The organism is Pseudoalteromonas sp. McH1-7 (genome assembly GCF_013366255.1).
Lineage (GTDB): Bacteria > Pseudomonadota > Gammaproteobacteria > Enterobacterales > Alteromonadaceae > Pseudoalteromonas > Pseudoalteromonas peptidolytica.
Genome location: NZ_JABWPQ010000015.1, coordinates 1 through 57,671 on the forward strand (window position 1 = coordinate 1; position 57,671 = coordinate 57,671).

The window sequence follows — 57,671 nt, forward strand, 5'->3', positions numbered from 1 at the left end:
AATTTTGATTTTCTTTCGAAGTATTCAAACTCAAGTTTTATTTGACTCCCGACTCGTTGGCTCGTTGCTTTTCAGCGCCGCTCCCCGTGTCGGTGGATGCGCATTATAGGGAGATCCGATTTAAGTGCAACCCTTTTTTTAAAGAAAATTGCAAAAAACCCGCCGTTCGAACAAAAAACACACAAAACCTATTAAAATCCATACTAATGAAATGTTTCCTTCATAAAACTGTCACCCATTTCTTTAGAGGGATCATAAGTATTGATCAAATTTGCTAGGATGCAAGATACAACTGAATAATTTTTCAGCTGTATCTCAAGACTCGATTAGCTTCGCTTTTTAGTACAGGAGGCTATATAGTTTTCGACGGTACTGTGAAGCAACACTATCGCCATCTGGAAGTGAAGCGATAATATCTAAAAACCCCTTTTTTGCTTCACCAAAGTTCATGTCTTTCTTAAGTACCACCAGTAAACTTGCCAATGCCTCTTCTGTTTTACCTACATCTAGCTGAGCTTGAGCTAACTGGCAACGTAAGTCCAAAGATTCTGGTTCAGCCACCAATGCTTGCTCTAGGCGTCTTACCTCTGGTGAATCCTGTGCTGCCGTAGCTTGCGCTAGTTTGGCAACTAAATTGTGGTAATAAGGGTCTCGTTCTTCGTCATTAATGGAATCTAACAGAGCCTGCGCTTCATCAAATTTTTTAATTTGTATGCAGATATCGGAAAACACCAATTTGACTCGAGTATTTCTACTATCGATGTCATACGCTTTTTTCGCATACACAAAGGCATTGTTTAGATCATCTTCTGCTAAAAATTGCTTAGCTTGGTCTAGTAATATTAGTTCAGGCGATGGTAAGTGAGCCGACAACGCTTCTTTTATTTCTTCTTCAGTTTTTACACCTGGTAACATATCGACCGGTGCTCCACCTTTTAAAACCACGATGGTAGGTAAAGCTTGTAAGCCAATTTGTTGAGCAAGCTGAGAGGCTAGAGCTTGCTGAACATCACAATCAATAACACCAATCGTGATATGCTCACTATATGTCGCAGCAATCCCCTCTAATATTTGGTCCTGCTGAACACATTCGGGATTTTGGCCACTATAAAATGTCAACAGTAGCACTTTCTCAGGGTTTGGGTCTGTTATTACTTGCTGAATATTTTCAGGGGTAAGTTGGATTTTATTGCTCATGCTCTGTTATCTGTATAAATAGTTAATATGGTTGATATAGTGGCAATATCTGAATTTACAACTACGAGCATAAACAATTATGTAGAGCTTGGCTTTCTCTTTCGAGTAAATTTCCTCTTTTTTCCTCCGCGCTTTTTCAATGCCATTGTCGGTACTTCTTTTAGCGCAGTTATATTTATAGACTGAGCACTATTAATAAAAACACTCAGCTCGTCACGAAGTGGCTGCATAAATTGGTTATAGGAGGTTTCTTTGTTGGCAATCTTTCCAAGCAATGATTCCCAAAGCGCAGTCCTATCTGGTAATGAGAGCGACTCTGGTAAAGTTTGAATAAATGCTTTGCCAAGCGCCGTAGAGTATATCGTTTTACCGTCTCGTCGCAGAAACTGCCTTTTAAATAATAACTCAATGATCCCAGCTCGAGTTGCTTCTGTTCCAAGTCCATCCGTATCTTTCAATACCTTTTTAATTGATTGATCAGATACAAACCGTGCAATGCCTGTCATTGCACCAAGTAGACTTGCTTCAGTGTAATGTTTTGGCGGCTGAGTTTGCTTTTCTTTCACCTCTCCTTTGTCACATAGTAGCGGCTCCCCTATTTGCAACTCTGGTAAAAGACTTTCCTTCTCTGTTTCTGGTTTTCTATATAGAACTTTAAAACCTTTATCTATTACTTGCTTGGCTTGTGCTTTGAATTGGCCTCCACCGATCTCTAATTCAACCTGAGTTTCATTGTAGCGATATGGGTGAAAGAATTGCGCTAAGTATTGTATCGAGATAAGTTGATAAACTTGCAGTTCTTGATAACCAAGCTGCGCACTGCGAAGCTTTTTAGTAGTTGGAATGATCGCGTGATGCGCTTCGACTTTTTTATCATTCCAGCACGCTCCTTTTTGGCTCATGTCTGCTAACTTAACGTATTTGCTTTCCAACCCCTGATTATGTTCTGCCGCGCAAACCACTTGCTCTCTTTCAGCAAAGTGCTCTTTTGGTAGATAACGGTTATCTGATCTGGGGTATGTGATCAGTTTATGTTTCTCATAGAGTGTTTGACAAATATCTAGCACTTGCTGAGCAGATAAACCATAGCGTTTATTTGCATCAATCTGTAAAGAAGAAAGGTTGTAGGGTAATGGTGGATTTATCTTTTTGGGTTTTGTTTCAACTTGCTTTACCGTTGCTTGCTTTTTATTGATCCGAGCAGCGACATTTTCGGCCAAAGCTTTTACCAAGACACGTCCATCTTCATCCATATAAGGCTTACATGCTTCACTTGGCACCCACTTAGCTTCAAAAATTCCCCAATCCGGTTTATTGATGTGTGCAATCACTTCATAAAAGGGTTTAGATACAAAGCTCTCAATTTCGAGATCCCTTCTAACAACCAAGCCGAGTACCGGAGTTTGCACTCTGCCAACCGACAAAACAGTATTCACACCCGCTTTTTGCCCAGCCAACGTAAATGCTCTGGTTAGATTCATACCAAAGAGCCAATCGGCTCGAGCTCTTGCAAGCGCAGACACACTTAAAGGGATAAATTCTTGGTTGGAACGTGTTGAGGCCAGTGCCTTTTTCACGGCTTGTGGATTCAAGTCACTGATCAACAAGCGTTGAATCGTTGCTCTTTTTTGCTCTGGCAGCGATACGTATTGAAATACTTCGTCTACAAGCAACTGCCCTTCTCTATCGGGATCTCCTGCATGATATATTTCGTCAGCTTTTGTGAGTAATCGTTTTAATGTAGTAAGCTGCTTTTTTGTTTTAGCTTTTGCTTTAAACTGCCATTGCGCTGGCATGATTGGTAGATCATGAAACTGCCACTTTTTATACTTAGCGTCATAATCTTCAGGCTCAGCTTGCTCAAGTAAGTGGCCAATACACCAAGAAACCACGTCACCGTTGGCAAGCTCTATGTATCCATCTTGTTTTTTGTGAGGTTTTGGCAAAACATCTGCAATTGCTCTGCCTAAGGAAGGTTTTTCAGCGATATATAGTTTCATGATTATATTAACTGTATATAGATACAGTTAATATAATCAATTTTTTCGAGAAAGGCCATAACTATCAAGTGACTGCTACAACCTTCCACGATTAGCTTTACTTAAGTTCTCAACAAGTTCAACTGCTTATGCTTTTGCTCAACTATTTGTGTCATAGAACTTGCAGCTAGCTCTACTTCATCCGCAAATTGAGATAGCTCTGCCGCCGCATCTGAGATCCCTGTGGTATTTGTGTTAATTTCCTCCGTAACCATACTTTGCTCCTCTGCTGCTGTCGCTATCTGAGTTACTTCGTTAGAAATGCTGGTAAGCTCTCCTACTAGTGTGCTCATTAACCGCGCTGACTCTTGGCAGTAACTCACTGCGTCTTCGCCTAATTTTACAGAGCTTTCAATTATTCGACCGGAATTTGCAACTTCGCTTTGCAAGTTATCTATAAGCTTACTTATATCATCTGTTGACGCTTGAGTTTTCGATGCCAAAGCTCTAACTTCATCAGCAACAACCGCAAAGCCACGCCCCTGCTCTCCTGCTCTCGCGGCTTCAATTGCCGCATTCAAAGCAAGCAAGTTAGTTTGTTCAGCGATTGCTCTGATCACTTCGAGTATTTTTGAAATATCATCGCTACGTTCCGATACTTTAACCACAGCTTGTTTTGCATCAATAACTTGATCCGCCATTGATTGTACGGTTTCAGTCGTTTTAATAATGCTTTGCTCGCTTTGTTGAACTTGGTCTGCCGCTTGGTTAGTACTGGCTGCCGCCTTCTCGGACGCCCTTGCGACCTCTGAGGCTGTCGCACTTAATTCGTTAATCGCGGTTACAACGCTGTCGATTTCTAAATGCTGATTCGCGACTTTATTTTTGATATTAATAGCAGCTTCTGTAGTGCGATGAGACTGTTCATAAGAAGACTCCGCAAGCCCTTTAAGATCATCAATCATATTTCTGAGCTTTTCGGTAAAGCGATTAAAGCCTTGAGCTAATGCGATAAGCTCTGCATGATGGCTCACTTCTAATTCGTGCGTTAGATCTCCCTCGCTAGATGCTAAGTTCTCTACCCGTTTTTGAATATGAGTCAAAGGACCAATAATCGTGTTAACCAATACAAATGCAATCGCGATCCCTATTGCTGCGATCACCACTCCAATTGTCAGCATCCAGCGTCCTACAGAGTTAGCTGACTCCTCTAATTGACTTTGCAAAGTAGTAGCAGACTCGAGTGCTATCGCTTTTGGTAATTCAATGACCAAAGACCAGGTTGTATTAGGTAACTTGATATTGATTGGCACGGATACAACCAAGTCATTCTCTAAATCTTCAATACCAGATCCTTTGTGTAGCGACTGTAAAACGTCAGCGCGCTCGGTAGTTGTTGACTCGGCCAGTGGACGTGCAAGCTTGTCATAATGACTGGATCCGACCACAAGACCTAAATCACTCAGCAAGGTTACTTTAGCTGCTCCCGAATAAAGCGACTCAGATAGCTCGTCAACCAGCGTCTGGAAAATAGGCAAATTAACATCCACGCCGACCAAGCCTTTAAATTGACGATTAACAACAACAGGGACTGTAAGCGAGGTCATTAGCATCTCATTGCCCGCTGATATTTCATATAAATATGGCTCCATGATACATGGCGCCACTTTATCTTTTGCACAGAGATACCACTCAGCTTCACGCAAACCAAATTCGTTGATGTTATCAAGGTACTTTGCTTCAGCTGACTCAACTTTTTGTTGCACAGGTCCTGTAGATTCTTGTGTAAAATAAAGCTCCAATGTTCCGGATTTAACGACTGAATGTGAAGCGCCTTCCGTAAAGCGAGTATCATCACCGTCATAACCGTTCGGCTCAAATTGTGCGTACATGGAAGAGACGAACCTATTTTGCTCTAGTGCACCAAATACCACTTCTTGAACTTGCTCTCGACTCAGTGGGTTTTCCTTGGAAGTATGGGACAATATCCCAGCCAAAGTATAGGGTACTCTATAGGCTTCATTAACAAACCCTGATACCCTTTGACCATATTGGTTGGCTTTTGCTACCAACCCTTGAGAAATTTCATCGTATATTGCTTGTTGAACTCCTTTGCTCTGCTTTGCATTTTCCTCCGCTAGATGAAACCACATCGTTGCCACTAATATAACAACTAAACTCGTTACTAATACTGTTACAAAAAATAAGAGTTTGTTTTTAATTGAAGCTTGTTTCATAACATTCCCAATTTTCAGCGTTTACATGCAAACAAATTGCACCATACATTCTTCTTAACTTGATAAAAATAGTTAACCTGAGCGCCGCACAATCAAAGCTTTCTAGTCGCCAGTTTTGTAAAAGCAATGAATTGAACATTTTTACCTGAACCACAAGTTACCCATATGTATTCTTATCGGCAAGTATGAAGTCTTGTTTAACTGTAGCAAAAAATTAATAACGCACCGAGAATTATGCAGCTAAAAATACTACTTATTTGAAAGTAACGTATTGACTAGTAAATAGAAGATACATTTGAAACTGCTAAAGTTTAGCGCAACGCCAAAGGAGAGAAGATAATTTATTTTAGTATGCTCGCCATGGCATTTAGACCAAGAGGCTCCTTTTCAAGCAGTCTCTTGGAGTAAATGCCATTGATAGAAGCTGGTGGATGCTAAAAGTAGTGCCTAAGCACTACTTTTTTATTTTATCCTTACCCGTTGTTTTTTCATTACTAGGTAATCTGTGATGAATGGCCGACTTTATCAACATATAGCCTGAAATAGGGGCAGTAAGTAGCAAGAATATAGAAATTAGAATTTCTTTCACACTAATACCATCCGATGTTGTACTAAAATATACCATTGCAGAGGTTAGTAAGCATGCCATCCCTAACGTTGTTGCTTTTGTCGGGCCATGAAGGCGCATAAAAAAGTCAGGCATCTTCACCAGTCCAATTGAACCGACCAGTACAAAGGAACCTCCAAGTAACAATAATATAGAAATAATCCACTCTGACATTCTGTTGCCGCTCCTATTCAATAATGTCGCCACGTAACAAGTATTTACATACAGCTACTGTGCTCACAAAACCCAACATTGCAATCAGCAAGGCCGCTTCAAAGTAAAGTGCGGTCCCCATACTCATGCCGTACAAAATAATCAATGCAATTGTATTGATATACATTGTATCAAGCGCCAAGATCCTATCGGGAATAGATGGCCCGACAACTAACCGCCAAAGGTTCAGTAATAGAGACACACCTATCATAGCGAAGACAATGAGAATTACCGTTTCTAACATTCAAAGATCTCCTTTAAAGGCTTTTCATAGCGCGATTTTATGGTGTCAATCAGTAACTGCTCATCTTTAAGATCAAGTACATGTATCAACAGGTACTTACGTTCTGAATGCTGTTTATCTCCCAGCGACTCAGGCCATGGATATACTTCTGCGCTTACGGTACCCGGCGTTAACGATACCGTGCTGGCTAAAATAGTGATGGGCATCGCTTGGTCAATGTCAAGCGGTACTAATACAAAGCCTGGCTGTAACTTTTTTGTTGGTCCTAAGATTTTTATCGCTACTTCTACATTTGCAGTGATAATGTCGTATAAAACCAGCAGCAAATGAGTAACTGCACGCCAAGGTCTTATTATTAACGGTTGTTTTGTTCTGAAGCGATAGGTGATTAGCGGGATAACTATCGCCAGTATGGTGCCCAAAATAATGTGTCCAGCTGAAACACTGTTATTCAGCAATAGCCACACCAAAAAGAGTAGCAAACTGCGAAACGGCGTAGGTAGCCATTTAAATCGAGCTTCTAATCGCATTTATTTCGCTCCTTTTAACACTGCATTTGTCATGCTAGAAAAGTCATGCAAAGAATTTGCTGCTGAGAGTGCATAGTCAGTCAACGACCCAGCAAAAATGACCATTAATGGAGCACAAGTGATAAGTACAAGCACTGCGACTATTTGCGCTGGATGCGCGTTTTCAGCAGAATGTGTATCCGCTTTACCTGTATGATGCCAAAACACTGTACTACCAGCTTTAGAGACACTGACCAAGACGGCCAAACTGACCAACAAGTACACTCCCCAGAACCAGTAAGTGTGACTCGATTCAAGCGTTGATTTTAAGATCCATACTTTGCCGATGAAGCCTGATAATGGTGGCATACCGATAACAGTAATTGCTGCGATAGCAAAGAAGATACCGAGCAACATGGGTTGAGATACAGGACGACCAGCGGTTATTCTATCTCCGACTTTCCCTCTTTGTTTGCCAATTAAATCGGCGATCAAAAAGAGTGCTGCTGACACTAAGGTTGAGTGCACCAGATAGTAAATTGCGGCGGCGCTACTATTTACTGATTGTACCGCCACTAATGCCACCAAAGTGCCGACAGACACTACTACCAAATTCGCTGACAATTTACGTAAATCTTGACTTGCAAGTACACCTATTCCACCCATGATTATCGTTGCTAATGCAAGCCACCACAGCCACTCTTGCGCCATGTGGCTTAACTCACCTGCCTGGTCTCCAAATACTAAGGTATAAACGCGCATCATCGAATATACGCCCACTTTTGTCATTATGGCGAACAGTGCTGCAACAACCGGCAATGCCGTGGCATAAGTATTAGGTAACCAGAGATGTAGCGGTAACAATGCACCTTTGAGAGCAAATACGACAAGTAGCAGAAGGCCGCCAATTTTTGCAAGATATACATCATCGCCCTGCAAGAAAGTGATTTTATATGCCATATCAGCCATGTTAAGCGTGCCCAGCACACCATACAAAATGCCTAAGGCAATCAAAAATACCGAAGAGCCAACTAAATTTAGAATAACATATTGTAACGAGGCGCGCGTATTGTGCTTGTCGCCTCCATGCATCAGCAAGGCATAGGAAGCAATCAACAAAATTTCAAAAAATACGAATAAATTGAATGCGTCACCAGTTAAAAACGCACCATTTACGCCCATCACTAAAAAATGCAGCAATGGATGGAAGAAGCTGCCCTTTTCATCATCTCCAGCACAGCTATATAGTGAGCAAACGAAACAAAGCAGCGCTGTTAAACTTACCAACAAAGCCGAGAGCTGATCTGCAACTAACACGATACCAAATGGGGCTTGCCAGTTGCCTATTGCATAAACTTGAATTCCAGTCTGATCCACATGCAGTAAAAGCGACACGCATACTGCAAATGTAACCAATGACATAATTACGGAAACTTTACGTCTAATGTCTACATTTTTTCCACAAGGAGGCATAAGCAGGATCACCCCTGCTAGCATTGGCAATAATACCGGTAAAGAGGTCAAATGTTGGATCATGCTTTACCCTTTTTCTCAGGAACAATGCCATTGACGTGGTCATTCCCCAAATCAGAACGCCCACGGATAGCTAAAATCACTACAAACGCAGTCATCGCAAAACCGATAACGATAGCCGTAAGCACTAAAGCTTGTGGTAATGGATCTGCATAATCACTACTGTAACCAAGCACAGCTGCCTTATTTAATGTTAACCGGCCTGATGCAAACAAGAATAAATTAACGGCATAGGACAACATCGTTAAGCCCAGTACCACAGGGAATGTTCTTGCTCTTAAAATTAAAAATACGCCGCAGGCAACTAACAGGCCTACGCACGATGCGTATAGCAATTCCATTATATATTCACCTCTTCTTTAGGCGCATTTGCCGTTACTTTTCCTAGGCTTGCCAAAATCATTAATGTTGCACCAACCACTGTTATGTAAACACCGAGGTCAAACGCAATCGCGCTGGCAAGTTCAGTTTTACCAACCAGAGGTATATCAAAATAATCAAACCAAGATGTTAAGAATGGGCGGTCAAAGAACCAACTCCCCACACCAGTTGCGAGTGAAATAGCGATACCCGTTGCGATAATCTTTCGATAATTCACATCAAAGCGCTCAGCTATCCAATTTGAGCCATGTGCAATGTACTGCAAAATAAAGGCTATTGCGGTAACAAGCCCTGCGATAAATCCACCACCAGGCAGGTTGTGGCCACGCAAGAAAATATAAACCGACACAAGTAACGCAAGCGGCAATAGGCTTTGTGAGATACTTGCTAGCAATAAAGGATACTTCTCTTTAGCCCAAGGCCTACCCTCACTATCGCTACCAGGCATAAATAGTGGAAGATTAATAAGCAATTTATAAATGCCAAGTGCCGCGATACCTAGTACTGTAATTTCGCCCAGCGTATCAAAACCACGGAAGTCCACTAAGATGACGTTAACAACATTCGTACCGCCACCGCCTACTTTCGCGTTTGCGATAAAGAACTCTGAAATACTATCCAGAGGCCTTGTGATCAACGCATAACTAATGCTCCCGATGATCACACCAATGGCTGAAGCTATCCCTAAATCACGTAACACCCGAATAGAGCTAGACTCTTTTGGCGTCCTTTGTGGTAAGAAGAATAACGCCAGCATTAGTAGAATTATAGTTACGACCTCTACTGTTAACTGAGTTAAGGCTAGATCAGGAGCTGAGAAACGCGTAAAGGCAACCGATACCATTAAACCAACGACAGAAATCATTAATAGTGCGACCATACGAGTACGGTGCCAAATCACGGTTCCTATCGCACCAATCATTAATAACCCTGCACCAATCGCATTGTGAACATCAATGGGCGTTGGCTCCATATTTCCAACCAGCTGCGACATTTCAAATAATGGCCAACCAGCACTTACTAGCACTACAATGAACATCAGCATTAAGTAACGCTGAAGTGAGCCATTTTCAATTGCGTTGATGCGTGCACGGCTCCATGAAACAATATTGTACATGGTACGCTCAAAGACTTTTTTGGCATTCATCGGTGGCAGTGAAGCTTGGAATTGAAATAGATATTTACGTTGTGTGTAAATGAATAAGCCACCGCAAACAGCTAAACCACTCATTAATAAAGGCAGATTAAAACCATGCCAGATTGCAATCTCAAACACAGGCGCGGCTTCGCCAAGTACAGCACTTGATGCCGTTTTCAACATTCCGTCCACAACAAAATTTGGGAACATACCAACAATCAAGCACAATGCCACAAGTATTTCGATAGGAAAACGCATATACCTTGGCGCTTCATGTGGCTCTTTTGGTAAGTCAATAGGTTCACCGTTAAAGAAAACATCGTGAATAAACCGTGCTGAATATGCTACCGAAAACGCACCCGCAACTGTCGCCAAGATAGGTATCAACCAAGACATTGAACCAAGCAATTGCTGATGTAACGTTTCAGCAAAGAACATCTCTTTGGATAGGAAGCCATTCAATAAAGGAACTCCCGCCATAGCCGATGCCGCAACCATCGCCAACGTCGCAGTATATGGCATAAATCGCCACATACCATTGAGCTTACGCATATCACGAGTACCAGTCTCGTGATCGATGATTCCGGTAGCCATAAATAGCGATGCTTTAAATGTCGCGTGATTAATGATGTGGAATACCGCTGCAACTGTTGCAAGCTCAGTGTCTAAGCCGAGCAACAAAGTGATTAAGCCCAGGTGGCTAATCGTTGAAAACGCCAGAAGGCCTTTTAGATCATGTTTAAATAACGCAATATAGGCACCAACGAGCAGCGTTGCTAAGCCAGTTAAGCCTACGAGAATAAACCACAGCTCTGTACCCGCTAGCGCAGGATAAAAACGTGCTAGTAAGAATATACCAGCTTTTACCATAGTTGCAGAATGTAAATAGGCACTGACAGGTGTTGGCGCAGCCATCGCGTGTGGCAACCAAAAGTGAAATGGGAACTGCGCTGATTTTGTGAACGCACCGAGTAACACAAGGATCAAAGCAACTTCATACAAAGCATGTGATTGAATAAGCTCTCTGCTGGACAAGATAACATCAAGGTTATAGCTTCCAACAATATCACCGATGAGCATAAGGCCCGCAAGCAGTGCTAATCCGCCGCCGCCAGTAATCGCCAGTGCCATCTTCGCACCCTTACGCGCTTCAGATTTATGCCACCAATAGCTAATAAGTAAAAATGAGCTAATACTGGTAAGCTCCCAAAAGAGCCACAACTGCAACACATTATTGGACATTACAATACCAAGCATAGCTGTCATAAAGAGCATCAGATAAGCATACAGCTTGGGCATTGAGTCGTTGGCGCTTAGGTAATATCTGGCATAAAAGATAACCAGCATACCAATACCTAAGATCATAAAGACAAACAACAGTGCCAAGCCATCGAGTCTGAAGGCAATGTTGATATCGAGAAGCGGAACCCATTCGAATGTCGATCGAATAGTTTCTCCTGCAAAAACAGCAGGCGCATGGTCAATAGCGAGTAAAAGTGCCAATGCTGGCGCTACTAAGGTTATAGCAGTTGACTGATTACGAGAGAGCTTTCCCGTGAATGCAGAGATAAAACTGCCAATTAAGGATAGCAATGGTATCCAAAATAAAGTCATAGATGAAACCTTTTATTTGCGTCGTTATGGCTCGTTTCGGTTAACATGCTGATGCGCCCTCCAAGTTGGAGCAATCGGTACACGTTCACCACACGTACATGAACCCTGTTATACTTGATTAGTGTTTGAGTTGTCTAGGGTTTCACTTTCTAGCTGATGCTATTTTAGACAACCTTAACAAACTATTCAGAATAAATTCAAAATTATTCGGCAGAATTAACCGCTAAGTTATCTATGGAACGCTGTGAATTCAGCACTAAGAGCCATTTCTTGCGGTAGGTTTCATTTAATTTGATTGATTGATATTCAAGTAAAGAATGTACTTTAGATGGCTTGTATGACGGCAATTTACCATGCTCGCACGTGCGACTGGGCACCCAATTGTTTGGTGCTTGTTCACCAACGTAAAGATTTGGTGCCTTATGGCCTGAATTGGCGCATAACCATTTTGCCTTTTCAGTGGCGACAGGGTATTCATCCTCAAAACCGCTAAAGTGCATCAGCTCATGAATAAACGTGTTATAGGTACTATCAGGCGTTAAAGTCATCGTGTGATGACGTACATTAGCTAAACCATCACGAGCCATTAATACCAGATGGTCATAATGTGCAAAAGTATCGCTATTTTGCAATTTACATGTCGCAAAGCCGCGGTATTTCTCGCAGTTTAACTTTTCAGCAACATAAATCGGTCTTGATAGGCAATATACTCCCCTCTTTGGCTCTGGCCTTAGCTCGAAAGCACGCTTTAGCACCTGCAGATGATGCAGCCCCTTAAGATCACTGGCAATAAGTGCTAACGTAAACTGGCAAGATTGTGATCCCCATTGCATTTGAGAACTTAGTTGAAATGGCGCTAAAAGTGCACTTTGTGAAAATGAGCTAACTGGCTTACCGCGCCAAACTTGCAGCAAAGTAGTAAATTCCTCGCTCAATGTGTAACGAGTCGACAGCGCTTGTAATGTGTCAAAAGCCCCCTGCTTCACGATGTCGTGCAGCAGTGCCTGTCGTTGTGTTTGACTAAAACGCCCCCAAGCATCTAACAGAAAAAGCTCCGCTTTAATCATTTGACTAGCATCAAGTATTCTTTTAAGACGCTCAAATTCCCAATTAGGCTGCTGCAATCTCGCGATTGTGTTGAGTAATTTATCCGTTGCATGTTCTGGTGCGAGCTTGAACTTTGGGGCAATCTGAAAGTAGCTGGTGGGATTCGCCACTATGAGGCCAGATTGCTGCTCAGGCGACAGGTGTGCAAAGTTAGGGCTGCTAGAAACAAGCAGCCCTAATAAAATTGTTGATAGAAGAAAGTTAACTAGCGTCTTGTTCTTCATCTAAGCGAGCAAGCAAGTCAAGCTCTAAACGAGCATATTTATGCTCAACAAACTCAAAAACATTAGTCGCAAGCGCAAGTTTGAAATAATTAATGGCTGAAGCGGTATCTCCTGTCGCCTGAGCTTGCTTTGCCAAATAAAAATAGGCCTCACATAAACGTTGTGCGTATTCTTCTTGTGTACTTACACCTTCAGCAATTTGCGCCAAAAACTGTGGCTCAGACAAGGTGCCTAGATAAAGCTCCACGAGTTGAGAAGACCATTCATTTGGATCCAGTGACTCGCTATTCGCCGACAATGTTTGTTTTGCAAGCTCGGGATCCACTTGAGACTGAGCTAAGTACAACCACATTATCCGATATGCGTCTTTGGGCGCCCGTGCTAAAAATGCCTTAAAGTCTTGTACTGCTAATGCTGGTCTTTCGCCATAATATAGTGCAATACCTCGATTCAGGTAGGCGTACTCATGCTGTTCATCAAGCTCCAACACGGCATCAAACATTTCGTAGGCACGACCATAGTTTTGCTCTAACGTCTGGTGGATGCCCAAAAAGTTATACACCTCAGCCAAGTCAGGTTTAAGTTGCACCGCACGGTTAAAATCGATACGCGCAAGTGTCTGTAACCCTATGCTATCGTATAGCATACCCCTGTTATAAAGTAGCTGAGCACGCTGTTCTACCGCCATATCAGGCTGTAACAGTAGCTCGTTGAATCGAGCAATGGCAATTTCATTTCGAAAATTTGCCTGAAGTGGTACTGCAAGCGGAACATTTACAATGTTTTTAGTGGCCTCTGTCGGTGTGCTTTTACATCCAACCAGCCCTAATAGCATCAATGGCACAACTATATTCGCTAACTTCATTTCCTTCCTCATTCAATGGCATTCGCCCGTTTAGAGTTGCTATATCGGTTTGCTTAATTAAATTTTATATTTTAAAGCGATAAAATATTGCCAATAAAACCGCTTCCCAACTCAGCCAACGCCAAACTATCTTTGACCACATAAAAAAGCAATAGCGTTGCAACCTAATTACTCACTAAAAGCTCCTTTTACTCTGCTGACGTAAGCTCTCTCAAAATGAGCGAGTATTAAGCAAAATAGCATTACTAAATCACCAATATTACCTATTATACGATTTAGCTGTAACCTCTATAGACTAGGTAAAGTCTGTTTTGTTTCATTATTTTATATTAATTTGCTTAATTAAGTGAGCTATTTTGAGGTGCAAGAGCCATGTCGATAACATCGTTACCACCACTTATACCGGCAAGGTGCACTCATTATTATACCTATGATCTTAATTAAGAGGTCTATCTTGAGGCGAGAAAATCTCGTCAATCAGTAGGCAAAGATTTTGCTATTTAGTTGTTCTAAATAAGAATTTTTTAACGCTGTTAACATCATCTGCGCATAAAAAAGGGGCCATTCAGCCCCTTTCCACTTCTAATCTACGTAAAAAGTAATGTTTAAATTACTCTGCGCCTTCTTCTTTTGGCTGCTCAGCGTTAGACTCTAGTGCTTCTTTGATACTTAAACGTACACGACCTTGACGGTCTACCTCTAATACCTTAACTTTTACTTCTTGGCCTACAGTTAAGTGATCAGACACGTTATTTACACGCTCTGTGCTGATCTGTGAGATGTGTACTAAGCCATCTTTGCCAGGAAGTACATTAACGAAGGCGCCAAAGTCAACGATACGGATAACTTTACCAGTGTAAAGCGTACCTACTTCAAGTTCAGCTGTAAGGGCTTCGATACGTGAGATAGCTGCTTTTGCGCTATTACCATTCGTTGCAGCGATCTTGATTGTACCGTCGTCTTCAATTTCAATCGTTGTGTCTGTTTCTTCAGTAAGCTGACGAATTGTCGCACCACCTTTACCGATAACTTCAGCAATCTTCTTCGCTGGGATCTTCATCGTGTAGATACGTGGAGCAAATTCAGATAACTCTTCTGAAGGCGCAGCAATCGCTTGATCCATCACACCCAGGATGTGTAGTCGAGCCGCTTTCGCTTGGCGAAGTGCGATTTGCATGATTTCTTTGGTGATACCTTCAATCTTGATATCCATTTGTAGTGCAGTTACACCATTTGCTGTACCCGCTACTTTAAAGTCCATATCACCTAAGTGATCTTCGTCACCAAGGATGTCAGAAAGTACAACGAAATCTTCGCCTTCTTTTACTAGGCCCATCGCGATACCAGCAACTGACGCTTTAACTGGAACACCCGCATTCATCAGCGCAAGTGAAGTACCACATACTGATGCCATTGAAGATGAACCGTTTGATTCAGTGATCTCAGATACTACACGTACTGAATATGGGAATTCAGCTAGAGTTGGCATCACTGCCGCAATACCACGCTTAGCTAGATTACCGTGGCCGATTTCGCGACGCTTAGGAGAGCCTACAAAACCCGTTTCACCTACACAGAATGGAGGGAAATTATAGTGCAGCATGAAGTGATGCTTGTGAGTACCTGTTAGGTCATCTAGCATCTGCGCGTCACGCTCAGTACCAAGAGTTGCTGTTACAAGTGCTTGAGTTTCACCACGAGTAAAGATTGCAGAACCGTGAGTACGTGGCAGTACACCTGTCATTACGTCTAGTGCACGAACCATGTCTGGTTCACGACCGTCGATACGTTTTTCGCCAGCGATGATGCGGCTACGTACAATTTTCTTCTCAAGTGAGCTGAATTCTTTACCTACCACTTGCTCATCTAGTGACTCGCCTTCAGCAACTTCAGCGCCTAGTTTTTCAATAACTTCTGCTTTTGCTTCAGAAAGTGCTTCTTTACGTGCAACTTTGTCAGTAATACGGTAAGCATCACCTACTTTTTGTTCAGCGATAGCCGCAACTTTTTCGGTAAGTGTTAGGTCTTTTTCTGGTGCAGCCCAATCCCATGCAGCTTTACCAGCTTCAGCACGGAACTCTTCGATTGCTTTAATGATAGCTTGTGATTGCTCGTGGCCATAAACCACAGCGCCAAGCATTTCTTCTTCAGTCAGTACTTCAGCTTCTGATTCAACCATTAATACTGCGTTTTCAGTACCAGCAACAACCAAGTCAAGCTTACTTGTCTCTAGCTCTTTAAGAGTTGGGTTTAGTACATATTGACCGTCGATGAAACCAACGCGCGCTGCACCTAGAGGACCATTAAATGGAATACCCGAGATAGCAAGTGCCGCCGACGTACCAATTAACGCAACGATATCTGGTTGAATTTCAGGGTTTACAGAAACCACTGTCGCGATAACCTGAACTTCGTTCACGAAGCCATCTGGGAATAGAGGACGAATTGGACGGTCGATAAGACGAGCAGTTAATGTCTCACCGTCTGAAGGACGACCTTCACGCTTTAAGAAACCACCAGGGATACGACCCGCAGCATACATTTTTTCTTGGTAGTTAACAGTCAGCGGGAAAAAGTCTTGACCCGGTGCTGCTTCTCTTTTACCAACTACAGTAACAAGTACTGAAGTATCGCCAATGCTTGCAAGTACTGCGCCGTCAGCTTGACGCGCGATAGCACCTGTCTCTAGAGTCACCGTGTGTTGACCTAGTTGAAATTCTTTAATAATTGCTTGCACAATATTTTCCTTACTAAATTGTTTTTCAACGTCAACAGGGACCAATCACAGTCTTAAATAAACTCATCATAATTTATTTAAGCACTACAATTGGCAGACCAATTGACGCTTGTTTAAAAGTATTTTTAAACGGCTGTAAGTATACTGATAGAACAGCCACAAAAAAAGGGGCTAATTAGCCCCTTTTTTGCTGTTGGACAAATTTCCAACAAGAAATCAAAAATATTAGCGACGTAGGCCAAGCTCTTTGATTAGTGCAGCATAACGCTCAACGTTCTTACCTTTTAGGTAATCAAGAAGGTTACGACGCTGGCTAACTTTACGTAGAAGACCACGACGTGAGTGGAAATCTTGCTTGTGGTTAGCGAAGTGACCTTGTAGCTTGTTGATGTCAGCAGTTAGAAGTGCAACTTGTACTTCTGGTGAACCTGTATCACCTTCTGCACGTGCGAACTTTGCTACGATTTCTGCTTTTTCTTGATTGCTTAGTGACATAATAACTCCAAAATAAGTTTAGTAATGCTTTAGCCGATCACTAATTCAGCCAAAGCGGAAGCTGGCGGATTATATCAGTATAAACTTCCATTGCATAGGGGAAATGTTACTATGATTCTGTTTGAGCCGAAGACAGCGCCCGTTTTGCTTTCAATAACCCTTGTGGATTGCGCTCACCAATGCCAACAAATTTACCATCGGCAACTACTTTTACAATGCCATCAGGTAAGTTAGCGACTGTAACCGTTTGTCCGTGACCAAAAGCAATACCTTGTTCAGCGGTAATATCAACAACCGGCAGATCAACCAAAGCCGTATCCATTGGCAGTAATAATTCATCCAAATAGGTTGAAGGTGCTACCTCTTGTGCTCTAGCTTTCTCAAGTAAGGCTTCCAACTCAACTAAAGTAATCATTTTATCACTAGGATAATGACCAACCTCGCTGCGATGCAGCATAATCACATGGGCACCACACCCAAGCTTTTCTCCTAAATCATCGACAATAGTACGAATATAAGTGCCTTTAGAGACATGTACTGTCATTTGGATTTGTTGAGTTTGCTCGTCGTATTCATCTAACGTAAAGCGATAGACATTAATCTTGCGGCATTTTCGCGGAACTTCAATACCTTCTCGGGCGTATTTGTATAGCGGTTGGCCCTGATATTTGAGCGCCGAATACATTGAAGGGTACTGATCAGATTCCCCCAAGAAACTGGCAATCTCTCGTTCTAGCTGTTCAAGCGTTATGTCCACTGGCCGCGTTTCAACAATCTCACCATCAGAATCTGATGTCGTTGTGCGTTCCCCCAATTGTGCTCTCACTACATACGTTTTATCGGTATCTAGTAAAAACTGAGTGAACTTAGTTGCTTCACCAAAGCAAATTGGCAACATACCGGTTGCCAAAGGATCCAAAGCGCCGGTGTGACCCGCTTTTTGTGCAAAGAAAATGCCCTTCGCTTGCTGTAACGCTTTATTGGAGGAAATGCCTTGCGGTTTATTTAATAACAGGATGCCGTCAATCGCACGGCCTTTGGTGCGACGCGCCATTATTCTTCCTCTTGGTCTTTATCTCCAGACTCCGGACCACGCTTTGCGTTGTCTTCTCTGATCACAGAGTCAACCAAGTTAGAAATACGCATACCTTCCATTAACGAGTTATCGATAACGAATTTCAGTTCCGGCATAATACGAGCACGAATACGCTTGCCTAACAGTGAACGAATATAACCAGTTGCTTCATTCAAAATCGCAACGCTTTGTTTCGTTTTGTCTTCATCATTGGTATTTAATACAGTAATAAATACTTTTGCATAGGACAGGTCACGGGATACTTCAACAGCTGATACTGTTACCATGCCCAGTCTTGGATCTTTAATTTCGCGTTGTAATATCACCGCAATTTCTTTTTGAATCTGCTGTGCGACGCGATCTGTACGAGAAAATTCTCTCATTTTCACCACTTAAAATTTCAAAATCTATGAGATCACAAATGGGGGCTAGTGCCCCCATCTCAAGTATTTTAATAACTTACAATTAAAGCGTACGCTCTACCTGTACAGTTTCAAATACTTCGATTTGGTCACCGACTTTAACGTCGTTGTAGTTCTTAACACCGATACCACATTCCATACCGCTACGAACCTCAGAAACGTCATCTTTAAAGCGACGTAGTGACTCAAGTTCACCTTCATAAATAACTACGTTATCACGAAGTACACGGATTGGTGCGCTACGTTTAACTACACCTTCAGTTACCATACAACCTGCAACAGCACCGATCTTAGGTGACTTGAACACATCACGAACTTCAGCAAGACCAATGATCTCCTGCTTAAATTCAGGTGCAAGCATACCTGTCATTGCTTGTTTCACTTCTTCGATTAGGCTGTAGATAACGCTGTAGTAACGTAGATCTAGGCTCTCAGCTTCAATGACCTTACGAGCAGACGCATCTGCACGCACGTTAAAGCCGACGATAATAGCATTTGAAGCCGCTGCAAGGGTTGCGTCAGTTTCAGTAATACCACCAACACCAGAACCTACAATCTTCACTTTCACTTCATCTGTAGACAGTTTAGTCAATGAATCAGCGATTGCTTCAATTGAACCCTGAACGTCTGCCTTAAGAACGATATTAACTTCAGATACATCGCCTTCAGTCATGTTAGAGAACATGTTCTCTAGCTTCGCTTTTTGCTGACGAGCAAGCTTCACTTCACGGAATTTACCTTGACGGTATAGCGCTACTTCACGTGCTTTACGCTCATCACGAACTACCGTTGCTTCATCACCAGCCGCAGGAACACCTGATAAGCCTAGAATCTCTACAGGGATTGAAGGACCAGCAGTCTTGATTTCTTTACCATTTTCGTCGCGCATTGCACGAACGCGGCCATACTCTAGACCACACAGTACAATATCACCTTGATTTAAGGTACCAGATTGAACCAGTACTGAAGCAACTGGACCACGACCTTTATCAAGACGAGATTCAATTACCACACCCGATGCCATACCTTCTTTAGATGCTTGTAGCTCTAGTAGCTCAGACTGCATCAAGATAGCTTCAAGTAAGTCATCAATACCAAGACCTGTTTTCGCTGAGATATGAACAAACTGAGTTTCGCCACCCCAGTCTTCTGGGATAACATCTAGCTGAGCTAGCTCATTCTTAACGCGGTCAGGGTCAATACCTTCTTTATCCATCTTGTTTACAGCAACGATTAGAGGTACTTCCGCAGCTTTTGCGTGTTGTACCGCTTCTTTCGTCTGAGGCATTACACCATCGTCCGCTGCAACAACAAGTACAACGATATCTGTCGCTTTCGCACCACGAGCACGCATTGACGTAAACGCCGCATGTCCAGGAGTATCAAGGAAAGTAACCATGCCACTGTCTGTCTCAACGTGGTATGCACCGATGTGCTGCGTGATACCGCCAGCCTCACCGTCTGCAACTTTCGCTTTACGGATATAGTCAAGTGTTGACGTTTTACCGTGGTCAACGTGACCCATCACCGTTACTACTGGCGCACGAGGTTCAAGAGAACCTTCTTCGTTACGGTCACTTAGTACTTTTTCCTCTAGCTCATTCTCTTTTACTAGAACAACTTTGTGACCCATTTCTTCAGCAACTAGCTGCGCCGTTTCTTGATCGATCACTTGGTTAATCGTAACCATGTCACCCATCTTCATCATTGTTTTAACAACTTCGGCGCCTTTAACTGCCATGCGAGATGCAAGCTCTGCTACCGTGATTGTTTCACTGATACGAACTTCCTGCTTCACTTCTGCAGCTGGCTTTTGGAAGCCGTGTTGCAATGATGTAGGCGCTTTCAAGCGGCCTTTTTTGCCTTTGAGCTTTTTAGCATTTGCTTCAGCGGCTTCATCTTTTGCTGACTTTTTCTTCTTCTTACGACGTGCGCTCTTTTCTTCGCGTGCATCAGACTCATCTTCCGCTTCACGTGCGTAAGTTGAAGTTGTCAGGTGGTGATCTGCGCTTTCTTCGCGGCGAAGACGTTCCTCTTCTTCCGCTTTCCAACGAGCTTCATTTTCCTCAGCTAAACGACGAGCTTCTTCTGCTTGACGTTTTGCTTCCTCTTCTGCCTTTTTCAGGGCTGCTGCTTCTGCTTCTTGACGTAGACGTTCAGCTTCTTGACGTTCTTTAATTTGTTGCGCGCTATCCACTTCTTTACTCTGCTTATCTTTGGCTTGACGTTCAGCATCCGCTTTTCGCTTCGCCTCTTCTTTAGCTTTGCGCTCGGCTTCCTCGTTGGCCTTGCGTTCCGCTTCTTCGCGCGCGTTGCGCTCCGCTTCTTCTTTGGCCTGTTGCTCTGCTTGTTGCTGAGCCATTAACTCTGCTTCTTTGCGCGCAGCTTCCTCTGCAGCTAAGCGTTCTTGCTCTTTTTGCTGCTCGATTGCGCTCTTTTTAACGTAAGTGCGCTTCTTACGGACTTCTACAGATACAGACTTTGCTTTACCAGACGAGTTAACACTCAATGTGCTTTTACTCTTACGCTGTAGAGTCATACGCTCAGGACCGGTTGAACCAGTGCCACCGTGTTGCTTGCTCAAGTGATCAAGCAACGTCGCCTTTTCGGATTCAGTAACTTGGTCGCCCTCGGCTTTGGTGATCCCTGCATCTTTTAACTGTTGTAGTAATTTATCAACAGTTGTACCAATACTCTCGGCTAGTTTGTTAATGCTCACTTCTGCCATACGTGATGTTACCTCCGTTAATAAATTACTCTTCGCTGAACCAGCAAATGTTACGTGCAGCCATGATCAACTCACCAGCTTGCTCTTCAGATAACTCAGAAATTTCAACTAAGTCATCAATACCCTGCTCAGCAAGGTCTTCAAGTGTAACTATGCCTTTGCTAGCAAAAACAAAAGCGGTGTGGCGCTCAAGTCCTTCCAATGCAAGTAGGTCTTCTGCAGGTTCTGCATTTTCTAAGCTTTCTTCATCGCGAAGCGCTTTTGTGGTCAGCGCATCTTTCGCACGACTACGTAGCTCTTCTACGGTATCTTCATCCAGACCATCAATTTCTAAAAACTCAGCGACTGGTACATAAGCCACTTCTTCTAGTGAAGAGAAGCCTTCATTGATCAGTAGCGCCGCAAAATCATCATCGATGTCTAGATTTTCAGTGAATAGATTAACCAGTTTATCTGACTCTTCTGCGCTCTTGCGCTCCATCTCTTCCACTGTCATTACGTTTAGTTCCCAGCCTGTAAGCTGGCTTGCTAAACGAACGTTTTGACCATTACGACCAATTGCTTGTGCTAAGTTGTCTGCTTCTACAGCAATTTCCATGGTGCGTGTATCTTCATCCATTACGATTGAAGCAACTTCAGCTGGTGCCATTGCATTGATAACAAACTGTGCAGGATTATCATCGTACAGCACGATATCAACACGCTCACCACCAAGCTCTGAAGAAACGGCTTGTACACGAGCACCACGCATACCGACACACGCTCCAACTGGGTCAATGCGTTTGTCGTTTGATTTTACAGCGATTTTAGCGCGAGAGCCAGGGTCTCGAGCTGCACCTCTGAGTTCAATCATTTCCTCGCCAATTTCTGGAACCTCAATGCGGAATAATTCCATCAACATTTCTGGCTTAGAGCGTGTCACAAATAACTGCGCACCACGCGCTTCAGGCTTCACTTCATATAATAGACCGCGTACACGGTCGCCTGGGCGGAAACTTTCGCGTGGTAACATATCCTCGCGATAAATTACCGCTTCTGCGTTGTTACCTAGGTCGATAACAATTGCATCACGTGTTGCTTTTTTCACAACACCCGTTACAAGCTCACCTTTTTGATCTTTATAAGCATCAACAACAAGTGCACGTTCAGCTTCACGTACCTTTTGTACGATAACCTGCTTTGCCATCTGAGTTGTAATACGGTCAAACTTGATTGACTCTATTTGCTCTTCAACAAAGTCACCTAGCTGAATTTCAGGCTCGTCAACCTGCGCCGCTTCAAACGTAATTTCCGCATATGGGTTCTCTAGAGACCCATCTTCTTGAGGTTCAACGACTCGCCAACGACGGAAAGTATCGTATTCACCTGTTTTTCGGTCGATTGAAACACGCACTTCGATTTCACCGTCGTGCTTCTTTTTTGTTGCTGTCGCTAGTGCGAACTCTAATGCTTCAAAAATCTTTTCTCTTGGGACTGCTTTTTCATTGGAAACAGCTTCTGCCACCAACAATATTTCTTTTGCCATAGGTAATGCCTCGCTTGCCCTTTTCCTTCGCACTCAAAGTTAGAATTTTGCGATGATATTGGCACGTTCAATATTGCTTAACATCAAGATAAAATCTTGGTTATCAACTTTCAACGTGATCATATCGCCATTAACTGCTACTAAGTCGCCTTTAAAATTACGGCGACCTTCTTGCGGAAGCTTTGTACGCAAGCGTACTTCTTCTCCCACTGCTGCCTCATAGTGAGCTTGTTTGAATAATGGTCTGTCAACACCAGGAGAAGATACTTCCAAACTGTATTCGTTCGTAATCGGGTCTTCGACATCTAAAATTGCACTAACTTGACGGCTAACCTCAGCACAATCGTCAACGTTAATGCCGTTTTCATGATCGATATACACACGAAGTGTAGAATGACGACCAGCTTGCACAAACTCAAGACCGAGTAATTCAAAGCCACATGCAGCAACTGCTGGCTCCAACATTTCAGTCAAATCTTGCTCGAGTTTTGACACAGAACTCCTCCATACAAACAAAAAAAGGGCTTAAAGCCCCAAATCATAGCTGCTTGATCATGGGCTCAGCATACACCTTGCGCCAGATACAACAACGCCCCGAACCAAGCGGGGCGTCACACGAATAACAAACTGTGTGGCCAAAGGCCGTGCTTGGTTTGCGAGCTATCTCAGCCACATTAACCACCTACTTACAAAAATGCAGATGTTTAAACGCAAAACGCGCATTACAAAGAATGCGCGAAATCAAAGAACTCAATCTTTAACTTGGTTGCGGGAGCCGGATTTGAACCGACGACCTTCGGGTTATGAGCCCGACGAGCTACCAGGCTGCTCCATCCCGCGCCAACACATAAAATTGTTTTACTTCTATTTTAAAGAAGTGGCTTAGAAACGCCTATATTAGCTTTAGGATATATAAAAATTACCATAATGCTAGCAATCATACCGAAAAGTAAAAGACTCGATGCGATCGCTTAAATATGCTGCGTATTATAGAGACTGTACACTTAGATAGCAACCTTGATTTATAACTATCTGCGTCTGCCACACCTTATTATCCGCATACGTAGCACAAATAACCTTTCAGGCCCTATCAACTCATCCGTCCAGTTCAGTTTTGACATATTTTATGTAACAAAAATGACATATTTGATCCATAATTAGGGACAATGAAATCATAAAATAAAGGAAAAACCAATGAGAATGGCCATAAAATCCAGCACATTGACAGCGCTGTCTATCTTGAGCTTAGAAGTATTTGCAGCTCAGTGTGAATCAGCAGGCCCGCAAACCCCCAGAGATATAGACAGTGTTAAAGGTGATAACAAACGCGTTTTCTCTTTAGCACCGCCAAAAGAGGAGCTAAACCTCTGCAATATCCATTTCCATAAAAATGCAGAACACAAAGCGAAAGATTTTTCGATAGCGTCTAATGACCCAAAATACGGAGGCTTTCAATGTAATGCAACAACCAGCCTTAGTGCGGCAGAGTTAGCGCCGGTTGAAGGAAAAGTATGTAACAACGTCAAACCAGGGGATACGATAGAAGTACACTGGGTGCACAGTTCATGTGATGTAAAACCAGGGCCAACCCTCGGGGCTTGTCTTAATGATAGTTGTGCAAACCCTGACTTACGTGTAGAGACACAAGTCTTTTTAGTCGTTAACGATAAGAATGCGCAGGACTTTACTAAATTAGATTACCAAGGCCAAGTTAATGGCTACCATCAAGCGGGCGCATTGCCAACCAATACTGGCACTCCAGTTGAATTTTTGGGTTCCACAACAGGCCCTAGCTACAACAACCAGCAATGTTCACCATTACAAGTGAGCTGGAGCGTACGCCCTAGTTGTGCCAAAGTTGACATCAATAGCCTTGCACGTTGGTGTGAAGACAACGCTTTTGATGAAGATCATGCCCATGGGGTACGAAAATTAGTCACCGATCCTAAGCTGCTATCACCCATCAAGCAATAGAAGCTAATATACTTAGGTTGCTCAGTGGCTTGCCTAGTAATCTGAGCAACCAATAAAGCCAACCGCTTTTAGGTAACCCTGAAGGCCACGCTTGGTTGTTTATGTGAGTTAGTACACCACTGGCTCACATGATCTATGGTTCAAATTTATCGTTCTCTCATCTCACATAGAAAAAGTAAGAAAAATCTCACAAAAAAATATCAAAAAGTCTCGCATTTTCTAAAATCGACTATACTCAATTCAAGGTTTAATACCAATTGCAGTAAATAAATAACCTGATTTGAAGTTGGAAATCGCGTTGCCAACCAAACAAGGCGTTGCTACCCGTTATTTTAAATAAGAATACGTAAGGCAACGAATAACGCATTAAAACTTTAAAATCGTTAGGAAATATACTCAATTGGTATTATGTAATTTGAGCAAAGGATCCGCTCTTCATCAATTTGAAGAGGCGTCTATGAGCATTACTCCATATCAGTATCAACTGTTAACTCAGACTCTTGCGAGTATCCGGCCTAACTTTCATGGCTTTTGTACGTCTTGGTATAATCAGCTCCAACATTATGATCTGCGGATGCAGATCCCGAACAACGCCGGTCAATTGATTATTTGGGAGCATCAAATATTTGATTTTGTTCAAAGCTGCGTAATGCGACTGCCACAACAATCAAACTTACTACATTACTTAAGGCAACAAAAAAGTACATTGCTGTTTATGGGAACATCGGAGCGAGATATTTCAGCGTTATTGTTCACCTTTATTAACACGCTGAAATGTCATCTTGGTCGGCATTTTACCAGCGCAGCAAAAAATGCTTGGAACAAGGCACTGCTGTTAGTAGAAAATATGCTTCGATCTGAGCTTTTTAAACGAAGCAATGTAGTAGAGTTACAAGAGTTCAAAAAGGCTCAACAGCAAGCAAATTAGCTCGCTTAATTCAGAGTTGCGCATGATAAAGCGCTCAAAATCAAGTGTGGAACTGCGCAAACTAAGCGTGACTTCTTGACGTTAGCTTATTAGACTTCCTTAAAATATTTTTATAGGAAAATGATATGCTAAGAGCGGCTATATTTGCATCTACTTTGGTCTTGTCACTGGCAGCATGCGATGTGTTTGAAGACTCAAAAGCCAAAGTTGAGGAGAACTATTTATCTCAACACCAAGAATTACAGGAAGTGGTTGAACAAATAAGAGACAAAGGCTTAGAATCAGTGCAAGCATCAGCCGCAGCAGGCAGTATTGCGGCTTGTGTGGCTAATAATCTCGACGCTGACCCAATGGGAGCTCTTATTTCAGTCGAAGGTGCGCTACAAGACAGTGCCAATCTGAGCGATTTACTTAATTCAATTGCGCGTTTAAGTGATCAAGAAATCTCGATTGAACAGTTTCCGGAGCTATTACAGCAAGGTGCTGACACAGTCAGATATTTAAAAACCTTGCTTGAACAATACGACTTATCTGAGCTTAAGCAGCAAGCAAGTGCTTTGTTAGAGCAAGGTCAGACTAAAACGCAGGATGTAGGTGCTCACTTACGGTATTTAATTGAGTCTTGCCAGAAATAATACCAATTTGTTTGATTAAGCTTTCTATAATGAAGTGAGAAAAAAAGTTATGCTTTAGCAACAATGAGCTAGAACATTCTTTACACAAACTTCAAGTTAAAACGAGAATTTCTAACGCTGTTAGCGTCAGATTTCCCCTTCAAATTGAGATAAGTATTAAAATTAATTGGCATAACTGACCAACTTTATCCCCTTTTCCGTATAGAGTCTTATTGTTCTACTATCGATCGAGAGTAAGTGTGAAAATAGGACTCTATGTTTTTGATAATGATTGTCGTTTAAAAGATAACCCCTCACTTGTTACCCTAGCATCGCAGGTTGAGCGTCTTATTTGTGTTTATTTACCCAACAACAACATCTGGAGCAGTAGCAAAGCACAGTGTTCAAAATCCGTTCCAGCTAGTGCTTATGAAGAAGCGACGGTGGCTGCATTAAAACAGGAATTAGACGCTCGTCATCAAGCGCTCTATATTGTGCCTGAGGCAAATAAATTGCAGGGGTTGGTAGCAATTATCCGCAACTGTGCTGTCACACATATTGGCCGCTCGGTACACTCAGGAGCAGATGAACACAAATACTGGCTACGATTGCAAACACACTGCCCTAAGGTAAAATTCATTTCAGAGTACGCTCATACTCTGTTCACGCCTGATATGTTGCCATTTTCTCTCAATGAGTTGCCACCGAGTTTTACACCTTTTAGAAAACGCGTTGAAGCGTTAGTGCCTAACGAGCCGTTACCTGCCCCGCAGTTACCCCCAAAACCACCTAATACTTCAACTTTAGTCAAGTTCACAGCAACGGGAGACTACAGCGGGGACTTTTATGCAGGAGAGAAGCAAGCGCAAGATAAGCTTAAACAGTATTTCCAAACTGACGCAGCCAAGCAATACAAAGAAACGAGAAATGCGTTGTGCGGCGACGGGTTTTCGACACAATTTAGTCCCATCCTAGCAACAGGTGCAGTGAGCCCTCGCCAGGTTAAGCACGCCCTTAACCAGTTTGAACATCAATATGGTGCGAATGAGTCAACCTATTGGATCTGGTTTGAATTGTTGTGGCGTGAATACTTCCAGTGGTATGCACTCAAACACCAACACCGGCTATTTGCATTTACAGGTGTGAAAAATAAAAAACCGACAACCAGTTTTTATCCAGAGCGTTTTCAAAAATGGTGTCAAAGTAAAACACCCAGTGCATTTATCAACGCCATCATGACCGAACTCAGAGAGACTGGCTGGATCTCAAATCGTGCTCGCCAAATCACAGCAAGTTATTTTGTCAACGAGCTGCAACTGGATTGGCGCTACGGTGCGGCCTTTTTTGAACAAAATCTTATCGACTATGACGTTGCCGCAAACTGGGGGAATTGGCAATATATTGCGGGAGTTGGCGCTGATCCCCGTGGCGGTCGCCATTTTAATCTAGCAAAGCAGCAGTCAATGTTTGACCCCAACGGTGAATATATAATGCGCTGGCGCGGTACATCTCATAAGCTATTAGATACCCGAGATTATGTAGATTGGCCGTTGGAGGAGTAATAATGTCTGGACTGAACAGTAAATACCAAGGACTAAGACTTATCCTTGGCGATCAGCTAAACGCCAAACATAGCTGGTTTTCACAAGAGAATAAGAACGAATACCTTTATGTGATTGCAGAACTGCAACAGGAAACAGACTATACTAACCACCACATTCAAAAAGTGTGTGCTTTTTTTAAAGCAATGGAAAATTTTGCCAAAGCACTCACTAAAGCAGGTTATCACGTTCTCCATTTAACCCTCGACGACACTAAACAATATGATGATTTGCCGGCGCTCGTTACTCATCTATGCAAAAAGTTTCAGGTAGAAAGCTTTGAATATCAAAGACCCGATGAATATCGACTCTTAAAGCAACTCGGCGGGCTTTCTCTCGATAATTTGCAGTTACGCACCGTAGACACTGAACACTTTTTAGTACCGTTTGAAGAGTTGGATACCTATCTAAAGCCAGCCAAACACACGACCATGGAGTTCTTCTATCGGAAACTAAGACGGCGCTTTAACGTATTGATGGATGAAGGTGAACCTGTCGGTGGCCAATGGAATTTTGATAGCCAAAACCGTAACAAATTAAAGAAAGCAGACCTTGATTCAATCCCGGAGCCACTATGCTTTGCAAACAATGTCAGTGAAATTATCGACCGCTTAGAACGACATCAAATCAACACCATAGGCAAAGCACAGCCTCTATTAATTTGGCCAACAACTCGCACACAAGCCCAGGAACTATTAAGTTTTTTTTGCGACCATTTGCTGCCTTTATTTGGTCAGTTCCAAGATGCCATGACATGTCATAGTGAGCACAAATGGACGCTTTATCACTCTCGGCTCTCATTTGCCATTAATGCTAAAATGCTTAGTCCCAAACAAGTTATTGACGCAGCAATTGCTGCCTACCAAGAAAACTCTAACATTGATATTGCACAAGTTGAGGGGTTTGTAAGGCAGATCCTGGGCTGGAGAGAATACATTCGTGCAGTATATTGGCTTAACATGCCAGACTACAGCCATAAGAACTACTTACTTGCACAGCGCAAGCTCCCTGAGTATTTTTGGCATGGTAAAACCAAAATGCGCTGCTTGAGTGAAGCTATTAACCAAAGTCTTGAATATGCGTATGCCCATCATATTCAAAGATTAATGGTAACAGGTAACTTTTGTCTATTAACTGGAATAGACCCAAATCAAGTAGACGATTGGTACCTGGGGATTTATATCGATGCCATCGAATGGGTAGAAATGCCAAATACCCGCGGTATGACCCAATTTGCCGACCATGGTATTGTTGCAACTAAGCCCTACGCCGCAAGTGGTAACTACATACACAAAATGAGCGATTATTGCCGTGACTGTCATTATGACGTCAAACAGAAGTCAACCGATAATGCCTGCCCACTCAATAGCCTTTACTGGCATTTTATGGTTAGACACGAAGATAAGTTTGGCAAAAACCATCGCGTAGGTATGATATACCGCAATTGGTATAAACAAGATGAACAAACGCAACAAGCGACTCTTCGCAGAGCTGACTGGTGCTTGAACAACATAGAGTCATTATAATGGTTTATTGCTGACAATCAGCTATGGAGTGACACACGTAAAGCTTCAGCGTGTCGGTTGACGACTACCCACAGAAACAACGAAAGAGCATCGATAAATAAAGCGTTTGGTCTCGTATAACAAGATTAGAACAGACGCCAACGACGCTTTTTCGTTTTCACTTTATGCACCCAATTTACCTCAATAGTGGTCACGGCTAGCACATCTCGACTTTTCTTTGAGATCAGCTCATAACTCAAGCTCTCATCGGAGCTAAAATCAAGTTCATACTTGAAGGTGTCAGCTTTAGCCCAACATTGCAGTATTTTTTTAGATAAGCTTTCTCTAATGCAGTAGTCACCTTCACTAGGCGCATTAACTGTCACTTTAACATCAGCATAGCACGTCCTCCCCTGGTTTAGGGCAACACATTTGCTCGGTACAGCATGCAGTATTCCCACAGTTTCTATCTCTTGCGCTTGCAATTGATAACTCAAGAGCATACTCAGAGACAGCACAATCCATGTGATCAATTTAGAAAACATATTTCACCCCAGTAAAGAAAACTCTGGCATGACGAGAACGAACTAATGGACTATTTAGCGTATCTTGCGAACCAATCAACCATGAAGCACCGGAGCTAAACACCCAGTCTTCTGCAATAGGGTAATTGAGCTGCATCTGAATAAACGCCGATGTCGATGAGCCCGGAGTGTATGGCGTAAGGTATTGGTTGATCTCAGTCTCAGAGACCCCATAGAAGTAATTGTGAAAATTGCTGGAGTAATAGTTAGCGCCAAAGTTGAGCCAAAGATCCCAATTTCTTAACTCAAAATTGCGTGTTGCCTCAACGTGAAATACCCAACCATCAGTATCTCCAAAAACATCGTAAACGACTTCAGCAACGGCTAAAAACTCACCAACATGACGATAATAGGAAAAACCAATTGAGTTATCTTGATCGCGTTTTTTTATTCCTCTAAGCTCTGGCACCACGTCATCGCTATCATGGTAGCCTCGCTCGGAAAACGGCAGCATATAACTACCGTAAATGGCATCGATCCCCCACTCACCGGTATTAATAATTTGATAGCCCACATCAGAGCCACCAAAAAAATCTCCAGAGTGAGTATTTAGATAAAAGTTTTTATACTCTATTTTGGCATCAACGAGAAAGGTACCATGCTTGAACGTCGAATCTGTTCCGATCAATTCAGGCATTGTCATATCAACGTAAAACGCGCCCACACTCAGCTGCCATGCGAACTCATCCTCAAGATCATCGCTTGGTTCCTCGCAAACGCCATAAAGTGGCAAGAGTAAACTAATTATTATTAGTAGTTTTTTCATAGTTTCTTTGTTTAGTGCACATGTGCCTAAATTCTACCCGAGATCATACCTGACCCATTTGTGACCAACAAGCATCTTAATATACTTTTTAACAGAATCTACATTTAACTTTATTTTAATATTTATTTCACATAGATTGTGTCAAATAGCCCACTTTGCTTATTCGAGCAAATGAAGAACTAATTAAAATAAATGAAAGGCGAACTATGAAACACTATCTACTATCTGCTGCACTGCTCTTTACAGCTGGCCACAGCGCAGCTTTCAGTCAAGAAACACACAAACGTATCGTGATTGATGCCGTTAACTACATGGCAAAAAACCCTACAACTACTCGGTACGCAAAGTTACAAGCGTATGCCCAAGCTAATGGGATGTCGGTCTCGCAACTTGCCAATGTTTTAGGCCAAGCGGCATTCGATGTAGATGATTTTGAAGACACATTTTTTTGCGGTGCTATCACGGGAGATTGTGTGCAAGCACCGCTATGGGGAGCTGCAGAAAGTATCGTAAAGTATACAAGTTATTGGCACTTTCAAAACCACACACAGGGAGCAGATACTCACGGCAATGACTTTGGTGGCTACAACTACCAAAAACTGACCGTATGGGGAGCCATAGATAACATGGCTGCGACTTGGTTAAAAGGTGATTATCTAGATGATGGACACGGTGGTGAAACGGGTTGGTTTAATGCCGATGACAGCGAATATAACAGTTACGGAGTTACTGAAAAAAACTACCGTATCGACAGTCACTCAACATATAGCATGTATGATGACTTTGAAGAAATGCCATTTCAACCTATCGATAATTTAGGTCAATATTGGTATCAAAGCTATGTAGAAAGCGGTAATCCGCAAGTATTAGGTTTTGTTTTTCATACCACCGACTTACTTCAACCACATCACACATGGACAACCTCAGATCTCAATCACTCTGGTTGGGAATCTTGGGTAAAAGATTATTATGATCAAGAGTCGCTAAATGACTTTAGCTTGGTAAAGCAAGCAATGACAAGCTTTAGTGCCGTTGATACGCATTCGACTGATATCCGTCCATTACTAACCCAAGGCGGTGCTTTTTCATACTCACAAGGTGGCATAGTACTCAACTCTAAGGATCATTATGATCGTGTGAATACAGCAAAACAGGTCATCCCTCATGCAATCGCTATGGTTGTTCACCTGTTAAATCACGCCATGGACGTGAGATAATGCGGTTTGTCTTACTTTTCTTGGTAAGCAATTTTTGCTTACCAAGCTTTGCATCACCTACTTTACCGCCAACACTACTGCCCTTGATCCATAAGTTGTACTTGGAGCAAGGTAGAGAATTCACCTTGCAGCAAACAGAAACTCAATTGCTAGAAAACCAATTCCTTCTCTGGCAGGCTAAGCGATTTTACCCAAGCATACTTGACCGTCAATCCAGTGTTGGCTTTAGCACTGAGTATCATATCGATAAATTTCTCGCAGCTGCGTTACTTGATTGGTTCACTGAGTTAAAGAAAATAAAAAAGCAATCCAATCCATTGCCGATTGATAGTTCACAAATTAAAGCACTGCTTGGAACCTATCCAGCAGATGGCCAGTATACAACCGAGCAATTACTCAAATGGAAACAGATTAAGCTGACAAACTCATCTGCGTTCTCCCTTGAGCAAGTCATGTTCAGCCAATCTATGCAGAATCGGTTTAAATTACATCAAGGAGATATTAAGTTGCTTCGTGCCATTGTGGAGCAACGTATCTATCAACAAGCTCTATTCAGCCAGGCCCGTGCTTATCTAAAACAACACAATCTCAACTTATCACAATTACGGCAAGTTGTGGCAGGTGAGCTGTTAAGACCAAGCATGTTAGCTTACCTTGGCGTCAAAGAAGAAATGCATGGGGCAACGAGTGAATATGTTGAGGCATTACGCGCTGAAATCCCGATGCAAGCAGTCGCTAGTTATTACGCTAAGCATAAAGATCGTTTTAGGTATATACAACAGGTCGATGCTATCGCTGCCAAGTTCAAAAGCAAACGAGATGCAGAGCAATTTAGTGCTTATACCAAGGCAAATTCGTGGCAAAAAGCAATCGACAAGTTTAGCCCTTCTTTGGTGTGGAAGTCGGCGCCCAAACCGCTAACACGACAAAGTGAACCTAAATGGGAAACGCAATTAGCATTTAGCAATAAACATGGCCACATAACTCCCGGCATACGCACCCCTACCGGACAGTGGCTAGTATTATTCAGCACCTCTCCCGTCTATGGATATTATGATATAAATAGTGAGACAGTACGCTATCAAGCCCTGCTCGCGCTTACACAAAGCTTTGCTAAAAGTAAGTTTGAACAAGATTATCAACAATGGAAGCGAACAAATAACGGGACGATATTATGAAATATTGGCAGGTAGCTGTTGCTATTTTTCTTGGTTTAATCATCGCGCTATTTACGCTGAAGTATGCCAACAACAGTTGGCAGCCCCTCCAGCCCAGCCTATCAAGAGAAATACAGGCAGATCTGCTGCCTGCTGAATTTCCCACAGAGCTACGCGCAAAGAAAGACACCTCACAGCCGACATCGAGTAAAAAAGATGATACGTTTACCATAGCCCCCATTCATCCGCCACAGTATTTACCGCCCATCAACAATGCCACCAAAAATGAGCTTCAATACCAAGGTGATTTAACTGACCCCGAAGCGTACCAAGCATACTTGGATGATAAAGAGGTACAGTTAAAACAGGCATATATTGCTGCTGTGGATAGCAAAGTAGAACAACTCGACGCATTACTCACTCGAGGTGTTCAAGCAGGATTACCTGAAGCACAACTACAAGAAGCAAGAGACAAAATCTCCGCACTTCAGCATATGCAAAATACACTACGAAAAGAGCTAAGTGATAACTGAAGCTAGACGCTAGAACCTACTGACCTTTGATAGATCACCCTTCACCGCGTTGTCAATGCACGCGTAATTTAGTGCTGCCATTCGCTACATTTGGATTGCGCAACACTGCATTTATGACCACATCCTGTTGTCCATCTTGATAATATCCGATGATTTCTTCAAGCACCTTTTTAGGTGTACTCGGGTTAGATGCCAATGCTAAATGGGTACTGAAGTCTCGTCTCAAACTTAAATAGGTTAACGTCGCGGCAGAGGTATTCGAGTTGCTTGCAACCGCGATATCAATCACATCACCATGTTCTGGTAAATAAGAGACTAGTTTTTCCAATTGTGTCGGCGTGGTGCTTATGTCTTGTGCTTGCTGCAACACAGAAGTATGCTGCTTCATGTGTAGCAACGTATAGGTAGCGATGCCAATAACACCAAGCCACAACATTAGGTGCATATATTTTATGGTGATCACCAATCCATCAACGTGCATATGGTTGCGAGCATTATGTATTTTCAAGAAAAAATAGCTAAAGATACTACTCGACAAAAAAATCAAAAAACTATAAACCAACATCATATCGATACCCGACTCTCCCGAGAAAGGTGAAAATGGGATCTGGTGATGGAACTGTGCAGACATGCCAAATAATAGCGTATAAAAAATCGTTGTTATACCAAGCGACAAGCCACCAGATTTTAGCAATAAAATAAGCTTATCTTTTAATTCCATATCGCTACTCGCTATCGTATTTACTTTGATACTAATTTGCAGACCTACTTTGAGGCAAGAAAATCTTGTCGAACACCGGTTGCGTCAGGTTTACTTCTTCAAATTAAGCAGGGAGTAGGACGTACTGAACTCACCATACTCGGTATTTAGCAAGAACACTAGGTTGGCTATTGGTAGACATGGCGCATAAAGAAAAAACCGCCTTACGGCGGCGGGTTGGAAAACTTGAAGGTTTACAAAAGTTACTTATTTCCTAGCAACTTGCCCGAAGCAATTTCTATTTTTCTTGGTTTCAACGCTTCAGGCACCACTCGCTCAAGGTCTATAACCAGCAAACCATGACTTAGGTCTGCACCTAACACGTTAACATGATCTCCCAGCTGAAACTTACGTTCAAATCCGCGCTGCGCTATTCCTTGATGAATAAACTTACGTTCTTTCGACTCGTCAGCGTCTTGCTTTTTACCTTTTACGGTCAAGGTGTTATTTTCTGATTCCAGAGTTAGCTCTTGCTCGGTAAAGCCAGCAACAGCCATGGTAATTTGATACTTATCTTTGCCTAGAGCTTCAATATTGTATGGCGGATAACTTGGTTGCTTATCTGTTCTTGCAGCGGCATCCATCATAGAAGCTAAATGGTCAAAACCGATAAATGAACGGTAAAGTGGTGATAAATCTACTGTACGCATAATTTGTATCCTCTTAAAGCTATACATAGTACTTACTCTTCAAAATGAACCAATAAGTACAAATAAAACAAATAGTTATTTACTTTTTCAGACCCTTACGGCGTCTTCATAACTGTATTTATGGTCAGCAAATTTATTTTCAAGAAAATTTTGTGTCTATGCGTGGATTACTATATCGAAAATTGAATTTTTATAGAAATACCATTTTTACGGATAAGATAATATGAGCTACAAATCTACGAAGTTCTATACTAGCATTTAAGAAGTCGCAGCAGAGAAGCTACGACTTAAAGTTTTTATTTGCACTGGTAATAATTACCCTTCACAATTTTTATACTTTGTATTTGGGTCTACGATTGGAGGGATCTCAATCTCGGAATTTTTTTTGCAGTTCTTATCACCGCCACCGATTCTTTTCGTTTCCTTAGCTTGTAATATTCCTTCATCAGATAGATTTTTCAAGTTTGACTTTTTTAACTCTGGTTTCATATTTTAAACTCCTTCTTTAGTTGAGATGCTAGTGTACGATATAAAAGTCAAAAAGAAAACAGAAAGTTACAACATGAAAAATTTATGCAATATAGAAGTATACAAAGAGCTAATGATTGAGAGATCATTCAGTGATACATGCTCATTAACTTGATGAATGGAATCATTCTTCACCCCACATTCAATCACTTGTGTTTTAGCTGTTGCAAAAAAGCGACCATCTGAGGTGCCACCCGCCGTACTCAATGCAGGGTATTGTCCTGTCATGTCTTTTATCGCTTGTTCAACCAACGTCAAAAAACATTGTGTTTGCTTAGCTCCAGTGTAAAAGGACTCACAGGGACGCTCCCATGTCAACGCCAACGATGCACCAGACTTTGCTAGTGACTCTTGTATATATCGCATAACCTCTTGGCTTTTATAGGCGTGACTGTAGCGAATATTAAATGTAATTTCACACTCTGAGGGCACTAAATTATCAACGATGTTTGGTACCGTGATCCCTGTGACCTGCAGTGTCGTTTGTGAACCTGCCTCATCTTTCCACCAAGGTAGTAATGATAGCTGACTTACGAGCTGCCCAGCTATGTGTGCAGCGTTTAAAGTTTGCTCTGGATATGCCACATGTCCCGCCTTGCCCTTAATCTGAACTCGTCCAGATATTGCACCACGACGACCATTTTTAATCGTATCACCAACGGCCATATGAGCTGTTGGTTCACCAACTAAACACGCATCTAATTCGATACCTTTTTCTACTAGACGATCGGCGATAAGTTTTGAGCCAAACTCAGCCTCCCCTTCTTCATCAGAGGTAAGTAACCAGTAAAAGGTGCCATGGAGTTTATGGCGAAAATTAAGTAATTCACGTGTGGCAGAAAGCATTGAGGCAATACCCGCTTTCATATCCGCAGCGCCACGACCATACATTACACCATCGACAATTTGCGCACTAAACGGCGGTACAATCCAACCTCGATTGTCCGCAGGCACAACATCCACATGACCAGAAAAGGCCAAAATAGGGCCGTCAGAAAAGTGATAGCTCGCGATTAAATTTTTTACTCCCTGTACTTCAAACTGCTCAGTGGTAAAACCCAGCCCTGCAAGCTGTTCTGACATAAATGCGATGGTGCCTGCATCACAAGGTGTTACCGAAGGCGCTTGGATCAAACGGGTTAAGATCTCTATGGCATAAGATGTGCGAGTATTTAGATACTGAGGTGCTAGTGACATATATAGAAGCGATTACACTGTAAAATCGTACTCGTATTAAAAGCGTTAACTTTGACCATAGTATTGCAGTTTTAATGCAGAGCCATGACATCATCAAAACTTAATCTAAATCAAACTTTCAAAAATTTCTGAACGTATCCAATTTAAAAATTGATCTAGAACAGTTTTTCATTTTTTGAAGCCTTTTATGATGACCTCATTGAAAACACACACTGTTTCACAGTTTGAAAAATGTCCTCACATAGGGTTAGGAGAAGAATATGAAAACTTTAACTGCTGCACTTTTATCTACATTGCTAGTTGCTGCTCCATTTGCACAGGCAAATTTCAGTGTTAACGTTGGTGCAATTAATGTAAACCCTGACAACACAGCTTCTGCAATCAACGAAAACAATGCGCTTGGCTTAGTTGCTGATTCAAATACACAGCTAGGTATCACACTTGATTACCATTATAACGATAACATCGTTTTTGAATTAATCGCAGCTACACCGTTCTCTCATACAGTAGATGGTGCAGGCGGCCTAGCAGGTGCAGAGATAGCTGATATAAAGCATTTACCACCAACATTAATCGCTCAGTATCACTTTTTTGATGCAACGGCTAAGTTCCGTCCATTTATCGGCGCAGGTTTAAACTACACCGTATTTTTTGACGAAGAGCCAAGTGCAGCATTAAAAGCAACTTTGGGTACAAATGATGTAGAAGTAGACCTAGACAGTTCGTTCGGTATTGCGTTACAAGTTGGCTTTAACTACGACTTGAATGAAAAGTGGGGTCTACACGGTATGATATCTAAAATGGACATTGATACTGACGCAACTGTATATGCAAATGGTGCTAAAGCACTGACTTCAGATGTAGAGATTGACCCTGTTGTTGCAATGTTTGGTGTCAAATACAAATTCTAATACCTTTGCGGTATAGACAATAAATTACTGTTACTTTCTCAATCCCCAAGGCCACTATTGTGGCCTTTATCTTTTTGTTCACCGTTACAAATTACTGCTCTTTTTCGCCTCTAGCATAGCTTTCCAGTGCATAATCTCCGGCGATAAAATTGGTGCTTCGCCTTTAAATCCTGCAATTTCTAGCATTTCTTCAATGGTAACTATTCCACCTTTGCGTTTGAATACACCACGGACATAAGCAATAGCATGTAAACCACGGGACGAGTGGAACCTTTGCTCGATATAAAAGTACTTATGATCCCAACCAACCACTTTCGTTGTGATGGTGAACTTTTGTAGCGGCTTAATATCACGAATGTAAGTGATCGCGGTAGCATTCACGATTGGAAACCAACGACGCTTCATCACCGCAGCGAATAAACCTACTCGCTCAGTCATCCAGGTCCGAGCTAAATCCATAAAGGCTAAGTATCTTGAATTCGTGAGGTGCATATTAATATCACAATCACTAGGTAGCGCGCGGTATGTAATGTCTATCGGATCAAGAATAGAGTTAGCGTGTTGTTGGTTTTTTCTTATTTTCCAAAACAGTAACAGTAAACGAAAATATAAATTCATAACAATGGTCTTACCAGTAAATAATTTTTCGATTCTAGCATAGCAATTCATATTCTAAAGAGATTATTTTGTTACCCTACGCTGCATTAATGTCCTCGATGTGAACTGTCTCCATCTTGCGATAACCATCCAAGTAAACTAGATTAACTAACCTGAGCTTTGTAAAAGTAAGGCATGCTTTCAATACGATGAGTTAGCCCATTTATTTTTCAGCCCTCAGGTAAAAAACAAAATAGGTGTGAAGCCCATGAACATATTTTCCCTCATTGTCAGCGCTGTAATCTTTACTTTTTCCAGCTTTTGCTACGCCGACTTCGACTTCAAAGGCGAAGGTACATTAACTTACCCTACCGGTGCAGATAAAGCATTTACGTTTGGTTTTGCTTGGAATAAACAAGCCGAAAAGTTTCGTATTGGTGCAAACCAATATGATATGTCGGAGCTTCCGGAGTCTTACTCAGTTGCAATCACGCTGAGTAAAGACGACGCAAAAGTGTGGATCCAAGAGTTTAATCAGGGGTTTATTTCTGAATTTACGTGGCAAATTGCTGACCATCATATTGCATTAACGAAAAAGGAATTTAGTGGTACCGTAAAAGGCAACTATATACTCACAGTAAATGGTATTGATTACTTTTTTGCCAGAGATAACGTAAGTATCACGCTCACTTTTGATGAAGATGGGATAGAAGGTATTAAAGTTGATGGCGTTAACAAAGACATGGGCACAAAATCATAAAGGCTACTCCCTGTAGCCTTTATACTCGCTGTGTGCGTGCAGCTACTAATATTACACTTTTACCGTTTTTCTATTGATCCCGTATTCACGCAGCTTATTCGCAACAGCAGTATGGCTCAGGCCTAGTCGCTTCGCCAACTGCCTTGAGCTCGGATAAGCTGGATATAGCTTGCGTAATAATGTCGCTTCAAAGCGCTTAACGGCCTGATCAAGCGTCCCTTCAAAGTCTGATTCTAAATAGCCCAAGTCATGAGTAAAGGTAGGTAAATTCAAGTGTTCTGTACGCAGCTCTTTATCATCTAATAGCGAAACCGCGCGATAAATTGCGTTTTCTAATTGCCTAACATTACCAGGCCATGGGTATTGCTCTAGAAACTCGATACACTCTCTAGCAAAAGTAGGCGCTGGATGACCATTTTGCTGCGCGTATTTTTGCACAAAGTGCTCAGCCAGCGGAGCAATATCAGCCTTGCGATCTCTAAGCGGTGCAATCTCTAGCGTTAGCACATTAATTCGGTAGTAGAGATCTTCTCTGAATGCCCCTTCTTGCACCATTGCTGGTAAATCTTTTTGGGTTGCAGCGATAATTCGCACATTCACTTTTACTTCATTTTCGTCGCCAACCTTACGGAAAGTACCGTCTTGCAAAAAACGCAAAAGCTTAGTCTGCAATTGTGTAGACATCTCACCGACTTCATCAAGAAATACGGTACCACCATCTGCTTGCTCTAGTACCCCACGCTTTGGTGCCGCATTTTCTTCATAACCGGCGTAACCAAATAGCTCTGACTCCGCTACATCATCAGGTAATGAAGCACAAGATAGTGCAATAAAAGGCTTTAATGAACGATTTGAAGCATAGTGGCATGCTCGTGCCAAGAGCTCTTTACCTGTTCCTGTTTCTCCAGTAATGAGAATTGGAGCCTCTAGTTGAGCCATTTTTCTCGCTTCACGCACCACTCTGCGCATTGCTGTACTGTGATTGTGGATAGTGGCAAAACTCTCTTGGCCATAACGACGAAATGCACTCACTTGCTGCCCAAGTCTAGACTGTGACTTAATATTGATCACCGCTCCGGCTAAAACGTCACCGTCTCCCCCTTGAGGCACAGAAATCGGCAAAATATCCGCAATAAAGTCTTCGCCGCCTACTTCTACACGGGTCGTTTGTCCTAATACTTCTTTGCCTTCTAACCAGCGGGTAAAATTAAAACCTTTCAAAAGGTTGTTAATATTTGCGCCGATAACATCAGTCTCAACCATGTTTAAGTCGCGACAAGCAGCATCATTACAATGACGAACCCAACCTTTTGCGTCTATTGATATAACACCATCAGGCAAAGCACTAAGCAGTGTATTTAATTCATTATGTTCACGCTCAGAAGGCAAAAATGCCGTGGTGCGAACATCTTCTACACCATCAATCAAACGTATCTCTGGCATGATCTTTTGAAACTGTTCGAATTCTATCGGTGGAAAACTCACGTACATCCGACAATTTACTGAATCGACTTCTATACCTTTTAAGTCAACACGGTAGCTTACCAAGATGTTGAGAATCTCTTGGGCAATACCAATTCGGTCAGCGCAATGTATCTCTAGACGCATTTGTTCCTCAAAACGGGTTTACACGGTTGACGGGATCATACTCTAAGAATAGCTAGTCGACTAGAAAAACGTAAAGAATATTGAACAGAATTTTAGAGGCTGCATTAAATTCTTGTCCTATACTAATACGGTAAGGAAAAATTTGTTTTATAAGGTGTTTTTCCACATTTGTTAAACTCCTGATTTGGTGGCTTACATTTTCATCATAAGATTGCATCCGCTAAACAGTTACAGATACAATACTAAAGAATTGGATATTGTATCGTTTTTGAAAGCAGGCCGATAAAAATGAAAAAGATAATTGCGCTGATGTTACTCCTCACCCTTTCGGCTTGTTCAGTTGAAGACCCCAATGAAACGGGTCCCTCTGACACAGATAAAAACGAAGACCAAAGTCAACAAGACAGGGACAATGAAGCGACCAATCTAAGTGTTCAGATTCAAACTCGTGACGGTAACGCTGTCTCTGGCGCTACGCTTACCATTAACAGCCTACAATTTACTTCTGCTGCAAACGGTACAATTGATCTTGCCACATTGCCTTTCGGTGCCTACGTAGCGACAATACAGCACCCAGACTATTTACCTTTGGTATTTACTTTTGCAAATCAACATAGTGACCCACAAACCATAGAGTTGCAGCTAAAGCCGTCTTCAGATTCTTTAAAAACGCTTTTATTCGCGGGTGACACAATGTTTGGCCGTCGCTACTTTAACCCTTCACTCATTACGATGGGCAATTCGTTGCCAAGCACCAGCGACGGACTTATCCAACCCCAAAGCGCCGGAGCTGATGCCCAAGCGCTAGTGAAATATATGCCTGCGCTGTTTAACAGTGTCGACTTTGCTTCGGTAAACCTTGAGTCACCCATTCTCCAAAATCCAACAACGGTTCACCCGAGTAAAGAGTTTGCATTTTTCAGTTTACCAGCCTCGTTAGTAGCTTTAAACGATCTTGGTATTGATTATGTCGCACTGGGTAATAATCACGTGTATGACTATCAAGCACAGGGACTTAGCGATACCATCCGCTATGTTGAGCAAGCAGGCTTAAGCCACAGTGGCGCAGGAAACGATACCGAATCAGCCCTAGCGCCATACAGCTTAACGCTGGGGGAAACGACCATAGATTTTATCTCGGCCACCTCTATCACGGGCGATCAACATACCATCACTTACGTAGCCTCAGTTCAAAAAGGGGGAGCCGCTGATCTAACCGACACCACAGCCATAAGAGAAAGCGTCAACCAAGCAAGCAATGACGGTCGCTTTGTTGTTGCTCAGCTGCATGGTGGAGATGAATACTCCTACGCCCCAACCGCTTATATTGCAAATCGCTTCGATGTCGTCTCGAACAGTGGTGCAAATTTAATGATAGCCCACCATCCACATGTCGCTCAGGGCTTCGGTTTATATAACGGGGTTCCAGCAATATTGGGGTTAGGCAACTTTGTATTTGAGCAAAACCGACTTGAAACCTTCTTAGGGCTAATCACTATTGTCGAACTTGAAACAGCAGGAGAACCAAAAATAGACGCAATAAAAGCCTACCCTGTGTATTTAGAAGACTATACTCCCAAGCTAGTGAGTGGCGATCTTGCAAATGCGCTACTCAAGCGTATTGCAGAGTTTTCTTCTCCTGACGTTGGTATCTCATTGCATTCAGGCTTTGCGGAAGTGAACTTTGATACCCCATCAATAGTAGAAACCACTCAGCAACATGTTATTTCTGTAGCTGCAGGTGAGCACATTATTGACTTGCGCCAATATGCGCAAAGCTCAGAGTATGTAAGTCGCATCGCACTAAATCAATCTCAGGCACAGCTAACTCTTGGTCGTGATCTACTCTTTTTCGGTGACTTTGAAGATTGGGATAACGACACTGAAGCAGGCGAAGTATCACGATGGCTTATCGAGTCTGACGATACTTATCCTTGTCTAGTTGGAAAATATCGTGGTGTTCAAGGCTTGTGTTTACAGCGAACACAATTCGATGAGACAGCAACACGAGTTCCTTTCAAACATACTATTCGTACTATGCCCATTACCCCTGCTCCAAGCACAGCTCAGGCCTATCATGAACTTACTTTATACGGCTATGCAAAGGGCAATAATGCAGGGAGATTTAATGCCGATATTCGTATTTTGACATCTGAGGACAGCCTACTATTTTCTGAGTCCACTCCTGAATTATTACCTGCTGGCACTTACGACTGGCAGGTATTTCAACAAGACATAACGCTTCCTGATGATTCAGTTACATTAGGCGATGAAAACTTGCCAGCAAGAGGCGTGCAATTTGGGTTGTCTATGACGCCACCTACAAGTGGCGAAAGTGCACTCTTTTTAGATGATGTCGCGATGATCTCTTGGCAACGCTCACTTTCTCTTACCAATAATCAATGGCAAAGCGGGGGTATTCATGGATTTGAGTTTATTAAAATAACGACCCCGTCTCCAACCGAATTGGTGCTTACTTTTAGTCAGCAGTAAAAGAGTAATTATACATGTCTATTTTCAGCCAAATAAGCTTTGTAAGACGCCAGCGCGAGTTTTGGCTATTTCTTGGTTTATTTGCATTTTTAGCATTGCTTTCATTTACTGGCGTCTACAAGCAGATCAATCTGTTTGGATTACAATGGTTTTCCAAATTTAATAAAACACAAGCCACAGAGATTGTTGTCATTGAGGCAAAAAACTTACAGCAGCAACATGAGTCACTAATCAATACTTTGTCTGCGTATGACCCGAAAGGTATTGTCGTGTACTCCGATGTAGCTTTAGCACAAGACACAGGCAGTAAGCATGATGCTGTTTACTATCCTCTTAATAACCCAAACCTATGCTTACCAGAGACTCAAAACTGGTATGGCAGCGCGGTCAGTATTATCCCTCCACCACAGCCGTGTGATGTACTATGGGACGTGCTTTTTCCTGAGCATGGAACCTACCAAAACAAAATCATAGATTACTCTTTATCTTATTATTCCCTGCCAAAGTTTACCGCTGAACGAGTATTAAATGGTGATGTATTTGCTTCTCAAGTTACTGATAAAGTTGTCTTAATTGCGCAATACTCTCCTTTTGCTTTACTTAACGCTCCTCGCACTTTTACTGATAAGGCACTTCCTCCAGTTTATCTGCAAGCTTTCATCGCCAACAACTTCGCTGCTAATAGTTTTATCAAACCGTTAGACAAAAGCATTGTTATCACTTTTGTATTCATAGCCACATTACTACTTCTAGTTTGGTATCAAAGAAATACAACGCTAATCAATGTGCTAATCGCAGTCTGTATGAGTGGGCTGCTACTGATCTTGGGGTTCGCTGCCCACTATTGGTATGCAGTCTTATTACCAATAGGCGAACTAATCACGCTAATATGGTCAACTCTATTGTGGGTTTTCATTTCATTGAAATGGTCGGAAGAAGAAAACCTGCAATCAATTATCACGTTGATCCAGCAGCGGATGTTAGGGCGCTACCTGCCGCGTCACTTTCTTGAACACCCAGAACCTTGGGATGGCATCATTCAGCTTGTAAACCAGCAACTAAATTTAGATAAAAGTATCTTTCTTACCCGCCTTGAAGGAGATCACCGTGTTTCGGAGGTACGTGCACTTAATTGTCAGCTAAGTGACATTGTCGAGATGCGACGTGATTACGAGCGAGTTCCCTATTCCGATGCAATAAAGGCGTCTGGTACGATTAAAATCACCCGGGTATTCTTTAAAGATCTGGCTGAAAATGAACAACAATATATCGCCCCTTTAATGTATGCAGGAGATATTAGAGGGTTTTGGGCGTTAACGGTAATACCTCAAAAACACTTTGACGAACAAGCCTTTATTAAAAATGTGAACCTGTTTGCTCATCAAATTGGTGAGCTGCTTTTTCACTATAAAGTATTTACGACCGAACGTAAAAATCAAAAAGGTATGCTGGCTCGCGCCTTAACGTTTTCACTTAAAGCACCATTGAGTCATAAAATCAAAGATGCAGTGAGCGAGATGGATCAAAAATTGACTTCGCTTGAGCACGTCTTTAACCAGCTACAAAGCGCCAGCATTTTATATAATTTGTTTGGTCAGATAGTGCAGGTAAACGAGTCTTTAGAGCAATTTGCTAGGCGTCATGGACTATCAGTTTTTGATATGTCTGCACTTGATTTATTGTGCTTTTGTACCTCAATGGATAACGAAGTGGCAAAAGGGAAATTACGCTATTTAACTTTGCAGCGCGGCAAGGTAGTGTTGCCCATTTATCTCGATAATCATACATACCTACTCTGTATCCGTACCCTTGTTAAAGGCTCTACAGGGCTTAATACAAGCACTCCCTTCGAAACCAGTGGGGTTTTATTTGAATTTATTGACTTAGGGGAGTTGCTTCAGCAAGTCGATGATCGTACTGAGTTTGTAACCCAACTATCCCGACAGTTTTCATCAGACGACCAAGTACAGTTTCTTAAGTGGGGTGAACAGTAGTGGACTGGTCACTCGCTCTATTTCCAAGCGCTGGTGGACTCGGTCAATCGGTTATCACCTGTGTGTGGATAGGCATAGCAGTGGTTGCCTTTTTTAATCTTAGGTTTGGCTTTCCATTAACGGGACTCGTAGTGCCGGGCTATTTGGTGCCGTTATTTATCGTCAGCCCTACTTCTGCTTGGGTAATTATTATTGAAGCCATTGTGGTATATGGGTTAATGCGGTTTTTTGCCAAAACCCTAGTTGAGCGCTTTGGGTACGCAGAAATGTTTGGCAGAGATAGGTTTTTTGCTATTGTGCTCCTTAGCATTCTCGTACGTGTCAGTATGGATGTGCTTTTTTGGCCTCAAGTCGCAAGCTACTTTTTGCAGTGGGATATTACCTTTGACTATGCAGCTCAGCTATACAGCCTAGGCCTTATCATTATCGCATTGACAGCAAACGTTATGTGGAATGGCGGGTTTAGATATGGCATCAAAGTAACCGCAATCCAGCTTGTAGTCACTTATGTAGTCATCCGCTTTGGTCTTATGACCTTCACTAACTTTAGTATCGCAAACCTAGCAGTAATGTATGAAGCTGTTGCTGCTTCTATTATCGCCGCGCCTAAAGCCTATATTATATTGGTGATAACAGCCTTTATCGCTTCGCGTGCTAACCTAAAGTATGGCTGGGAATTTAATGGCATTATGTTGCCAGCTTTATTGGCTCTACAGCTCATGCAACCAACAAAACTACTCACTTCTTTTGCCGAAACAGCGATTATACTGACGCTTGGTTATTTCATTTTAAATTTCACGCGTTTAAAGCATGCTAATATTGAGGGCGCAAGGTTGATGCTACTCTTTTTCAACCTTGGTTTTTTCTACAAACTTTTTTTAAATTATGCCGTTGTCGCTTACTTTCCTAGCATCAAAGTAACAGATACTTTTGCTTTTGGTTATATGTTATCGACCTTGCTTGCGCTGAAAATCTACCAAAAAAATGCCTTAGGTTTGGTGTTACGGGCAACATTTCAAACATCCATTGTCGGCGGTTTAATTGCGATTTGTATCGGCTTTGCCATTATGGTGATCCCAAGCTTATTTGTAAAAATTGAACGCTCCGCGGTGGTCTCACAGATAGAAGATATTTCTTTGAATCAAGTAGTCAGTGACTACAAGAGTCAGCTTTATACTCAAAGTGCCACCGACATCAATGTCAGTCAGTACGTCACCGAGCAACAGAGGAATCAATTTAAACAGGCCATTATACTACTCAAAGAAAATAGCGAGTCATCTTTTGTAAAAGCGGCGGCTTTGTTACAACAGGCGGGTTTTTCACTACAACAAACCGCAGCGTTATTGGTAATAAAAGACACCCAGGAGAATTATAAAAGAGGTTTGTTTATCATTAACCTAGCAGCTAAGAAAAATCATATAATCAGCGTTCCTTACCCCACAACTGAACGCTTAGCAAGCGAAGCTGCACATCTTTTGTTTTCTTATTGGCAAAGTAGCGGCATGGCATTTGGTAATGCCAAGTCTATACAAAATAGTGATAACCAAAGCAAACAAAGTGAATTTTTCCACGACTTCTTTATCGCCATGTCATCGTCTGAAGTCATTCAACTGAGAGAAATTAACCGTCAGGTTAGTCAGATGATGCACAGCCACAAGTTAAAAGATAGTAAACAAATGTGGATTTTCAATACCGTACCAGCCTCAGTTCAACAATCAGAATTGGCCTCGCTATTGGGGATCCAGCAAAGCTATTTTGGTACTGCTGCGACTACGGTTCTGCCACATAAACAGTTCCAAGGCGCAATGATTGAGGCCTATCTTAGCTCGGATAGCTATTCAACATTGCTTAGCGCTTATGGAATGCAAAATGCTGGTATAACGGAAGATGAGATTAAGACTATAGATACTCCCATCCATACACTCATCGATGAATTCTCAACTCATATTAGCGCCAAAGGCAGTGGAGCGTTCAGTCCTCTTAGTGATACCAGTGCTGCACTTTGGGAATACGAAGTGTTAAGGCCATTGTTTGCCATCACACAAAATCCAGATATCGTAGCCACACCTAACACTTTTAAAGTTAGGCTTAGCCAAATTAACCGCATTGCAAATTTACTCCAATACCAACTGGCGCTGATTGACAGTGCACAAGGGCAATTTGTCGCTATTTCACCACTTGAAAATAGCCAAGCTTATGAATTAGGACAAGGAATTTACTTTATTTCTGTGCTCGCAAAACCCGCTCTGACAATTGCAGTGCCAAGACCCTTATTCGAGAGCAATACGCTTGGCTTTTCTACTCAACTATTTATTTCCACGCAGGCAAAGCTACTTGCTATCGCGGGCGCTCATCCATATACCAGTGTAGAGGCAAATGTGATGGCCGCTGATAATATCCGTTCGTTATTCAACGTAGTTTACCAAAGTGCTCAACGCTACTTCTATGAAAAACCATTGTTAAATTTACAGATCCGTAGTCATAGCGCGCCATCAAGCATTAGACCCTCAGCATTGGCTTTTCAATTTACAACACCTAATCCCATTCACAATGAAACACTCAACCAGTTAAAACGCGCACTCAAAAAGCTGGGCGTGAACACGCAAACTGTCATGGGTCAACGCGCCACAAGAGGGCTAGAGCTGGGAACCACTCCTCAATCTGGCTATCAACTGTTTGCCCCCAACAGCGAACTTGCTGCACTGTGGTTAGCATCAGACTTTAAGTCAAATTTTGCCGTCTCTGACGATGCGTTAGCACAGCGCTTGTTGGCAATATCACATTCTCCAACTCTCAAAAAGGTTGATTTACTGACACTTTCTCCGACAGATTGGCATGACCCAGACGCCTTATTTATCGACGCCTTACAAAGTGCCAAAAAACAATACACGCATTCGCAGCACTTACCAGCTCTCAGTGCATTATGTGCTCGAAAAAATACCTGCCAACTACATGCCTTTATTGCGCAGCGAAACACTGAGCTTGGCATTATGTTTATACGAGACGGATTGATATTGGCGCTCTACTTTCCAAGGCGAAACAAAGTCATAGATATCACCCGTTATAGCGCAGCAGTACAAGAGGGACGTTATGTATTGGATTAACCTTGCCTTACGTCTTTTGATTTTAATCGCGCTTCTGTTGGCAGCCATGTGGCAAGGGTTTAATGTTTATGTGTGGCTAAAATCCGCGGAGCCAACAAACACCTCAACGCTATTTAATATCCGCTCTAATGTGCACTGGCTAAATACTGATGCACCACTGACATTTTCCTTTTCACCTTCTCGTACTATGTCGGTAAGAGTGCTATCAAATGGTATATTTGAGTCCTCCCCAAGTGATGATACACCGGTAAATTATGCTATCGAATATCGCTTGTTGGATGCCCGAAATTCCTTGGTTTATCATGGGGTTTACCATCATGCAGCTAAGGTCGCTGCAAATGATGCAGAGCAACAAATTAAACAGCTCATAGAAAATAGAGAAGCCTTGGCGGTATCATCAGGGCAATCTTTTTACCTCAATAAGGAAGAGTTACAGCAAGCCAGTCGCGTTACGCTCAAATTAATTCCAGAGGATCCACAACTAAAGGGCGTGGTGGTTCGCGTCCATGCCCAAACTAGCAATAGCATAACTGATCCTGCAAAAGCATGGTTGAAAAGGCCAACAGAGTGGCGAGAACGCATGACTAATTACCATACCATTGGTGAAAATGCGCTAACCAATGAAGAAAGGTATAATTCCGTTATGCTGGATTGGCAAAAGCTAGCTCCACAAGGGGTGCCGAATATCGACTTTCGTGCAGACTTGCTCTATGAGTCGCTCCCCTACAACGTACTCAACCATGATTTCTCTGCACAGCAGAATCTAGATAACTTACACGTATCCGAAAAGATGAAATTGAGCTTTCGGGTTTTTGAAGGGGAAGCATACACAGTAGACAACTTTGAAGACGCAAAACTTAAATTAGAGTGGCATGACTTAAGACAAATAAGCGCGCCCAGCCAGCTCCACCCAACACTCACCACATCAGGTAAATTAAAACTCAGCAATTTGCCCACAGGGCTGGTAACAATCAGTGCCAATGCGCCAACTAATGTACGTGTATTTAGTAATGACGTCGACCCAATACCTTTGCTACACAGCTATTATTATGACCTGCGAGCTGATTTACCAGTGTACTATTATGTCACCCCAAACAGTGAGATTGCTCTTGACTGGCGTGCCCCAGCGGGGACACAGATCACTCTTTACCTGTTACATAATGACAAAGAGGTGGGAAAATACGCATTTAACGCAGCGGCAGCACTGTCTTTATACGACCGACTGATCACGCAGTCAACAGAGCGCTTACCTATCACACAAGAAGAGAAGCGCTATTTAACTCTTCCTAACAAAGTGAATAAAATTAGGGTAGAAGCAGACAATGCCATGGTGAAATTACAAACTCGTAGCCCTAGCTTTAATTATGTAAGACACCGCTGCGAAACCATTTGCAATCCGACCGACACGGCTTATCAAGGGGTTGATGCGTGGTTTAGTCAAAAAGCAGACAATCATTACCTCTTTCATTCTCAAGAGCAGATCACCGCGGTGCGTTTATTTGAAGCACCTCCCGAGATCCCAAGCCCCTTGCCACAATACGCGACAAAAAATCTAGACCATATTTTGCCGGTTTCGGATATTGTCTTGGTGCCAATACAGCAAGCATACTTTGACACCGATGTACCTAATAAAGAATTTGAATATCGAGCAGTAACACACTCAGAGCTCTATACTCTGGCGGATACAACCGGCTACCCCACCAGCGTCATTGTGAGACAAACAAGTAAACCTAAGCTATTTGAAGCGCCTTTACAAACGCTAAACCTTGAACAGCAAGACAGCTCAATACAAGCACTCTATATCAATAAAGGATCTCCTCGTACACTACGCAAGGTAAGAGTGTATAAGGTCGATAAATCAGACCCGCTAAGACTTGCTATTGGTGATGCTGATACCCAACCTTCGGCTGTTATCATCAAAGTATTTAGCACGGGTTTTAGAGAAGAAATTAGAGTGAAAACCACACTAGATAGCACCAAACTTTCTATGCCTAGCACTGAATACACTATTACCAATAAACACTATGTTTTACATTCAGGTAATGATGCAAGCAGATTGTTTTTTAATCCCGAATATAGTGAATTGGTAGAGTACCCAAGTATAACTTTGCCTTTGTTCAATGATGTAAAGGCGCCGCACACACTGGCACTTTCCTTCTCTGATGATGTTTGGATAAGTGTGATAGAGGCGTACCTCCATCCAAACGCAACACTAAATTGGTGGCAGCATGAAACACATTAATATTTATTTTTTGATCTGTTTTTTATATATTTTGCCTGCAAGCGCGGCCGTACCAAATAGTACCACGATGCAGCAGTGGCTTATTCAGCCTAAAGCGCTCAATGGGTGGCAGCTGGTGCAGTCAGGTGAACAGTTTCACTTAATGCCAAAGCAAAGCGGTGAGCAGCACGGTGAACTTTATTACGCACCACAACGTCTGCCATGTGTTGTATCTGTACCACACCGTTTTCATGATAAACATACTCTAGTCATCGGGCAGTCTCTATTTGAAAGCACGTGCCAATTGCTACTGGCGAATACCAAACATAGATACGACCGTGATGACACTCAACAATCAATGGATTATGCAAAACAGCACAATAACTTACACAGTGCCGCTATTGTTGCTTTCATGTTAGCCTCCAAAGACGCAAAGATATTTCAAATTCATGGATTTAGTAAAAAGAAACGTAAAACTGGTTCTGGTCGAAACAGTGACATTATACTCAGCCAAGGAAAACAGAATAATGCCGCGCTATGGAACTTAAAGACCTGTTTAGCCAAAGAAGGTTATCGCGTGATGGTATATCCGCAAGAGGTTAAAGAGCTCGGTGGTACAAAAAATATTTTACATCAACTAGATCTGCCCAAATATAGCTTTATCCATATTGAACTAAGCTATCAAGTAAGAAAGCAATTAACTAAAAATAATCAACAGCTAGAGCAATTTAATTCATGCGTGCGATCACTTATCTAATCACTTTACTGCTCTTTGCCAAGCTCACCTTCGCAGGAGAAGTTGCAGTGCAAACTGGTGTACAGTGGATAGACTTGCAACGTATGGCACACCTTCAAGCAAGTGCTCAGCGTCATTTTGAGCCACAGCAAAGTCAATGGCTAGCCCTGCCCGCCCATGCTTGGCTCGTGATCAAGCCTGCGGCGCTTGACAACTTTCAATTTAGGATAGGCGAAACACCAAAGCTTCTGCGTCAAATTGATAAAACACAGTGGTTGTGTGTGGAACAGCGATGTCAACTTGGCAGTGCTCGGCAACATCGTTTAATTGAGGTGACTTATCATGGCCAGCAAGCACAATCATTGGCTCTTTGGCAAGGTAATGTACATCGTCATCGCGATCCCTTTAGGCGCGCCTTAGCATTGCCAGGTCTAGATACTAAGGTATTGCAAATCGCTCAGAGTACGCAGAGGTGGTACCACCTTGCACCAACCGACAAAACCACGGTCTTTTTTACGCAAGCTAAAAAGTTAAAAATAACAGTGCGAAAGGATCTCCATGAAGTAATCCAAAACGGTATCGTGACTGTGAAGGTTAATGGTAAAGTGATTAGTCGTATTTCTGTTTCAGATCTACATGCAGCTGAGTACTTACAACCAAAAGCAGGACTAGTTAACCAAGATTATATCGCAGTACCACAAGGCAGCTACTTAACTATAACAAGCTCTGTACCTGTCTACCTCAATGTAGTGCAAATGCACCGTGGGATATTTGATGACAATGCCGGGCAAAAACAACTAGAGACTCTTTTTAATCCGTACTGGAGCCAACAATTAGATAGTCAACTTCAGCGCTTGTATTTTAGCAATGACCGAACCGATGTTGAGACAACAGCTACTGACTCAGTGCTAACAATTGCGAGAAAGCAAGCCCTGCGGGGTATTACCTCTTCACTCAGCTTTGTCTCCCCAAGTAGCCCAAACAAACTCACCACCCAAGCAGCGAACGTCGCCGTCACGTTGGGCAGTCGTAGCGTAACCGATGATGTTAAAGTGGTCACTGGAAGTCAACATATTGCCTATACGCAATCCTCAAGTACGCTCACTTATCATCTTGATGACATCCCTATCATCGACAATGCCGTCACCGTCTTTGTTCGTGCAACGCAGCAGCAACAGTTGCTATTACACACAGAGCATGACCAGTACAGACTACACCTTTCACCAAGTGCGCATTTTCAACGCTTAACGCTCCCTATCCATCCGGCTTCAACATTCATAACCGTTCAAGGAAGCATACTAAAACGTGATATTGCACTTGCGGTAAATAGACTACAACCATTTCCTAAGTTTAACGCGATGACTCAAGAAGGCTTACGTAGTAGTGAGTTTATCAGTCGATTATTGACGCATAACAGGAACAATAGAGCTAACAGTTACAATCTCTCTTTGACAATTCTGAGACCACCAAAGCTAAATCTAAGGCTAACTAGCGCTGCACAGTTTCATGCGACCAAATCACTTATTGAGCTGCGCATGCAGGCGAGCACATTACCGATACAGACATTGGCTAAAGTTAAACCTTTTCTTAATGGCTATAACGAACAAGTTACCCTGCTCGCATGGCAGCTTAATATTGATGTGTTGAACCAATTGGCGCGCACTGGAAATGCTGAGTTACTATTAAAGTCACTGCTACTGAGCAATTCAGACATGCTAAGGAAATATGCTGCCAATACATTACTGACACACTACGTGGAAGCAACAGATTATATACAAGCAGCTGGGCTATGTGCGGGGTATAGTCCCTATATCACTGAGTATCAATGTGACAACATTGAATTAGATTACTTGATACAATCTGGCGCGCATCAAGAAGCGCTGTGGATGAGCCAGACAATGTCATTGGCACAACATCAAGTTCAGCTGCTAGCTACACTTCAATCTAATCAGATTAGTTCACCGCAATATAGTTTAAGTCATCATGGTCAGCACCTTGCCCATACCATAGACAAACCAACGCAATTATATCGTGTAGATCGAGGTGAAGCGGTACAGTTAACAGCAAATACTCCCCTTACTTTGAAAGTAAGCGCACGCACAGCATTTCAGGGGCAACAATATAAAAATACGCAATGGCTATATTACCAGCAGGATAAAGCAATAAATCTACTGCCTGTCTATGCCGATATTCCTGCTAATATGCAGTTACAGTCTGACAATACTCGCTTGTCTATTGCCACACGACAGCAGATAAACTTAGCGGCGGGAGAAAGTATCCACTTATTTAGCAATAGTGAACTTTTCCTTGATATTCAGATAACACCACCACTGGCGGCAGCAACCCCTGCCGATAACCAAGCCGTGAAACTTATCAGTGATGCTCAATCCATTGTCAGTGCTGAATTTTCAGTAATAGAAGTCGCGGTAAATGCCCTATACCATTTAAGCCAACAAACGCTGAACAATGAGCAATATCACTCAGCGCTACAGCGCTTACACACAAGCTTACCTGACAATATTACGCATCAAGCATTATATGCTCGCCTGCTGCGCTATGGGCAGTGGCGTCCAGTCCAGCAATATACAAGTTACCTTGGGACTCAAAAAGTTAGCACTGAAGCCGACTTAGCAAAAAGTTATGCAGATCAAATCACAGCCCATCTCACACAAACCCCGCTTTCAGGGTTACAGCTTCGTGCAAATGAGCTACTGACCATTGACTTTACACAGTATCAACACTTGCAAACTCGCATCACATTGCGCTTTTCCGATGCGATGCAAGTCAGTACACCACCCGCCCAAGTTGAACTTATTGGCCATGGCTCTGGCACTGTTTTAACGTTACAGGCTGGTGAGACTTTTACTCATGGTATTAAACCGGATGAAGCCATAGCGAGTCACATACAATTACGCTGGCTAAACCCAATCTCTGGGCAGATGGTCGGGATCACTCCCCAGTATTACAGTGGAGGCCGCTGGCATGATATTGAATTAGATACTCGCCAAATTTTTTATCGCTCAGATAAACATACGCCTGTCACTGCAACGCTTTCGCAAGATAGCTTAATAAGAATCGAAAGCATGGAAAATGGAACGAGAAAGGAGGCCAATTACTTCCACCCTGCGGGGCAAGTAAGCCTCACCGCGACAGGTGCCGCTGCACTCGTGCGGATGTCAGTTTGGTCTTTAAGTCCCACACTATCACGCGTAAACTTAACTCCAACACCGGATGTACATCTCAATACACAAGTGCGCCCTGATCTTAACGCGATGCTTACGCCATACCAAAATCCTCACCTCGAAATGGATGAAAGCCAAATGGGTATCGCTGGATTTTTAGTATTTGATAGTGACGACATCGTCCAAACAACAGAACCAACCCCCAACCGCATCACCTTAGATCTCGGCCTTTCGCTGAGACATAAAGAGGAAAATAGTTGGTATCGACTGGACACGTTTTATACCTTAGATAATCATCATCAAGATACATTTTCAATCAATGGCAAATATGACTGGCTATCTCAGTACACTAATTGGTTTGCTGAGGTTCAATTACGTAATCGCTGGCAAAACTCCACAGCGTTAAGCGACAGTCACCTCACATCTCGTTTATCTAGCAAACTGGGACAAATACATCGCTATAACTCGGGATTTAGAAGCATCTGGTGGTGGCAGCCTTTCTATACTTACACCAGTATCAACAAAGATGAGTTTATAGCCGATGCGCAAATTAGCCCTGATATGTATACCTTCTACCGCAACAACCACCGGCACGGTTGGCAAGCACATGCAGGGCTACGCTATCAACCTTGGGTCGATAGTTATATTGACTCCAGTGCGACTTTGACATCTAATCAAGACTGGCAAACCTTTGATAATATGTTACTTTCAATTAATTGGAATCAATATCATGAAGGTCATATTTTCCGTTTAGGTCTGACATCAAGATACGTATTTGCGGATCAACACCGTCCAAACCCGACTTGGCAGTACTTGACCCAGGTAGGTTGGCAAACGGGTTTTGACTTTAGCACACATACCGCAGGCTGGCTCAGCCTTACGTGGACACAAGATTGGTTTAACAACACTCACCAAATTGGTTTTCAAGTCCATTTGGGCAATCTACAACAAACCGGATTCGCGCCATACGCGCATGATGAAATCGTCTTTGAGTCGTTGCAGCTAGGCCATTTATTAGAGCAAGATTTACATGACCAGTAATGTGTTAAAAAATCAATTAGAGTCCTTATTTTTTGCCGAAACTGAACAGTTTTGGCTTAATTTGTATCAACATAAGTATAATGCTTTAATTGATGAGTTATGTGCATGGGAGCTACTCTATAATCGTCCCGAAAGCGAAGATGAAACCGATTGGCTCGTCCTGCAATCCATTGCCTTTTTGAGGCATAAGATTGAGACACTACACGAGCAAATATTGCAGCTAGATGTCTCCCATAGCAGCTTTGTACAAAGGATCGCTAAATCCGAATTTGCAGCGGAAAAAGCCCTCCACATTTTAGCGTATGCCAAAGAGCTGGGTGCCACTAAGTCAATGCTAGTACAAGATAAAAAAGCATTTTCACGTTGGTTTGATGAAGGTGCTGTCGTGGCTCGTTATGAGCATCAAGTAGCGACAATGGGGCAACAAATTAAGTTTCTAATCGCCAAGCTTGGAACGCTGACAAACCGTTATCTACAAACGCACCAGACAAACCTAGAAAGCGCTTGGCAGCGATTAGATTTACAACCATTTTGTTTAACCTTATTAGCCAACAGCCAAAATCAGCATATTCGCCACGGCTTAATCCGAGCGTTGGTAAATATGGTCGCGACGCTCAACAAGCTAGAGGGCGACCCTGAATTAGATGGTGAGCTGATAGCCAAGCTCATTGAGTTTCTTGAAGCTGACAACATGCCCTATCAAGCCGTCGTTGACATTCTTGAACTACTCATTCATCAGCGCCCAACATTTAGCCGTGCATATATGTGGTCAATGTTAGCCGAAGCCAACGAAGTCGACTCTCCGTCAAAAATCGATGCTGAATTACTCTACATAGTAAGTACCTTTGCAAAAATACTTGTGAGCCAGAGCACCCTCACTGAGCAAGACCTTAAGATTCTCACAGCACTGAGCAAACACGTATTACCTCGAGTGCGTCAGGTCACTATTGAGTATGTGGAGTTTTACCCTCACACGTTTGCAAAGTCACTATTGACGGAGCGGTTCGAGCAAGAAACTGAAAACGCAGTGCGATTTACACTAATCAAGCAGCTGTCTGCTGATAGGTTCTGTCAGGATGATTTTTCATTTGACTGGTGGCAGCGAACGTTAATGAGTAAGCAACCATTACCCTTAAAGCGTTTGGCTCTTGAGCAAAGTGCGAGGATCATGCTGAATATGCAGCTTGGTGAGTCAGAACCACAAGCTTGCTTTAAGCGCTTTATAGACACGCTCAACGCTTGTTTAGCCTCTGAAGAAAATATCGCAGTGTGTCGGTATATCACAAGAGCTAGGGAGCAATTGAGTAGCTTTTACCATCAGGCGCTAGTTGCTCAGCTCAACGCTTCTCTTGAAGCGAATGAGCAAAGCGATACATTAATTACCTGCTCCCAGGATGAATTAGGTCGGGCGCTTTCTTATCTCGCTCAACATGGCCAGAGTCTCAACGCCAACCGCACAAAAACCGGATGGCGGATCCAACAGGGTTATAAGCAGGTGCGTCGATTGTGGCGTATTCTTCATGAGATCAGACATCCAAGCACAGATAAAAGGCAAAGCCACTCACATACCAAGGCCAAAAACCCCAGTGTCTATGTTCATGTACCTAGTTGTACCACTGCTGAAATCAGTGAAACCAAAGTGCCTGGAGAGCTTTTGTTTAATATCACAGAGCAATCGAGTCGCCCTCACTTACCACTGTTAGACTTTATGCTCAGCGTACTGATTAACGATCATCACAAACAGGCCGCTAAAACTTACACGCCAGATGGCATTCTATCGGTCTTACCGCCGCCAACACTGTGGCAACGTCTCAAAGCTTATTGGGTCATTTCATGGCAGTTTTCTGAATTTGATCAACTGCGTAAAGGTAATGAGCTTGAACAGCAGAAGTACCTCGAAACACTCGAGCAATTGGGATTTACCATGCAATTTACTGGCTATGGAGATATAGCTGAGACACAGTTTCCAGTTCCTAAAGACATTCACCGTCTCTACAATCGAACCAATATCACCTCTGTTTTTCTGACAATATGGAGTAGTTTCAAAGAATACATGGATGCCATTTACCAAAATAGCATCTCTCAACTGGTATTTTTTGTGCTGGCATTTATCAGCTATTTTTGGACGCGACACATTGTCGCAAGCCAAAAAATCAAGCGTAATAGAAGACATATTCCGG

At 42.5% G+C, this 57,671-nt stretch carries 43 protein-coding genes and 1 tRNA gene (1 of these 44 running past the window's edge); 17 read left to right on the forward strand and 27 right to left on the reverse strand.

What is annotated here, in order from left to right; genetic code table 11:
* Positions 1-339 precede the first annotated feature (339 nt).
* The 19 genes from HUZ36_RS11800 to HUZ36_RS11890 form a co-directional block, all read right to left on the reverse strand.
* Complete coding sequence (locus tag HUZ36_RS11800; protein ID WP_125252170.1) at positions 340-1,197, reverse strand: tetratricopeptide repeat protein; 858 nt, start codon at positions 1,195-1,197, stop codon at positions 340-342.
* 77 nt (positions 1,198-1,274) lie between these two features.
* Positions 1,275-3,197, reverse strand: a complete 1,923-nt coding sequence (locus HUZ36_RS11805; RefSeq protein WP_176032947.1) for a DNA topoisomerase III — start codon at positions 3,195-3,197, stop codon at positions 1,275-1,277.
* Between the two features lie 101 nt (positions 3,198-3,298).
* On the reverse strand, positions 3,299-5,413 hold the full coding sequence (locus HUZ36_RS11810; protein ID WP_176032948.1) for a methyl-accepting chemotaxis protein: 2,115 nt from the start codon (positions 5,411-5,413) through the stop codon (positions 3,299-3,301).
* Positions 5,414-5,867: 454 nt separating this feature from the next.
* Positions 5,868-6,194: a Na+/H+ antiporter subunit G gene (locus tag HUZ36_RS11815; protein ID WP_128732073.1), complete on the reverse strand. Its 327-nt coding sequence runs from the start codon at positions 6,192-6,194 to the stop codon at positions 5,868-5,870.
* Between the two features lie 13 nt (positions 6,195-6,207).
* Positions 6,208-6,477 (reverse strand): K+/H+ antiporter subunit F, encoded by a 270-nt coding sequence (locus tag HUZ36_RS11820; protein ID WP_010370838.1) that lies wholly within the window; start codon positions 6,475-6,477, stop codon positions 6,208-6,210.
* Positions 6,471-7,007 (reverse strand): Na+/H+ antiporter subunit E, encoded by a 537-nt coding sequence (locus HUZ36_RS11825; RefSeq protein WP_125252174.1) that lies wholly within the window; start codon positions 7,005-7,007, stop codon positions 6,471-6,473. Before HUZ36_RS11825 ends, HUZ36_RS11820 begins: the two co-directional genes overlap by 7 nt.
* Positions 7,008-8,522, reverse strand: coding sequence for a monovalent cation/H+ antiporter subunit D (locus HUZ36_RS11830; RefSeq protein WP_176032949.1), 1,515 nt, complete (start codon positions 8,520-8,522; stop codon positions 7,008-7,010). It lies immediately after the preceding gene.
* Positions 8,519-8,860 (reverse strand): Na+/H+ antiporter subunit C, encoded by a 342-nt coding sequence (locus HUZ36_RS11835; protein WP_125252176.1) that lies wholly within the window; start codon positions 8,858-8,860, stop codon positions 8,519-8,521. The genes HUZ36_RS11830 and HUZ36_RS11835 overlap by 4 nt, the downstream gene beginning before the upstream one ends.
* Complete coding sequence (locus HUZ36_RS11840; protein ID WP_125252177.1) at positions 8,860-11,652, reverse strand: monovalent cation/H+ antiporter subunit A; 2,793 nt, start codon at positions 11,650-11,652, stop codon at positions 8,860-8,862. The genes HUZ36_RS11835 and HUZ36_RS11840 overlap by 1 nt, the downstream gene beginning before the upstream one ends.
* Before the next feature lie 203 nt (positions 11,653-11,855).
* Positions 11,856-12,983, reverse strand: a complete 1,128-nt coding sequence (locus HUZ36_RS11845; RefSeq protein ID WP_176032950.1) for a hypothetical protein — start codon at positions 12,981-12,983, stop codon at positions 11,856-11,858.
* Entirely contained in the window at positions 12,961-13,848 is an 888-nt protein-coding gene (nlpI, locus tag HUZ36_RS11850; protein ID WP_176032951.1) for a lipoprotein NlpI, read from the reverse strand. Before nlpI ends, HUZ36_RS11845 begins: the two co-directional genes overlap by 23 nt.
* 610 nt (positions 13,849-14,458) lie before the next feature.
* Positions 14,459-16,585, reverse strand: a complete 2,127-nt coding sequence (gene pnp, locus HUZ36_RS11855) for a polyribonucleotide nucleotidyltransferase (protein ID WP_176032952.1) — start codon at positions 16,583-16,585, stop codon at positions 14,459-14,461.
* Positions 16,586-16,810: 225 nt separating this feature from the next.
* Positions 16,811-17,080 (reverse strand): 30S ribosomal protein S15, encoded by a 270-nt coding sequence (rpsO, locus tag HUZ36_RS11860; RefSeq protein ID WP_125252181.1) that lies wholly within the window; start codon positions 17,078-17,080, stop codon positions 16,811-16,813.
* A gap of 109 nt (positions 17,081-17,189) precedes the next feature.
* On the reverse strand, positions 17,190-18,134 hold the full coding sequence (gene truB / locus HUZ36_RS11865) for a tRNA pseudouridine(55) synthase TruB (protein ID WP_128732040.1): 945 nt from the start codon (positions 18,132-18,134) through the stop codon (positions 17,190-17,192).
* Positions 18,134-18,538 (reverse strand): 30S ribosome-binding factor RbfA, encoded by a 405-nt coding sequence (gene rbfA / locus HUZ36_RS11870; RefSeq protein WP_128732041.1) that lies wholly within the window; start codon positions 18,536-18,538, stop codon positions 18,134-18,136. Before rbfA ends, truB begins: the two co-directional genes overlap by 1 nt.
* Positions 18,539-18,620: 82 nt before the next feature.
* Positions 18,621-21,305 carry a translation initiation factor IF-2 gene (gene infB, locus HUZ36_RS11875; protein WP_125252184.1) on the reverse strand — a complete coding sequence of 895 codons (2,685 nt, stop codon included), beginning with the start codon at positions 21,303-21,305 and terminating at the stop codon, positions 18,621-18,623.
* Positions 21,306-21,330: 25 nt separating this feature from the next.
* On the reverse strand, positions 21,331-22,830 hold the full coding sequence (gene nusA, locus HUZ36_RS11880; RefSeq protein WP_125252185.1) for a transcription termination factor NusA: 1,500 nt from the start codon (positions 22,828-22,830) through the stop codon (positions 21,331-21,333).
* A gap of 39 nt (positions 22,831-22,869) precedes the next feature.
* Complete coding sequence (gene rimP / locus HUZ36_RS11885; protein ID WP_099642059.1) at positions 22,870-23,325, reverse strand: ribosome maturation factor RimP; 456 nt, start codon at positions 23,323-23,325, stop codon at positions 22,870-22,872.
* A gap of 268 nt (positions 23,326-23,593) precedes the next feature.
* Positions 23,594-23,670, reverse strand: a tRNA-Met gene (locus HUZ36_RS11890).
* 354 nt (positions 23,671-24,024) lie between these two features.
* On the opposite strand from HUZ36_RS11890, the gene HUZ36_RS11895 reads away from it, so the two are divergent.
* The 5 genes from HUZ36_RS11895 to HUZ36_RS11915 all read left to right on the forward strand — a co-directional run bounded on the left by HUZ36_RS11895 (position 24,025) and on the right by HUZ36_RS11915 (position 29,473).
* Complete coding sequence (locus tag HUZ36_RS11895) at positions 24,025-24,804, forward strand: delta-class carbonic anhydrase (protein WP_176032953.1); 780 nt, start codon at positions 24,025-24,027, stop codon at positions 24,802-24,804.
* Between the two features lie 457 nt (positions 24,805-25,261).
* Positions 25,262-25,732 (forward strand): hypothetical protein, encoded by a 471-nt coding sequence (locus HUZ36_RS11900; protein ID WP_125252187.1) that lies wholly within the window; start codon positions 25,262-25,264, stop codon positions 25,730-25,732.
* 125 nt (positions 25,733-25,857) lie between these two features.
* On the forward strand, positions 25,858-26,367 hold the full coding sequence (locus HUZ36_RS11905; RefSeq protein ID WP_176032954.1) for a hypothetical protein: 510 nt from the start codon (positions 25,858-25,860) through the stop codon (positions 26,365-26,367).
* A 239-nt stretch (positions 26,368-26,606) separates the two neighbouring features.
* Positions 26,607-27,908: a DASH family cryptochrome gene (locus HUZ36_RS11910; RefSeq protein WP_176032955.1), complete on the forward strand. Its 1,302-nt coding sequence runs from the start codon at positions 26,607-26,609 to the stop codon at positions 27,906-27,908.
* A gap of 2 nt (positions 27,909-27,910) precedes the next feature.
* Positions 27,911-29,473 carry a cryptochrome/photolyase family protein gene (locus HUZ36_RS11915; protein ID WP_176032956.1) on the forward strand — a complete coding sequence of 521 codons (1,563 nt, stop codon included), beginning with the start codon at positions 27,911-27,913 and terminating at the stop codon, positions 29,471-29,473.
* Positions 29,474-29,598: 125 nt separating this feature from the next.
* On the opposite strand, the gene HUZ36_RS11920 is transcribed toward HUZ36_RS11915, so the two are convergent.
* Both HUZ36_RS11920 and HUZ36_RS11925 read right to left on the reverse strand, forming a co-directional pair.
* Positions 29,599-29,997: a DUF3019 domain-containing protein gene (locus tag HUZ36_RS11920; protein WP_125252191.1), complete on the reverse strand. Its 399-nt coding sequence runs from the start codon at positions 29,995-29,997 to the stop codon at positions 29,599-29,601.
* Complete coding sequence (locus HUZ36_RS11925) at positions 29,987-30,802, reverse strand: MipA/OmpV family protein (protein ID WP_125252192.1); 816 nt, start codon at positions 30,800-30,802, stop codon at positions 29,987-29,989. Before HUZ36_RS11925 ends, HUZ36_RS11920 begins: the two co-directional genes overlap by 11 nt.
* A gap of 206 nt (positions 30,803-31,008) precedes the next feature.
* On the opposite strand from HUZ36_RS11925, the gene HUZ36_RS11930 reads away from it, so the two are divergent.
* The 3 genes from HUZ36_RS11930 to HUZ36_RS11940 are packed head-to-tail and all read left to right on the forward strand — an operon-like array spanning position 31,009 to position 33,709.
* Positions 31,009-32,019: a phospholipase gene (locus HUZ36_RS11930; RefSeq protein WP_125252193.1), complete on the forward strand. Its 1,011-nt coding sequence runs from the start codon at positions 31,009-31,011 to the stop codon at positions 32,017-32,019.
* The gene (locus HUZ36_RS11935) at positions 32,019-33,197 is read left to right on the forward strand and encodes a peptidyl-prolyl cis-trans isomerase (RefSeq protein ID WP_176032957.1); all 1,179 of its coding nucleotides are present in this window, start codon (positions 32,019-32,021) and stop codon (positions 33,195-33,197) included. Before HUZ36_RS11930 ends, HUZ36_RS11935 begins: the two co-directional genes overlap by 1 nt.
* A complete protein-coding gene (locus HUZ36_RS11940) occupies positions 33,194-33,709 on the forward strand; it encodes a hypothetical protein (RefSeq protein WP_147389128.1) in 516 nt (171 codons plus the stop codon). The genes HUZ36_RS11935 and HUZ36_RS11940 overlap by 4 nt, the downstream gene beginning before the upstream one ends.
* Positions 33,710-33,761: 52 nt before the next feature.
* Here HUZ36_RS11940 and HUZ36_RS11945 read toward each other — a convergent pair whose 3' ends face one another.
* The 4 genes from HUZ36_RS11945 to dapE all read right to left on the reverse strand — a co-directional run bounded on the left by HUZ36_RS11945 (position 33,762) and on the right by dapE (position 36,844).
* Complete coding sequence (locus tag HUZ36_RS11945; protein ID WP_128732050.1) at positions 33,762-34,430, reverse strand: hypothetical protein; 669 nt, start codon at positions 34,428-34,430, stop codon at positions 33,762-33,764.
* A gap of 242 nt (positions 34,431-34,672) precedes the next feature.
* Complete coding sequence (locus HUZ36_RS11950) at positions 34,673-35,119, reverse strand: Hsp20 family protein (RefSeq protein ID WP_128732051.1); 447 nt, start codon at positions 35,117-35,119, stop codon at positions 34,673-34,675.
* Between the two features lie 315 nt (positions 35,120-35,434).
* Positions 35,435-35,608 carry a hypothetical protein gene (locus HUZ36_RS11955; RefSeq protein ID WP_176032958.1) on the reverse strand — a complete coding sequence of 58 codons (174 nt, stop codon included), beginning with the start codon at positions 35,606-35,608 and terminating at the stop codon, positions 35,435-35,437.
* 66 nt (positions 35,609-35,674) lie between these two features.
* On the reverse strand, positions 35,675-36,844 hold the full coding sequence (dapE, locus tag HUZ36_RS11960) for a succinyl-diaminopimelate desuccinylase (protein ID WP_176032959.1): 1,170 nt from the start codon (positions 36,842-36,844) through the stop codon (positions 35,675-35,677).
* A gap of 260 nt (positions 36,845-37,104) precedes the next feature.
* On the opposite strand from dapE, the gene HUZ36_RS11965 reads away from it, so the two are divergent.
* Positions 37,105-37,755 carry an OmpW/AlkL family protein gene (locus HUZ36_RS11965; protein ID WP_125252199.1) on the forward strand — a complete coding sequence of 217 codons (651 nt, stop codon included), beginning with the start codon at positions 37,105-37,107 and terminating at the stop codon, positions 37,753-37,755.
* A gap of 84 nt (positions 37,756-37,839) precedes the next feature.
* On the opposite strand, the gene HUZ36_RS11970 is transcribed toward HUZ36_RS11965, so the two are convergent.
* A complete protein-coding gene (locus HUZ36_RS11970) occupies positions 37,840-38,373 on the reverse strand; it encodes an acyl-CoA thioesterase (RefSeq protein WP_125252200.1) in 534 nt (177 codons plus the stop codon).
* 247 nt (positions 38,374-38,620) lie between these two features.
* Here HUZ36_RS11970 and HUZ36_RS11975 point away from each other — a divergent pair, with 247 nt between their 5' ends.
* On the forward strand, positions 38,621-39,112 hold the full coding sequence (locus tag HUZ36_RS11975; RefSeq protein WP_176032960.1) for a hypothetical protein: 492 nt from the start codon (positions 38,621-38,623) through the stop codon (positions 39,110-39,112).
* 51 nt (positions 39,113-39,163) lie between these two features.
* On the opposite strand, the gene tyrR is transcribed toward HUZ36_RS11975, so the two are convergent.
* The gene (tyrR, locus tag HUZ36_RS11980) at positions 39,164-40,720 is read right to left on the reverse strand and encodes a transcriptional regulator TyrR (protein WP_125252202.1); all 1,557 of its coding nucleotides are present in this window, start codon (positions 40,718-40,720) and stop codon (positions 39,164-39,166) included.
* Positions 40,721-41,008: 288 nt separating this feature from the next.
* On the opposite strand from tyrR, the gene HUZ36_RS11985 reads away from it, so the two are divergent.
* The 7 genes in view from HUZ36_RS11985 to HUZ36_RS12015 are tightly spaced (at most 14 nt apart) and all read left to right on the forward strand, a layout consistent with a single transcriptional unit that may run on beyond the window.
* Positions 41,009-43,213 carry a CapA family protein gene (locus tag HUZ36_RS11985; protein WP_176032961.1) on the forward strand — a complete coding sequence of 735 codons (2,205 nt, stop codon included), beginning with the start codon at positions 41,009-41,011 and terminating at the stop codon, positions 43,211-43,213.
* Positions 43,214-43,227: 14 nt separating this feature from the next.
* Positions 43,228-45,207 carry a hypothetical protein gene (locus tag HUZ36_RS11990; protein ID WP_176032962.1) on the forward strand — a complete coding sequence of 660 codons (1,980 nt, stop codon included), beginning with the start codon at positions 43,228-43,230 and terminating at the stop codon, positions 45,205-45,207.
* The gene (locus tag HUZ36_RS11995; RefSeq protein ID WP_176032963.1) at positions 45,207-48,311 is read left to right on the forward strand and encodes a poly-gamma-glutamate biosynthesis protein PgsC/CapC; all 3,105 of its coding nucleotides are present in this window, start codon (positions 45,207-45,209) and stop codon (positions 48,309-48,311) included. The genes HUZ36_RS11990 and HUZ36_RS11995 overlap by 1 nt, the downstream gene beginning before the upstream one ends.
* Positions 48,298-50,553, forward strand: a complete 2,256-nt coding sequence (locus HUZ36_RS12000) for a hypothetical protein (RefSeq protein ID WP_176032964.1) — start codon at positions 48,298-48,300, stop codon at positions 50,551-50,553. The genes HUZ36_RS11995 and HUZ36_RS12000 overlap by 14 nt, the downstream gene beginning before the upstream one ends.
* Entirely contained in the window at positions 50,540-51,289 is a 750-nt protein-coding gene (locus tag HUZ36_RS12005; protein ID WP_176032965.1) for a hypothetical protein, read from the forward strand. Before HUZ36_RS12000 ends, HUZ36_RS12005 begins: the two co-directional genes overlap by 14 nt.
* Entirely contained in the window at positions 51,268-55,491 is a 4,224-nt protein-coding gene (locus tag HUZ36_RS12010) for a hypothetical protein (RefSeq protein ID WP_176032966.1), read from the forward strand. Before HUZ36_RS12005 ends, HUZ36_RS12010 begins: the two co-directional genes overlap by 22 nt.
* On the forward strand, positions 55,481-57,671 hold the 5' portion of the coding sequence (locus HUZ36_RS12015) for a poly-gamma-glutamate synthase PgsB (protein ID WP_176032967.1). Its footprint extends 1,874 nt past the window's final position; only the first 2,191 of its 4,065 coding nucleotides appear in the window; its start codon is at positions 55,481-55,483; its stop codon lies off the right edge, out of view. Before HUZ36_RS12010 ends, HUZ36_RS12015 begins: the two co-directional genes overlap by 11 nt.

Excerpts from the sequence above, each read along its gene's own strand:
- HUZ36_RS11965 (WP_125252199.1), top strand. The coding sequence starts at position 37,105 with ATGAAAACTTTAACTGCTGCACTTTTATCTACATTGCTAGTTGCTGCT.
- HUZ36_RS11900 (WP_125252187.1), top strand. The coding sequence starts at position 25,262 with ATGAGCATTACTCCATATCAGTATCAACTGTTAACTCAGACTCTTGCG.
- HUZ36_RS11915 (WP_176032956.1), top strand. The coding sequence starts at position 27,911 with ATGTCTGGACTGAACAGTAAATACCAAGGACTAAGACTTATCCTTGGC.
- HUZ36_RS11825 (WP_125252174.1), bottom strand. The coding sequence starts at position 7,007 with ATGCGATTAGAAGCTCGATTTAAATGGCTACCTACGCCGTTTCGCAGT.
- dapE (WP_176032959.1), bottom strand. The coding sequence starts at position 36,844 with ATGTCACTAGCACCTCAGTATCTAAATACTCGCACATCTTATGCCATA.
- HUZ36_RS11895 (WP_176032953.1), top strand. The coding sequence starts at position 24,025 with ATGAGAATGGCCATAAAATCCAGCACATTGACAGCGCTGTCTATCTTG.
- tyrR (WP_125252202.1), bottom strand. The coding sequence starts at position 40,720 with ATGCGTCTAGAGATACATTGCGCTGACCGAATTGGTATTGCCCAAGAG.
- HUZ36_RS11990 (WP_176032962.1), top strand. The coding sequence starts at position 43,228 with ATGTCTATTTTCAGCCAAATAAGCTTTGTAAGACGCCAGCGCGAGTTT.
- HUZ36_RS11935 (WP_176032957.1), top strand. The coding sequence starts at position 32,019 with ATGCGGTTTGTCTTACTTTTCTTGGTAAGCAATTTTTGCTTACCAAGC.
- truB (WP_128732040.1), bottom strand. The coding sequence starts at position 18,134 with ATGGCGCGTCGCACCAAAGGCCGTGCGATTGACGGCATCCTGTTATTA.
- HUZ36_RS11800 (WP_125252170.1), bottom strand. The coding sequence starts at position 1,197 with ATGAGCAATAAAATCCAACTTACCCCTGAAAATATTCAGCAAGTAATA.
- rpsO (WP_125252181.1), bottom strand. The coding sequence starts at position 17,080 with ATGTCACTAAGCAATCAAGAAAAAGCAGAAATCGTAGCAAAGTTCGCA.
- HUZ36_RS12010 (WP_176032966.1), top strand. The coding sequence starts at position 51,268 with ATGCGTGCGATCACTTATCTAATCACTTTACTGCTCTTTGCCAAGCTC.
- HUZ36_RS11920 (WP_125252191.1), bottom strand. The coding sequence starts at position 29,997 with ATGTTTTCTAAATTGATCACATGGATTGTGCTGTCTCTGAGTATGCTC.
- HUZ36_RS11940 (WP_147389128.1), top strand. The coding sequence starts at position 33,194 with ATGAAATATTGGCAGGTAGCTGTTGCTATTTTTCTTGGTTTAATCATC.
- HUZ36_RS11985 (WP_176032961.1), top strand. The coding sequence starts at position 41,009 with ATGAAAAAGATAATTGCGCTGATGTTACTCCTCACCCTTTCGGCTTGT.
- HUZ36_RS11805 (WP_176032947.1), bottom strand. The coding sequence starts at position 3,197 with ATGAAACTATATATCGCTGAAAAACCTTCCTTAGGCAGAGCAATTGCA.
- HUZ36_RS11925 (WP_125252192.1), bottom strand. The coding sequence starts at position 30,802 with ATGAAAAAACTACTAATAATAATTAGTTTACTCTTGCCACTTTATGGC.
- HUZ36_RS11950 (WP_128732051.1), bottom strand. The coding sequence starts at position 35,119 with ATGCGTACAGTAGATTTATCACCACTTTACCGTTCATTTATCGGTTTT.
- HUZ36_RS12000 (WP_176032964.1), top strand. The coding sequence starts at position 48,298 with ATGTATTGGATTAACCTTGCCTTACGTCTTTTGATTTTAATCGCGCTT.
- HUZ36_RS11975 (WP_176032960.1), top strand. The coding sequence starts at position 38,621 with ATGAACATATTTTCCCTCATTGTCAGCGCTGTAATCTTTACTTTTTCC.
- nusA (WP_125252185.1), bottom strand. The coding sequence starts at position 22,830 with ATGGCAAAAGAAATATTGTTGGTGGCAGAAGCTGTTTCCAATGAAAAA.
- HUZ36_RS12005 (WP_176032965.1), top strand. The coding sequence starts at position 50,540 with ATGAAACACATTAATATTTATTTTTTGATCTGTTTTTTATATATTTTG.
- HUZ36_RS11930 (WP_125252193.1), top strand. The coding sequence starts at position 31,009 with ATGAAACACTATCTACTATCTGCTGCACTGCTCTTTACAGCTGGCCAC.
- HUZ36_RS11835 (WP_125252176.1), bottom strand. The coding sequence starts at position 8,860 with ATGGAATTGCTATACGCATCGTGCGTAGGCCTGTTAGTTGCCTGCGGC.
- HUZ36_RS11830 (WP_176032949.1), bottom strand. The coding sequence starts at position 8,522 with ATGATCCAACATTTGACCTCTTTACCGGTATTATTGCCAATGCTAGCA.
- HUZ36_RS11815 (WP_128732073.1), bottom strand. The coding sequence starts at position 6,194 with ATGTCAGAGTGGATTATTTCTATATTATTGTTACTTGGAGGTTCCTTT.
- infB (WP_125252184.1), bottom strand. The coding sequence starts at position 21,305 with ATGGCAGAAGTGAGCATTAACAAACTAGCCGAGAGTATTGGTACAACT.
- HUZ36_RS11820 (WP_010370838.1), bottom strand. The coding sequence starts at position 6,477 with ATGTTAGAAACGGTAATTCTCATTGTCTTCGCTATGATAGGTGTGTCT.
- rbfA (WP_128732041.1), bottom strand. The coding sequence starts at position 18,538 with ATGAGAGAATTTTCTCGTACAGATCGCGTCGCACAGCAGATTCAAAAA.
- HUZ36_RS11840 (WP_125252177.1), bottom strand. The coding sequence starts at position 11,652 with ATGACTTTATTTTGGATACCATTGCTATCCTTAATTGGCAGTTTTATC.
- HUZ36_RS11970 (WP_125252200.1), bottom strand. The coding sequence starts at position 38,373 with ATGAATTTATATTTTCGTTTACTGTTACTGTTTTGGAAAATAAGAAAA.
- HUZ36_RS11810 (WP_176032948.1), bottom strand. The coding sequence starts at position 5,413 with ATGAAACAAGCTTCAATTAAAAACAAACTCTTATTTTTTGTAACAGTA.
- nlpI (WP_176032951.1), bottom strand. The coding sequence starts at position 13,848 with ATGAAGTTAGCGAATATAGTTGTGCCATTGATGCTATTAGGGCTGGTT.
- HUZ36_RS11905 (WP_176032954.1), top strand. The coding sequence starts at position 25,858 with ATGCTAAGAGCGGCTATATTTGCATCTACTTTGGTCTTGTCACTGGCA.
- HUZ36_RS11955 (WP_176032958.1), bottom strand. The coding sequence starts at position 35,608 with ATGAAACCAGAGTTAAAAAAGTCAAACTTGAAAAATCTATCTGATGAA.
- HUZ36_RS11845 (WP_176032950.1), bottom strand. The coding sequence starts at position 12,983 with ATGAAGAACAAGACGCTAGTTAACTTTCTTCTATCAACAATTTTATTA.
- HUZ36_RS11945 (WP_128732050.1), bottom strand. The coding sequence starts at position 34,430 with ATGGAATTAAAAGATAAGCTTATTTTATTGCTAAAATCTGGTGGCTTG.